The sequence below is a fragment of the Dialister invisus DSM 15470 genome, assembly GCF_000160055.1.
GTDB lineage: Bacteria > Bacillota > Negativicutes > Veillonellales > Dialisteraceae > Dialister > Dialister invisus.
Map to the genome: position 1 here is coordinate 1,707,137 of NZ_GG698602.1, position 55,831 is coordinate 1,762,967.

General features: G+C 47.3%; 60 protein-coding genes and 1 other annotated feature (2 of these 61 cut by a window edge). Of the genes, 39 read left to right on the forward strand and 21 right to left on the reverse strand.

What is annotated here, in order from left to right; translation table 11 throughout:
• From argH to GCWU000321_RS08265, 12 genes are all read left to right on the forward strand, one after another.
• Window positions 1–855 carry the 3' portion of an argininosuccinate lyase gene (gene argH, locus GCWU000321_RS08210; protein WP_007070761.1) on the forward strand. The gene continues 573 nt to the left of window position 1, outside the view, so only the last 855 of its 1,428 coding nucleotides appear in the window; the start codon falls outside the window, past its left edge; the stop codon is at window positions 853–855.
• Between the two features lie 224 nt (window positions 856–1,079).
• Window positions 1,080–1,844: a carbon-nitrogen hydrolase family protein gene (locus GCWU000321_RS08215; protein ID WP_007070763.1), complete on the forward strand. Its 765-nt coding sequence runs from the start codon at window positions 1,080–1,082 to the stop codon at window positions 1,842–1,844.
• Window positions 1,841–2,935, forward strand: coding sequence for an adenosylcobinamide amidohydrolase (locus GCWU000321_RS08220; protein ID WP_007070764.1), 1,095 nt, complete (start codon window positions 1,841–1,843; stop codon window positions 2,933–2,935). The genes GCWU000321_RS08215 and GCWU000321_RS08220 overlap by 4 nt, the downstream gene beginning before the upstream one ends.
• A gap of 152 nt (window positions 2,936–3,087) precedes the next feature.
• Window positions 3,088–3,411 (forward strand): YlxM family DNA-binding protein, encoded by a 324-nt coding sequence (gene ylxM / locus GCWU000321_RS08225; protein ID WP_007070765.1) that lies wholly within the window; start codon window positions 3,088–3,090, stop codon window positions 3,409–3,411.
• 9 nt (window positions 3,412–3,420) lie between these two features.
• A complete protein-coding gene (ffh, locus tag GCWU000321_RS08230; protein WP_007070766.1) occupies window positions 3,421–4,794 on the forward strand; it encodes a signal recognition particle protein in 1,374 nt (457 codons plus the stop codon).
• Between the two features lie 113 nt (window positions 4,795–4,907).
• Window positions 4,908–5,171: a 30S ribosomal protein S16 gene (rpsP, locus tag GCWU000321_RS08235; protein WP_007070767.1), complete on the forward strand. Its 264-nt coding sequence runs from the start codon at window positions 4,908–4,910 to the stop codon at window positions 5,169–5,171.
• Between the two features lie 12 nt (window positions 5,172–5,183).
• Window positions 5,184–5,423, forward strand: coding sequence for a KH domain-containing protein (locus GCWU000321_RS08240; RefSeq protein ID WP_007070768.1), 240 nt, complete (start codon window positions 5,184–5,186; stop codon window positions 5,421–5,423).
• Window positions 5,423–5,830 (forward strand): YlqD family protein, encoded by a 408-nt coding sequence (locus GCWU000321_RS08245; RefSeq protein ID WP_007070769.1) that lies wholly within the window; start codon window positions 5,423–5,425, stop codon window positions 5,828–5,830. Before GCWU000321_RS08240 ends, GCWU000321_RS08245 begins: the two co-directional genes overlap by 1 nt.
• A gap of 1 nt (window position 5,831) precedes the next feature.
• Window positions 5,832–6,329, forward strand: a complete 498-nt coding sequence (gene rimM / locus GCWU000321_RS08250) for a ribosome maturation factor RimM (RefSeq protein ID WP_040381580.1) — start codon at window positions 5,832–5,834, stop codon at window positions 6,327–6,329.
• Window positions 6,330–6,331: 2 nt separating this feature from the next.
• Window positions 6,332–7,078, forward strand: coding sequence for a tRNA (guanosine(37)-N1)-methyltransferase TrmD (trmD, locus tag GCWU000321_RS08255; protein WP_040382093.1), 747 nt, complete (start codon window positions 6,332–6,334; stop codon window positions 7,076–7,078).
• Entirely contained in the window at window positions 7,078–7,662 is a 585-nt protein-coding gene (locus GCWU000321_RS08260) for an RNA methyltransferase (RefSeq protein ID WP_007070772.1), read from the forward strand. Before trmD ends, GCWU000321_RS08260 begins: the two co-directional genes overlap by 1 nt.
• 2 nt (window positions 7,663–7,664) lie before the next feature.
• Window positions 7,665–8,399 (forward strand): YebC/PmpR family DNA-binding transcriptional regulator, encoded by a 735-nt coding sequence (locus GCWU000321_RS08265; RefSeq protein WP_007070773.1) that lies wholly within the window; start codon window positions 7,665–7,667, stop codon window positions 8,397–8,399.
• 138 nt (window positions 8,400–8,537) lie between these two features.
• Here GCWU000321_RS08265 and GCWU000321_RS08270 read toward each other — a convergent pair whose 3' ends face one another.
• Both GCWU000321_RS08270 and GCWU000321_RS08275 read right to left on the reverse strand, forming a co-directional pair.
• Entirely contained in the window at window positions 8,538–9,053 is a 516-nt protein-coding gene (locus GCWU000321_RS08270; protein WP_007070774.1) for a hypothetical protein, read from the reverse strand.
• Between the two features lie 160 nt (window positions 9,054–9,213).
• Complete coding sequence (locus GCWU000321_RS08275) at window positions 9,214–10,167, reverse strand: L-lactate dehydrogenase (RefSeq protein WP_007070775.1); 954 nt, start codon at window positions 10,165–10,167, stop codon at window positions 9,214–9,216.
• A gap of 391 nt (window positions 10,168–10,558) precedes the next feature.
• Between GCWU000321_RS08275 and GCWU000321_RS08280 the strand changes: the two genes are divergently transcribed.
• The 6 genes from GCWU000321_RS08280 (at window position 10,559) to gndA (ending at window position 19,407) form a co-directional block, all read left to right on the forward strand.
• Complete coding sequence (locus tag GCWU000321_RS08280) at window positions 10,559–12,427, forward strand: adenosylcobalamin-dependent ribonucleoside-diphosphate reductase (protein WP_007070777.1); 1,869 nt, start codon at window positions 10,559–10,561, stop codon at window positions 12,425–12,427.
• A gap of 227 nt (window positions 12,428–12,654) precedes the next feature.
• Entirely contained in the window at window positions 12,655–13,716 is a 1,062-nt protein-coding gene (locus GCWU000321_RS08285; RefSeq protein ID WP_007070778.1) for an NAD(P)-dependent alcohol dehydrogenase, read from the forward strand.
• A gap of 369 nt (window positions 13,717–14,085) precedes the next feature.
• Entirely contained in the window at window positions 14,086–15,789 is a 1,704-nt protein-coding gene (locus tag GCWU000321_RS08290) for an ABC transporter permease (protein WP_040382094.1), read from the forward strand.
• On the forward strand, window positions 15,789–16,877 hold the full coding sequence (locus GCWU000321_RS08295; RefSeq protein WP_007070780.1) for an ABC transporter ATP-binding protein: 1,089 nt from the start codon (window positions 15,789–15,791) through the stop codon (window positions 16,875–16,877). The genes GCWU000321_RS08290 and GCWU000321_RS08295 overlap by 1 nt, the downstream gene beginning before the upstream one ends.
• A gap of 68 nt (window positions 16,878–16,945) precedes the next feature.
• Window positions 16,946–17,992 carry an ABC transporter substrate-binding protein gene (locus GCWU000321_RS08300; protein ID WP_007070781.1) on the forward strand — a complete coding sequence of 349 codons (1,047 nt, stop codon included), beginning with the start codon at window positions 16,946–16,948 and terminating at the stop codon, window positions 17,990–17,992.
• Window positions 17,968–19,407, forward strand: a complete 1,440-nt coding sequence (gene gndA / locus GCWU000321_RS08305) for an NADP-dependent phosphogluconate dehydrogenase (protein ID WP_244835106.1) — start codon at window positions 17,968–17,970, stop codon at window positions 19,405–19,407. Before GCWU000321_RS08300 ends, gndA begins: the two co-directional genes overlap by 25 nt.
• A gap of 118 nt (window positions 19,408–19,525) precedes the next feature.
• Here gndA and GCWU000321_RS08310 read toward each other — a convergent pair whose 3' ends face one another.
• The 6 genes from GCWU000321_RS08310 to GCWU000321_RS09270 all read right to left on the reverse strand — a co-directional run bounded on the left by GCWU000321_RS08310 (window position 19,526) and on the right by GCWU000321_RS09270 (window position 26,526).
• The gene (locus tag GCWU000321_RS08310) at window positions 19,526–20,488 is read right to left on the reverse strand and encodes a zinc-binding alcohol dehydrogenase family protein (protein ID WP_007070783.1); all 963 of its coding nucleotides are present in this window, start codon (window positions 20,486–20,488) and stop codon (window positions 19,526–19,528) included.
• A 61-nt stretch (window positions 20,489–20,549) separates the two neighbouring features.
• Window positions 20,550–22,061, reverse strand: coding sequence for an ABC transporter permease/substrate-binding protein (locus GCWU000321_RS08315; RefSeq protein ID WP_007070784.1), 1,512 nt, complete (start codon window positions 22,059–22,061; stop codon window positions 20,550–20,552).
• Complete coding sequence (locus GCWU000321_RS08320; RefSeq protein ID WP_007070785.1) at window positions 22,048–22,782, reverse strand: ABC transporter ATP-binding protein; 735 nt, start codon at window positions 22,780–22,782, stop codon at window positions 22,048–22,050. Before GCWU000321_RS08320 ends, GCWU000321_RS08315 begins: the two co-directional genes overlap by 14 nt.
• A gap of 52 nt (window positions 22,783–22,834) precedes the next feature.
• The gene (locus tag GCWU000321_RS08325; protein ID WP_007070786.1) at window positions 22,835–23,317 is read right to left on the reverse strand and encodes a MarR family winged helix-turn-helix transcriptional regulator; all 483 of its coding nucleotides are present in this window, start codon (window positions 23,315–23,317) and stop codon (window positions 22,835–22,837) included.
• A gap of 284 nt (window positions 23,318–23,601) precedes the next feature.
• Window positions 23,602–25,209 carry a peptide chain release factor 3 gene (locus GCWU000321_RS08335; RefSeq protein ID WP_007070788.1) on the reverse strand — a complete coding sequence of 536 codons (1,608 nt, stop codon included), beginning with the start codon at window positions 25,207–25,209 and terminating at the stop codon, window positions 23,602–23,604.
• A 111-nt stretch (window positions 25,210–25,320) separates the two neighbouring features.
• On the reverse strand, window positions 25,321–26,526 hold the full coding sequence (locus GCWU000321_RS09270) for a hypothetical protein (RefSeq protein ID WP_156777763.1): 1,206 nt from the start codon (window positions 26,524–26,526) through the stop codon (window positions 25,321–25,323).
• 158 nt (window positions 26,527–26,684) lie between these two features.
• Between GCWU000321_RS09270 and GCWU000321_RS08345 the strand changes: the two genes are divergently transcribed.
• The 5 genes from GCWU000321_RS08345 to GCWU000321_RS08365 all read left to right on the forward strand — a co-directional run bounded on the left by GCWU000321_RS08345 (window position 26,685) and on the right by GCWU000321_RS08365 (window position 31,941).
• Window positions 26,685–27,617, forward strand: coding sequence for a hypothetical protein (locus GCWU000321_RS08345; protein ID WP_071585499.1), 933 nt, complete (start codon window positions 26,685–26,687; stop codon window positions 27,615–27,617).
• Window positions 27,614–28,135 (forward strand): dCTP deaminase, encoded by a 522-nt coding sequence (dcd, locus tag GCWU000321_RS08350; RefSeq protein WP_007070791.1) that lies wholly within the window; start codon window positions 27,614–27,616, stop codon window positions 28,133–28,135. The genes GCWU000321_RS08345 and dcd overlap by 4 nt, the downstream gene beginning before the upstream one ends.
• A gap of 196 nt (window positions 28,136–28,331) precedes the next feature.
• Complete coding sequence (locus GCWU000321_RS08355) at window positions 28,332–29,309, forward strand: TAXI family TRAP transporter solute-binding subunit (protein WP_040381583.1); 978 nt, start codon at window positions 28,332–28,334, stop codon at window positions 29,307–29,309.
• Window positions 29,310–29,335: 26 nt separating this feature from the next.
• The gene (locus tag GCWU000321_RS08360) at window positions 29,336–29,977 is read left to right on the forward strand and encodes a DUF1850 domain-containing protein (RefSeq protein WP_007070793.1); all 642 of its coding nucleotides are present in this window, start codon (window positions 29,336–29,338) and stop codon (window positions 29,975–29,977) included.
• A complete protein-coding gene (locus GCWU000321_RS08365; RefSeq protein WP_211204391.1) occupies window positions 29,938–31,941 on the forward strand; it encodes a TRAP transporter permease in 2,004 nt (667 codons plus the stop codon). The genes GCWU000321_RS08360 and GCWU000321_RS08365 overlap by 40 nt, the downstream gene beginning before the upstream one ends.
• Before the next feature lie 63 nt (window positions 31,942–32,004).
• Here the strand turns inward: GCWU000321_RS08365 and GCWU000321_RS08370 are convergent, their stop codons facing one another.
• On the reverse strand, window positions 32,005–33,039 hold the full coding sequence (locus tag GCWU000321_RS08370) for a diacylglycerol/lipid kinase family protein (RefSeq protein WP_022026711.1): 1,035 nt from the start codon (window positions 33,037–33,039) through the stop codon (window positions 32,005–32,007).
• A 269-nt stretch (window positions 33,040–33,308) separates the two neighbouring features.
• On the opposite strand from GCWU000321_RS08370, the gene tig reads away from it, so the two are divergent.
• From tig to GCWU000321_RS08400, 6 genes are all read left to right on the forward strand, one after another.
• The gene (gene tig, locus GCWU000321_RS08375; protein WP_007070796.1) at window positions 33,309–34,784 is read left to right on the forward strand and encodes a trigger factor; all 1,476 of its coding nucleotides are present in this window, start codon (window positions 33,309–33,311) and stop codon (window positions 34,782–34,784) included.
• 173 nt (window positions 34,785–34,957) lie between these two features.
• Window positions 34,958–35,581, forward strand: a complete 624-nt coding sequence (gene clpP / locus GCWU000321_RS08380) for an ATP-dependent Clp endopeptidase proteolytic subunit ClpP (protein WP_007070797.1) — start codon at window positions 34,958–34,960, stop codon at window positions 35,579–35,581.
• 9 nt (window positions 35,582–35,590) lie between these two features.
• The gene (clpX, locus tag GCWU000321_RS08385) at window positions 35,591–36,829 is read left to right on the forward strand and encodes an ATP-dependent Clp protease ATP-binding subunit ClpX (RefSeq protein WP_007070798.1); all 1,239 of its coding nucleotides are present in this window, start codon (window positions 35,591–35,593) and stop codon (window positions 36,827–36,829) included.
• Window positions 36,830–37,090: 261 nt separating this feature from the next.
• Window positions 37,091–39,430, forward strand: a complete 2,340-nt coding sequence (gene lon, locus GCWU000321_RS08390) for an endopeptidase La (protein WP_007070799.1) — start codon at window positions 37,091–37,093, stop codon at window positions 39,428–39,430.
• A gap of 10 nt (window positions 39,431–39,440) precedes the next feature.
• Complete coding sequence (gene yihA / locus GCWU000321_RS08395; protein WP_007070800.1) at window positions 39,441–40,076, forward strand: ribosome biogenesis GTP-binding protein YihA/YsxC; 636 nt, start codon at window positions 39,441–39,443, stop codon at window positions 40,074–40,076.
• 3 nt (window positions 40,077–40,079) lie between these two features.
• Window positions 40,080–40,571 carry a hypothetical protein gene (locus GCWU000321_RS08400; RefSeq protein WP_007070801.1) on the forward strand — a complete coding sequence of 164 codons (492 nt, stop codon included), beginning with the start codon at window positions 40,080–40,082 and terminating at the stop codon, window positions 40,569–40,571.
• Window positions 40,572–41,217: 646 nt separating this feature from the next.
• Here GCWU000321_RS08400 and GCWU000321_RS08405 read toward each other — a convergent pair.
• The 8 genes from GCWU000321_RS08405 to GCWU000321_RS08445 form a co-directional block, all read right to left on the reverse strand.
• Window positions 41,218–42,405 carry a RuBisCO large subunit C-terminal-like domain-containing protein gene (locus tag GCWU000321_RS08405; RefSeq protein WP_007070802.1) on the reverse strand — a complete coding sequence of 396 codons (1,188 nt, stop codon included), beginning with the start codon at window positions 42,403–42,405 and terminating at the stop codon, window positions 41,218–41,220.
• Window positions 42,406–42,423: 18 nt separating this feature from the next.
• A complete protein-coding gene (locus GCWU000321_RS08410; protein ID WP_007070803.1) occupies window positions 42,424–43,395 on the reverse strand; it encodes a glycosyltransferase family 2 protein in 972 nt (323 codons plus the stop codon).
• 290 nt (window positions 43,396–43,685) lie between these two features.
• Complete coding sequence (locus GCWU000321_RS08415) at window positions 43,686–43,952, reverse strand: hypothetical protein (RefSeq protein ID WP_007070805.1); 267 nt, start codon at window positions 43,950–43,952, stop codon at window positions 43,686–43,688.
• Window positions 43,953–44,211: 259 nt separating this feature from the next.
• Window positions 44,212–44,721, reverse strand: coding sequence for a hypothetical protein (locus tag GCWU000321_RS08420; protein WP_007070806.1), 510 nt, complete (start codon window positions 44,719–44,721; stop codon window positions 44,212–44,214).
• A 13-nt stretch (window positions 44,722–44,734) separates the two neighbouring features.
• The gene (locus GCWU000321_RS08425) at window positions 44,735–45,130 is read right to left on the reverse strand and encodes a hypothetical protein (RefSeq protein ID WP_007070807.1); all 396 of its coding nucleotides are present in this window, start codon (window positions 45,128–45,130) and stop codon (window positions 44,735–44,737) included.
• Window positions 45,131–45,280: 150 nt separating this feature from the next.
• Window positions 45,281–45,517: a hypothetical protein gene (locus GCWU000321_RS08435; RefSeq protein WP_022026699.1), complete on the reverse strand. Its 237-nt coding sequence runs from the start codon at window positions 45,515–45,517 to the stop codon at window positions 45,281–45,283.
• On the reverse strand, window positions 45,510–46,154 hold the full coding sequence (locus GCWU000321_RS09275) for a DUF1700 domain-containing protein (RefSeq protein ID WP_007070809.1): 645 nt from the start codon (window positions 46,152–46,154) through the stop codon (window positions 45,510–45,512). The genes GCWU000321_RS08435 and GCWU000321_RS09275 overlap by 8 nt, the downstream gene beginning before the upstream one ends.
• Window positions 46,147–46,473, reverse strand: a complete 327-nt coding sequence (locus tag GCWU000321_RS08445; RefSeq protein ID WP_007070810.1) for a PadR family transcriptional regulator — start codon at window positions 46,471–46,473, stop codon at window positions 46,147–46,149. Before GCWU000321_RS08445 ends, GCWU000321_RS09275 begins: the two co-directional genes overlap by 8 nt.
• A 420-nt stretch (window positions 46,474–46,893) precedes the next feature.
• Window positions 46,894–47,089, forward strand: a binding site (T-box leader).
• Window positions 47,090–47,303: 214 nt separating this feature from the next.
• Here GCWU000321_RS08445 and GCWU000321_RS08455 point away from each other — a divergent pair.
• From GCWU000321_RS08455 to rplL, 10 genes are all read left to right on the forward strand, one after another.
• Entirely contained in the window at window positions 47,304–48,464 is a 1,161-nt protein-coding gene (locus tag GCWU000321_RS08455; RefSeq protein WP_007070811.1) for an ABC transporter substrate-binding protein, read from the forward strand.
• 132 nt (window positions 48,465–48,596) lie between these two features.
• Window positions 48,597–49,256, forward strand: coding sequence for an RsiV family protein (locus GCWU000321_RS08460; RefSeq protein WP_007070812.1), 660 nt, complete (start codon window positions 48,597–48,599; stop codon window positions 49,254–49,256).
• A 122-nt stretch (window positions 49,257–49,378) separates the two neighbouring features.
• Window positions 49,379–50,086 carry an SIMPL domain-containing protein gene (locus tag GCWU000321_RS08465; protein WP_007070813.1) on the forward strand — a complete coding sequence of 236 codons (708 nt, stop codon included), beginning with the start codon at window positions 49,379–49,381 and terminating at the stop codon, window positions 50,084–50,086.
• Between the two features lie 258 nt (window positions 50,087–50,344).
• Entirely contained in the window at window positions 50,345–50,494 is a 150-nt protein-coding gene (gene rpmG, locus GCWU000321_RS08470; RefSeq protein WP_007070814.1) for a 50S ribosomal protein L33, read from the forward strand.
• A 26-nt stretch (window positions 50,495–50,520) separates the two neighbouring features.
• Complete coding sequence (gene secE / locus GCWU000321_RS08475; protein WP_007070815.1) at window positions 50,521–50,760, forward strand: preprotein translocase subunit SecE; 240 nt, start codon at window positions 50,521–50,523, stop codon at window positions 50,758–50,760.
• A gap of 13 nt (window positions 50,761–50,773) precedes the next feature.
• Entirely contained in the window at window positions 50,774–51,394 is a 621-nt protein-coding gene (gene nusG / locus GCWU000321_RS08480; RefSeq protein WP_007070816.1) for a transcription termination/antitermination protein NusG, read from the forward strand.
• 100 nt (window positions 51,395–51,494) lie between these two features.
• Complete coding sequence (rplK, locus tag GCWU000321_RS08485; RefSeq protein ID WP_007070817.1) at window positions 51,495–51,920, forward strand: 50S ribosomal protein L11; 426 nt, start codon at window positions 51,495–51,497, stop codon at window positions 51,918–51,920.
• Window positions 51,921–51,969: 49 nt separating this feature from the next.
• Window positions 51,970–52,677, forward strand: coding sequence for a 50S ribosomal protein L1 (gene rplA / locus GCWU000321_RS08490; RefSeq protein ID WP_022026694.1), 708 nt, complete (start codon window positions 51,970–51,972; stop codon window positions 52,675–52,677).
• A gap of 191 nt (window positions 52,678–52,868) precedes the next feature.
• Window positions 52,869–53,417 (forward strand): 50S ribosomal protein L10, encoded by a 549-nt coding sequence (rplJ, locus tag GCWU000321_RS08495; RefSeq protein ID WP_007070820.1) that lies wholly within the window; start codon window positions 52,869–52,871, stop codon window positions 53,415–53,417.
• Window positions 53,418–53,452: 35 nt separating this feature from the next.
• The gene (rplL, locus tag GCWU000321_RS08500) at window positions 53,453–53,824 is read left to right on the forward strand and encodes a 50S ribosomal protein L7/L12 (RefSeq protein WP_007070821.1); all 372 of its coding nucleotides are present in this window, start codon (window positions 53,453–53,455) and stop codon (window positions 53,822–53,824) included.
• Window positions 53,825–53,875: 51 nt separating this feature from the next.
• Here rplL and GCWU000321_RS08505 read toward each other — a convergent pair whose 3' ends face one another.
• From GCWU000321_RS08505 to GCWU000321_RS09285, 4 genes are all read right to left on the reverse strand, one after another.
• Window positions 53,876–54,721 carry a tyrosine-type recombinase/integrase gene (locus GCWU000321_RS08505; RefSeq protein ID WP_277352343.1) on the reverse strand — a complete coding sequence of 282 codons (846 nt, stop codon included), beginning with the start codon at window positions 54,719–54,721 and terminating at the stop codon, window positions 53,876–53,878.
• A complete protein-coding gene (locus tag GCWU000321_RS09900) occupies window positions 54,690–54,986 on the reverse strand; it encodes an Arm DNA-binding domain-containing protein (protein ID WP_007070823.1) in 297 nt (98 codons plus the stop codon). The genes GCWU000321_RS08505 and GCWU000321_RS09900 overlap by 32 nt, the downstream gene beginning before the upstream one ends.
• A gap of 193 nt (window positions 54,987–55,179) precedes the next feature.
• Complete coding sequence (locus GCWU000321_RS08510) at window positions 55,180–55,401, reverse strand: helix-turn-helix domain-containing protein (protein ID WP_007070824.1); 222 nt, start codon at window positions 55,399–55,401, stop codon at window positions 55,180–55,182.
• A gap of 43 nt (window positions 55,402–55,444) precedes the next feature.
• On the reverse strand, window positions 55,445–55,831 hold the end of the coding sequence (locus GCWU000321_RS09285; protein WP_007070825.1) for a helix-turn-helix transcriptional regulator. Its footprint extends 402 nt past the window's final position; 387 of the gene's 789 nt are visible here — the last part of the coding sequence; the start codon falls outside the window, past its right edge; it ends in the stop codon at window positions 55,445–55,447.

Sequence of the window (55,831 nt, forward strand, 5' to 3'; positions counted from 1 at the left end):
GATGCCTCTCCTTTGGGCGCCTGCGCTCTGGCGGGGACGACTTATCCCACCATGCCGAAGGAAACGGCGGAGAAACTTCACTTTTCAAAATGTTATGGAAACAGTTTGGACGCAGTTTCCGATCGCGACTACCTTCTCCAGTTTCTTTCCTTCGCATCCATCTGCATGATGCACCTGTCCCGCCTGTCGGAAGAATTGATTCTGTGGAGCACCGGCGAATTCGGATTTATTGAGCTTGATGACGGATACAGCACAGGCAGTTCCATCATGCCGCAAAAAAAGAATCCCGATATCTGTGAACTTGTCCGCGGGAAAACAGGACGGGTGTATGGCCATCTGGTAGCACTCCTGACGGTGATGAAGGGACTTCCTCTTGCCTATGACAAGGATATGCAGGAAGATAAGGAGGGCGTATTTGACACCATAGACACACTGAGGTTCGCTTTGGATATTTACGCCGGTATGCTGAGTACCATGACTGTCAACGGTGCGCGTACAAGGGCTGTTTTGGAAAATGATTTCTCCAATGCCACCGATATGGCGGACTATCTGGCAAAGAAAGGACTTCCTTTCCGCCGTGCCCATGCGGTGGTGGGAAACGCGGTGGCTTACTGCATTGAAAACAGAAAAGTGCTGCTTGCCCTCACCATGGAAGAATTTAAAAAGATGAGTCCTCTTTTTGAAACTGATATTTACGAAGTCCTTCAAATTGAAAACTGCGTGAAGAACAGGGACAGTTACGGCGGTACCGGACCGGAGCAGGTGAAGCGCCAGCAGCGGGAAGCGAAAAAGATAGTCAGCAGGCAGAAAAAACTGGCAGCAGAATGGAAAGAAGCGAACGCGTTTATAGAATAAGAATGGGAAGGAAAATATCTTTATAAATGATTTTGCATCAGGCCCTCATGCGGATGAGGGCTTTTAGCATGGCGGAATGAAGAGGGCGGACCAAATTGAATATGAATCGGAAAATATAATAAAATTTTGCCTGAATATATATTTTTGATATAAAATTGTATTGAAATAAATTTGGATAAAATTAATACAAGTATAAAATTAATACAAGTATAAAAAGGAGAAAAATGAAGATCGCACTTCTTCATCTGGATGTGGCGGAAGGACCGGAAACAAGAAACAGAAAAAGTATCATTTCTGCGGCGGGAGAGGCAGTTTCCCGCGGAGCAGACTGGATCGTTACGCCTGAAACGGCGCTTCAGGGATATTTCTTCCATGACAACAATGGGAAGCTTCCTTCCTTTTCGGAAAAGCAGCTGTCCCGGTACCTGCTTTTTGCCGGAAGGAATAAAGCGGATATGTTTCTTTCCGCAGCAGAATATGATGAAAGGGATGGAAAGGGCTACAATTCCTGTTTTGTCATAAACAGGGAAGGAGAGTTTCTGGGGAAGCACAGGAAGATGTTCTCCCACCGGAAGGGATTTGAACGGTGGCTGTCCCTGGGAAGAGAAATCCATGTGTTTAACATAGGCACGCTCCGGGTGGGTCTGCTTGTCTGCGCAGATTCCTATTACGAACAGCCCTGTTTGGAAATAAAAAAGAAGAAAGCGGATATGGTACTTGTTACAGCGGCCTGGCCGCCGGGAAAATGCTGCTCCGATCCTGTGTCTGTCTGGGAAACCTGTTCAAAATTATGCGGTGTTCCGGTCATTGTCTGCAACCAGACGGGATATCATGAAAGAATGGATATGAGAGAAGCGGAAAGCGCGGTCATCGTGGAAGGACAGCGGCTTTTTACCTATAAAGGCGCTCCTGCGGTTTTATTTTGTGAGTGGGATGAAGAGAAAATGCGGATCCGCTCGAAAATGTTTGAGGTGGTGCACATAGAATGAAAGAAATAGAATTGTATCGGTTAAATGCAGACGAAAAAATTGTACATGTCCCTGAAACGCACAGCATCGTAGTCCGTTTTAATGCTCCTAAAAAGGTCTTGAGCACTTCTCTCTTGAACGGCGGATACAGAGAAGATATCAAGGGGCTTTTCAACTATACCTGCTGCGGGCTCGGTTCCTGCATGAGCCTTGAAAAATATGAGGAGCATCTGGGGAAATGTGCAGCAGTTGTGGGGCTCGATCCTGCGCATTCCACGGGAATCGGTACGGCGGCACTGATGGAAAATGCGGCCATCGTGGAAGAAACCTATGAAGAACTTAAGGTGGCAGCCTGCGTGACGGCAGGCGTGGAAGGAAATGCAGGGTGTGCAGGAGATCCGGCGGGATATTACGGGGCGGGGGCGAGTCCGGAAATATACAGGCCGGGAACCATTAATATCCTGCTTTTTATCAATGCCGATATGCCGCTGGGAATATTAACCCGCGCTCTGGTCACCTGTACGGAAGGAAAGACGGCGGCGCTTCGGGAACTGATGGTGGGAAGCCGGTATTCGGAAAATCCTGCCACAGGAACGGGGACAGACTCGACAGTCATCGTTTGTGATCCGAAATCACCGCTTTATTTCCGCAGCGCAGGGAAACATAACAAACTGGGGGAACTGATCGGGAAGACGGTCAAAGAGGCAGTGAAAAAGGCATTAGGGAATCAAAATCATCTCTATCCCTCTACGCAGCACAGTGTGACAGAACGATTGAGGCGGTACGGGGTGACAGAGGAAGTCCTGTATTCGTATTTCAGGGAATATAAAAAAGATGGCATTGAAGAAGAATGGCGCCATCTCTGGCGAAAAATAGACCGGGACAGCGAAATGGTATTCATATCATCTTTCCTGGCGGAGCTTCTCGACGAATATCGGTGGGGGCTGGCAGGAAATGAAGAGGCATGCCGCATGGCAAAAAAGCTCCTGCAAATGACAGCAGAAGCATATGGAATGCGGTCAGTGCCGATGGAAATAAAATCAGCTGAAGATATAAAAGATGCTTTTTGCCGATTGGCAGTACAGGCAGCTGTAAAGAAGAACGGCATTTGAGCATAACGGTCAAACAGATAAATCTATCAGGTACAGGCAGTTTATCGGTTTGCCGCTAAAGATCAGAAGCTGATAATATATTCTTTATGTAAAGTGTTTTTTCTTGACAGACTGTTTTGTTTCTTATATAATCATTCCGGTATGGTGATGATATGTTTTTAGAAAATATCGTACAGAAAGGCGAGCTGCTTGATTGCTACGGCGCTTTATTGACCGTGAGGCAGCGGGAATGCCTTGAGCTTTATTATAATGAAAATCTCACATTGGCGGAGATTGCGGAGTATTTCCATATTTCCCGCCAGGCAGTGCATGATGCCATGCGCCATGGGGAGGAGCAGCTGGAGAATTATGAAGCGGCGCTCCATGTGGCGGCTGCACGGCTGAAGCGTAAGAAAGCGGCAGAAGAGATTTCTCTGCTCTTGTCCGATACGGCAAGAGAAGAAGCGGCGCCGCTTTTAAAAGTATTGACAGATTGAGGTGGACGGATGCCTTTTGAAAATTTAGGGGATAAGCTGCAGTCTGCTTTCAAGGATCTACGGGGAAAGGGAAGACTTTCTGAGAGCGATATCGACAGCGCGCTCCGTGAAGTGCGCCGTGCTCTTCTGGAAGCAGACGTTAATTTCAAAGTTGCGAAAGATTTTATTGCCCAGGTTCGTGAAAAGGCGGTGGGTGAAGAGGTCTTCGGAAGCTTGAAGCCTGACCAGACGGTAATCAAAATCGTCCGTGATGAGCTCACGGAGCTCTTAGGCGGTACGCAAAGCAAGATTACGATGTCGTCCTCCGGATTGACAGTGATTATGCTGGTGGGGCTGCAGGGCGCCGGTAAAACGACGACAGCAGGCAAGCTGGCCCTTATGCTGAAGAAGCGCGGCAAGAAACCTCTTTTGGCGGCGTGCGACGTGTACCGCCCCGCGGCAATCAAGCAGCTGGAGGTTCTCGGACAGCAGGTGGATGTTCCCGTATACCGCATGCCTGATAATGTGGATCCTGTCCATATCGCACGGTACGCAGTGGATGCGGCAAAGTCTTACGGTCGGGACGTGGTTATCCTTGATACGGCGGGCCGGCTGACAATTGACGAAAAACTTATGGCAGAACTTCGGAATATAAAATCCGAAGTCCATCCTCATGAAATCCTTCTTGTTCTGGATTCTATGACAGGACAGGATGCGGTAACAACGGCTGGGACATTTGATGAAAATCTCGGTATAGACGGCACGATTCTGACGAAGATGGACGGTGATGCCCGCGGCGGCGCGGCTCTTTCCATCAAGGCGGTCACCGGCAAACCGATAAAAATGATCGGTGTCAGTGAAAAGCTGGACGGCGGTTTGGAGGATTTCCATCCCGACCGTATGGCAGGACGCATTCTCGACCTGGGCGATCTGGAATCTCTCTTTGAACAGGCCCAGAGAAATATGGATCAGGATACGCTCAAAGAGGGCGCGAAGAAAATTCAAAAAGGCGAATTTTCGCTGGACGATTTCCTGAAACAGCTGAAACAGATCCAGAAATTGGGCTCCATGTCCGGCATTTTAAGCATGATTCCGGGAATGGGGAAATATAAAGAGCAGTTGAAAGATGTTGATCTCAACGGCAAGGAGATCAGACATATCGAAGCAATTATTTTGTCTATGACACCGGCGGAACGGGCGAATATCGACTTGCTCAACGGCGGCCGCAGGAAGCGCATCGCGGACGGCGCCGGCGTGAAAATCCAGGATGTGAACCGCATGATGAAGCAGTTTAAGGAAATGCAGAAGCAGATGAAAAAGCTGAAAGGCAGAAAGATGCGTCCTCCGACAGGCGGTCTCGGCGGGTTTGGCGGTTTCGGCGGATTTCCGGGCATGTTCAGATGAAAGCGGCGTAAGCCTGAAATTTTTTGCAGGAATACCGGCCTGACCGCGTTGCCGGAAAGGCCGATTATTTCATAAATCAAGTAAAGAACTTATGATTTCAAGGAGGTGAAATTATGTTAAAGATTCGTTTGACCCGCATGGGCGCAAAGAAAAATCCTTTCTACCGTGTAGTTGTTATTGATTCCAAGGAAGCCCGCAACGGTACTCCGGTCGCGACTGTAGGCTGGTATGATCCGGCTAAGGCTGACGCCCCTGTCAAGCTTGATGAAGAAGCAATTCTTTCCTGGCTTGGCAAAGGCGCACAGCCGACTGATACAGTCCGCAGCCTTCTCCGTAAAAATGGCATCATGGCAAAGTTTGCTGAAGCGAAGAAATAAGGGAGGCGCGCTATGAATGAATTGGTGGAAAATATCACCAGGGCTCTTGTGAAGAACCCCGACGCCGTCTCTGTGAACGTTGTCCATAAGGGCAGCCTGGAGATTTATCAGATCCAGGTTGCCCCTGAAGATATGGGCAAGGTGATTGGCAGAAAAGGCCGCATTGCTAATGCAATCCGAACAGTGGTAAAAGCAGGGGCTTTAAAGGAAAATAAAAAAGTCGCTGTTGACATTCTGGAAGAGGTACACTAATGGATGAAATTCAGGTTTTGATTCCTGTCGCTGTAAAATCTAAGCTGACAGAGGCATTAAAGACAACTTTGCTGAACCAGATCAATCAAAATATCAAGAGTGTTGAAAATGACATGACACAGCTTGAATTTGAAGCGAACGCGAAGCTGGCGGAACAGGCAAAAATCAATATGCAGGCAGTGGCTCCTCTCCGCGCCCAGTATGACGCGCAGAAAGCACAGATGATCCAGGTAAAGGATAAACTCACTGCAGATAAAGAACATCTGGAAAAACTGACTATTGGCGCAGAATTGCCACGCCAGCCGCTTAACCGCCTTGTGACTCTTCATATCGGTGACGACATGAATGCTGTCGCCGGGGGAGAAATTCTGGTGGAAGACGGAAAGATCATCGCTTTCCGTGAATGATATGAATTCCGGCAAATGGATTACTGTCGGCCGAATTGTTGCCCCGCATGGCGTGCGGGGTGATTTGCGTGTCCTTCCAGAAACGGAACGGCCGGCCATGTTCAAAAAGCTGAAAAAACTTTTCCTTGGCGGCAGAACCTATGATGTACGCTCTTCCCGTCCTCATAAGAATGTATACATCATTCATTTGGCAGGGGTGGAAGACCGGAATGGAGCGGAGCCGCTTGTCGGAACGCCTGTGGAAATACCTGTGGCGGAATTACCGAAATTGCCGGAGGGGGAATATTATTACTTCCAGCTTATCGGCCTGACAGTGGTTTCCGATACGGGGGATACTGTGGGGACGCTCACGGAAATTATTGAAACCGGCGCGAATAACGTGTATGCGGTAAAAACGGCGGAAGGAAAGGAAATATACCTTCCTGCCATACCGTCCTGCGTCCTTTCCGTTCAACCGGAGGAAAAGACGATGACGGTGCATTTACCGGAATGGGAATAAACATGAAAATAGATATTTTATCTTTATTTCCCGAGTTTATAGAAGCATTCTTCCGACAGAGCATGATTAAACGCGCTCTGGACGCGGGGCTCATAGAGATGGCGGTGACAGATCCGCGGGAGTTTTCCCACAGCAGGCATCATCAGGTGGATGATACCATCTATGGCGGCGGTGCGGGAATGCTCATGCAGTGCGGGCCGCTTTTTGAAGCCTGTGAATCGGTACTTCCTCAAAAGGGGCCGCGGGATCGGGTGGTTTTCCTGTCTCCTGCCGGGATCCCTTTTACCCAGGATAAAGCCAAGGAACTTTACCGCGATTATAACCATCTGGTGCTGATCTGCGGACACTATGAGGGAGTAGACCACCGCGTGGAAGAACACCTGGCAGATGAGCTGATTTCCATCGGGGACTATGTCCTCACGGGAGGAGAGCTTGGCGCTATGGTTATTTCCGATGCGGTTGCCCGTATGGTGCCTGGTGTCCTTGGAGATGCGGGCAGCGCAGCAGGCGATTCTTTCTATGAACCGATTCTGGAATATCCTCAGTACACGAAACCTGTGGATTATCGTGGCTGGAAAGTGCCTGAGATACTTGTGAGCGGCCATCATGCAAATATTGCCCGCTGGCGGCGGAAAGAGGCGCTTCGGCGGACCCTGAAATGCCGTCCCGATCTTCTGGCAAAATTACAAATGACGGCGGAAGATAAAAAACTCATGGCGGAAATAGCCGGGGAAGAGGAGGAATCATAGTGGCGCCTGTGTATATAGGACTTGTCCATTATCCGATCTATAACAAACATATGGAAGTGGTCACGACCGCCCTTACGAACTATGACCTTCATGATATCGCGCGGACGGCGAAAACATATGGCGTACGCACTTATTTCATTATCCATCCCATCGAGAGCCAGCGCGAAATGGCGCTCCGTATCATGACCCACTGGAAAACGGGCGGCGGGGTCCATTATAACCCGAACCGGAAAGAAGCTTTTGAAGAAACAGCTCTTGTACCGTCTCTGGAGGATGCCACCCGGCAGATAGAAAAAGACTGCGGAGAAAAGCCGATTATTGTGACTACGGATGCCCGTGTCTACCCAAATACGGTTTCTTACACGGACATGCGGAAGAAAATCCATGAAGAAGAAAAACCTGTTTTCATTCTTTTCGGGACAGGCTTCGGCATGACCAGGGAAATGATGAAACAGTTTGATTATATTGTAGAACCTATATATGGTGCCGGCAGCTACAACCACCTCTGTGTGAGAAGCGCCGCTGCTATTATCCTTGACCGCCTTTTGGGCGAGCCCTGGTGGAATACAAAGGAGGGGGAATAATTATGTCCGGACATTCCAAGTGGGAAAATATCAAGCGCAAGAAAGGCAAGACGGATGCCATCCGCGCGAAAATTACCACAAAAATTTCCAAGGAAATCACGATTGCTGCCCGTATGGGCGGCGGAGATCCTGTAGGAAATATGCGTTTAAAATTGGCTTTGACAAAAGCAAAGCAGAACAATGTGCCGAAAGATAATATCCAGCGCGCTATTGCCAAAGGTGTAGGCGCCGCTTCCGGTGCGGGCTTTGATGAAATTACTTACGAGGGGTACGGACCCGGCGGCGCGGCGGTTATCGTTGAGTGCAATACGGATAACAGAAACCGTGCGGCGGCGGACGTACGCCATGCCTTTACCCATCACGGCGGCAGCATCGGTACGCCGGGCTGTGTGGCGTGGATGTTCAAGAAAAAAGGCATAATTGTCGTGAGCAAAGAAGCCGCTGATGAAGATACCCTCATGATGATCGCTCTTGACGCAGGTGCCGAAGACGTCTCGACAGACGGAGACAGTTTTGAAATTACGACGGCTCCTGAAGATTTCCTGACCGTTTCCGAAGCATTGGAAAAAGAAGGGATTGCCGTAGAAGCATCGGAAGTGACCATGGTTCCGGATAATACTGTTTCCCTTGAAGGTGATGCGGCGGACGTCATGAATAAGCTTACCAGTGAACTGGAAGAATTGGATGACGTACAGGACGTGTACACCAACGCAGAACTTCCGGAAGATATGGAATAATAGAAAGCACAGGTTCAAGCCTGTGTTTTTTTGCGCAGAAAAGCGGAGTTGACCTGGTGTCAGCAGATTTTGCTGCTGACGGCACTAAAAAAAGAACCCTTACGAATATTTTCATTCATAAGGATTCTTTTCATTTGCTTAGAAATGGTAATTCAAGCCGACACCGAAGCCGTCTTCGCTGGAGGTCTTATCTCTGTCATAGTAGGTGTAGTTCACGTCAAGGTCGAAAGAGGTGGGAACGAGGCCAAGCCGGAGACCCACTTTATATTCTCTTTCCTCAGAAGATAATTTCAGTCCGCCATACGCATCAAGAGGACCTATGACATTTGTTCTTCCTTCCAGAAGTCCGTAAACTTTTGCATCTCTGTCATAATAATTTCTGTTGCCTAAACCAAGGTACACATGGCCCAGTTTATACTTGGCGTAAATATCCGTTTCATTTCCGCCATGATTCCAGTGTCTGTATTCCGCACCGACAATAACTTTACTGACAGGCGAAATTTCGATATGGGCGCTGTGGATACCGTCTTTTGCTCCGTTGTAGCCATAGCCGACTTCCGTTTCCAGAACCGGTACGCCGGGAATCAGCGCCTGGGCAGAATATGCTCCGCTGAATACGGTAAGCACCGCTGCCGTGAATAACAATTTCTTCATAACAGTCTCTCCTTTCTGCAGATAATCTTTTCTCTATTATAAATCAAGAATAGAAAAAATTCCATCTATTATCTTATAGAATTTGGGCATGGGTTGGACAATCCAATTGCTCCTCTGATAAAAGGAACGGCTGTTTATGGAATGCAGGTGTCGTTCTGTATTATAAGGCAATCGCTCTTGCGAAATGTTCTTTCAGGACCTTGACGGATGCCTGGAGTTCTTTTTGCTCGTCATCTGTCAGATGCAGCTCAATGATGTCTTCCACGCCGTCTTTTCCGATTTTGACGGGAACGGAAGCAAAACTGTCTTTTATGCCATACGGACCGTCAAGGTAAACGGAGCAGGGGAGGATCTTGTGTTCATTATGGTAAATCGCGCGGACCAGCTCTGCTGTCGCCGAGGTGACGCCGAATTCAGTGCAGCCTTTTGTCGTATTTTCAATATATCCTTCCTTGTGGACTTTGTCGAGAATGACTTCTTTGGCGTCCATATGATAAAGCCCCGGTTTTTCTGCGAGGAGTTCATCGATCGGTTTGCCGGCGACTGTTACATGGCTCCAGGGAATCATGGAGCTGTCCCCGTGTTCACCTAAGAGATAAGCGGTGAGGGAGCGGCGGTTTACTTTCAGCTGGGTAGACAGCTGCATCTGCAGCCGGGCAGAGTCGAGAGCCGTTCCCGAGCCGATGATTTTTTCCTTTGGCCAGTCCAGTTTGTACTGGAGGTATTCGGCGATAATATCACAGGGATTGGAAATGGAAATAATAATTCCGTCAAATCCCGATTCTTTAATGAGCGGAATAAATTCTTTGCTTGTGGCGACGGCGCTGTCCATCATGTCAAGGCGTGTCTGTCCCGGAAGACGGGGTGTGCCTGACGCATTGATGAGTATATCGGCATCCTTCATGTCGGCTATGGTGCCTGCGTATGCTTCAAAATGATGGGGCTGGTAACTTACTGCGTCCAGCAGGTCAAGTGATTCGCCATGGGCCTTGTCATTATTAATATCATAGAAAATCACTTCGTCAGCCAGTCCCTGCACTGCGAACTGGAGTGCCAAGTGGGAACCTACGTTTCCCGCACCGATGATGCCGATTTTTCTTGTTTTAATTGCCATTTCTTCTATCCTCCTGTTTCTCCTTCATGAATGATCATTCTTTTGGATCATAATTTAAACCAATTATACTCTCTCAAACCGGATGAGGCTACCTTCTTTTAGCAGCGGAGGAATATGTCCGGTGAAAAGAAGATGATTGCGGGAAATTGCAGGGCATGGCATAAAATATTCCCAGGCAGTCAAACGGATTACAAGGATATCGTTTTAAAATTTTTGACGATCAAAATTCTTTAGGTCATCAGCACGTTCTGAATGATCTAATTACTCTATAATAAATTGATTACCATATGTTGTGTTTTAGAAATATATTGACACAAGATATTGAATAGAATAATATAGATATATAAAATAACCGAAATAGAATCGGTGAAATAAAGAGAGGGTATTGATTATGGAACATTGGTATGACAATGAAATCAGCCGGGGTATTTTAGAGGCGAAATATTATCATGAAGGCGAGACGACGCCGCAGCAGTTCATCGACAGAGTAAGCTCCGTATTTAAGGGGGATTTTCGTGAACGTATGAAAAAATACATCACAGACGGAGATTTTTCTCCTGCCGGAAGGACGCTTTATGCAGCAGGTTCGAGGGGCAAATTTAAAGTATCCATGTCAAACTGCTATATCCTGCCGTCACCGGAAGATAATCTGGAATCCATTTTTCATTCCAATTATGAAATTGCCCGTATTTTTTCCTATGGCGGCGGTATCGGTATCAATATTTCCAATCTCCGTCCTGCAGGAAGCCGTGTACATAATGTGGCACGTACTTCCACCGGTGCCGTTTCTTTCATGAAAATTTTTAATACTACCGGCGAAGTGATCAGCCAGAACGGCCGCCGCGGCGCGCAGATGGTGGGACTTAACTGCAGCCATCCTGATATTTATGAATTTCTCCATATCAAGCAAAATGAAGAAAAGCTGTCCAGCATGAATATCAGCATTCTTTTTACTGACGAATTTATGGAAGCTGTGCGGGACGATAAAGAGTACACCCTCCGTTTCCATGTGGAATCGACCGGTGAAAATATCGAAAGGACGATCCGTGCCCGTGATTTCTTCCGTGAGTTTTGCGAAACCCAGTGGGATTGGGGCGATCCGGGGGCGCTTTTTTCGGATCGGCTGAATGATTACCATCTGCTTGCAGGATATGATGAGTATCAAATTGAAATCACGAATCCCTGCGGCGAGTTCGGCGGCAACGCGTACAATGCGTGCAACTTGGGCAGCATCAATCTGTACAACATGATTGATGATAAATTCGGCAATGCACCGTCTTTGAATGAGGAAAAATTCAAGCAGGCGGTTTATGACGGCATTATTGCTCTTGACGAGATCGTCTCTTACGGTTATGAAACGCAGCCTTTGGATGAAAACAGGACCTGTATTGATGACTGGCGCTCTTTGGGGCTGGGACTCTTCGGCGTGGCCGATGCGCTTGTGGCGATGAAGCTGGCTTACGGAAGCCGGGAAGCAAGCGCATTTATGGAAAATGTGATGAAGATCATGCTCCTTTCTGCACTCCGCTCTTCCTGTGACAGGGCAAAGATGAAAGGTACTTTCGGACGTTACCGCCGGGAGGCGACGGAGAAATCGCCGATTATACAAATGGTAAAAGAGCTGGACGGCGGTCTTTATGAAGATATCCGAACTTATGGTCTGCGGAACGGCACGCTCCTTGCCATCGCGCCGACAGGAACCATTTCCCTTCTGATGGGAAGTTTTTCCGGCGGCTGTGAACCGCTTTACAAAATTTCTTATGAACGTTCCACACACAAGATGGAAGAAGTGAACGGCAGTTTCCGCGTGTATGCCCACAGTGTAAAAGATTTGCTCCGGTACCGTCATCTGCCATTGACTTTGACGGATGATGAAATACGGGAAAAGTTCCCCTGGGTCATTGAAAGCCATGATGTTTCCTTTATGGATCGTGTAGCTATGCAGGCGGTCATGCAGAAGTATGTGGATAATTCCATTTCCAGCACGGTGAATTTGAAAAATGACGCCACGCCCGAAGATATCTACGATATTTACCTGGCGGCATGGGAAAGCGGATGCAAAGGCATTACTGTTTTCAGAGACGGATGCCGCCGGGGAAATATTCTCGGCATTGCCGCAAAGAAAGAAGAGAAAGCCGATGGACCAAAGCCGGCAGAAGGGCAGCCGGTTTGTCCCGAATGCGGCGGAAAGAATATCCGTGTGGAAGGCCATTGTGCTGCCTGCAGTGACTGTGGCTGGTCCGCCTGCAGTGTCGTATAAATGAAATAGAACAGGAAGATTCCGTATGAACCGGCGGGCGTTTTTGCATGGGAAAATGAAAGGAACTTTAGCGTTTCTTGTGAAATCAGACGCAGAATTATATAATTAAAGAAGACAAACCGGGAATCAATAGTGAATGAAAATGAAAAGACTGGAGATATAAGCTTTAGTAAGGAGAGGATTCCCGGCGGAGAGATTATCCGTAAACGGAAAAGGAGGACTCACTGATGAAAGGTTATGCAATGCTCAAAATCGGCTCTGTAGGCTGGGTTGAAAAAGAAAAACCCGCCTGCGGCGCCATGGACGCTATCTGTAAGCCGCTGGCTATCGCCATCTGCACTTCTGACGTACATACCGTATGGGAGGGTGCTGTCGGTGAACGGCATGACATGATTCTCGGGCATGAATGCTGCGCGGAAGTGGTGGAAGTCGGCGCGGATGTAAAAGATTTCAAGCCGGGCGACCGTGTTCTTGTTCCCGCAATCACCCCCGACTGGAATTCACTGGAAGCCCAGGCCGGATACGCGATGCATTCCGGCGGCATGCTGGCAGGCTGGAAATTTTCTAATTTTAAAGACGGTGTGTTTGCGGAATATTTCCATGTGAATGATGCTGACGGAAATTTGGCGCACTTGCCGAAAGAAATTAATGTGGTAGATGCGTGCATGCTCTCCGATATGGTTCCTACCGGATTCCACGGTGTGGAACTGGCCGATGTGCAGTTTGGCGATGTGGTGCTTGTCATCGGCATCGGCCCTGTGGGGCTCATGGCGGTAGCCGGAACAAATATGCGCGGCGCTGCCCGGATTATTGCCGTAGGCAGCCGCCCCGTATGCGTAGAAGCGGCAAAGAAATACGGAGCATCAGATATCATAAATTATAAAAACGGTCCCATTGAAGACCAGGTCATGCGGCTCACCGACGGTAAAGGTGTGGATCGTGTCATTATTGCGGGCGGTACGGTGGATACATTTGCGTCCGCAGTGAAAGCATTGAAGCCGGGCGGAAAAATCGGTTCTGTGAACTATCTGGGAAGTGGAGACAGTATCCGTATCCCCCGTGTGGAATGGGGGGTAGGCATGGGGCATAAAGCCATCGTTGGCGGACTTATGCCCGGCGGCAGACTCCGTATGGAAAAGCTGGGCGCCCTTGTGGCGGCAGGAAAACTGGACGTAAGCCTTCTTTCCACCCATGTATACGAAGGCTGGGATAAGCTTCCCGGAGCGCTTCAGCTTATGAAAGATAAACCGGCGGACGTGATTAAGCCGGTAGTGGTTTTGGAAAGATAAGACAGAAATAAAAGGGACTGTTCCTCACAGGCAGTCCTTTTTGCTTGGAAAATTTTATATACAAATTAGAGTATATACTCATTGAGACAGAAATATATTTCTTAAAATGATTAGAAACAGATGGATGAATTTATGAATCACCGATAAAAACAGAACCGATAAAAGTGTCAATTTTATTTTCATGGTTCTTGTATCTTGTAAATGCATGAATAAACGTCTTGTGCTTCTGAAATCGGGATAGATGGTGATATATAGTATACTAATTCACAGGGAACATATATAATTAGGACATAAAAACGAGTACCGGGAATGGACAAAGGAGGTCAGAGCCTTTTGTCGTTCCCGGTATGGCATGGAAAGGGTCAGGAAGTGAATAAACTTAAATCTTATGCAGTTAATCAGCTGAAGGTTACGCGGAATACATTCCGTGATCCGATCATTGCGGCAGTCACGGTTTCTATGATTGCCGTGCTTCTTATTTTTGTGGTGTGGCCCCTGCTGGAAGTCGTGAAGCAGAGTCTTGTGGATACGGCAGGCAATTACAGTTTCCAGGCGTATAAGAATATCTTTACGATGAAGGAAACATACAAGGCCTTTTGCAACACCATTATGCTGGCCGTCATTGTCGGTATTCTGGCGACGGTGATCGGGTTTCTTTTTGCCTACTGCACGTCCCACCTGCAGATCCGCGGGAAAAGAATATTTAATCTGATGGCGATGATGCCCATGGTGTCACCGCCGTTTTCTGTGGCATTGTCCATTATCATGCTTTTTGGTAGCCGCGGTCTGATCACTTACAATCTTCTCGGCTGGACGAATACGAATATTTACGGGCTGAAAGGCCTGATTTTTGTACAGACGATTTCTTATTTTCCTATCGCTTTTCTTCTTTTGGCCGGCATGCTGCGGTCTATTGACTCTTCTATTGAGGACGCGGCCCGTGATCTGGGTTCTTCTAAATGGCGTACATTCAGTACGATTACGGTTCCTCTTGTCCGTCCGGGGATTGCCAATGCGTTCCTTTTGGTGTTTATTAAATCGGTGGCGGATTTTGCGAACCCTATGGCTATCGGCGGGAATTTCTCCACACTGGCGACGCAGGTGTACCTGCAGGCTATCGGGAGTTATGATGTGCAGGGCGGCGCGGCGGTGGCCGTTGTCCTACTGGATATCGCCATGATTCTTTTCATTCTTTCCAAATACTGGGTGGAGAAAAAGACCTATGTGACCGTGCTGGGAAAAGCCTCCCGCGAGAGGGCGATGATTAAGGATCCCGCCGTAGTGATTCCGGTGGCAGGCTTCTGCTTCCTTATGACTGCCGTGGTGCTGGCGATTTATGTCCTGATTCCGATTGCTTCTCTGATAAAAATGTGGGGCGTCGATTATTCATTTACTCTTGCCCATTACAAATACGCTTTCGAAGTGGGACGGAACGCGATCCGGGATACTACGCTTCTGGCTGTTGTTTCCACGCCGATTGCCGGTATTCTTGGCATGATTGTCGCGTACCTTGTGGTGCGGAAGAAGTTCATCGGCAGAGGCTTCATTAATTTTGCGTCGCTCCTCAGTATTTCCGTGCCGGGTACGGTTATCGGCATCGGATACATATTGACATTCAATGATTATCCTCTCCAGCTGACAGGCACGGCAATCATTCTTATTGCAGCGTTTGTCATCCGTGCGCTGCCTATCGGTATCCGTGCCGGGGTTTCCAGCCTGCAGCAGATTGACCCCGGTATTGAAGAAGCGGCGGCTGACCTGGGATCCAACGCAGGCCGCGTATTTACCACGGTGACGCTTCCTTTGATTAAAAGCGCTTTCTTTGGCGGTCTTGTGTATTCATTTATCAGAAGCATGACGAGCATCAGCGCGGTCATCTTCCTGGTGTCGGCCAAGTACAGTCTGCTTACTGTTCTTATTCTGGACCAGGTGGAAGATAACCAGTTCGGTGTGGCGTCCGCCTTTTCAACGATATTGATCTTGATTGTATATGCGGCCATTGTGGGAATCCAGCTTCTTCTCGGACGCTTCGGCTCCCATAATAAAGAAACGGCAAGTGAAGGAGAAATGTGATGGCAAAACAGGCAAGCATAGAATTGAAAAACTTAACAAAAGAATATGTGACGCATGAAGGAACCGGTACGTTCCTCGCGGTAGACCATATTAATGTAAGTATAGGAAGCGGTGAATTTGTAACGCTCTTGGGGCCGTCAGGCTGCGGAAAAACGACGACACTCCGCATGATTGCCGGATTCGAATCTGTTTCCGGCGGAGATATCCTTCTGGACGGGATCCGGATCAATGAAATGACACCGGATAAGCGGGATTCTTCTATGGTATTCCAGAGTTATGCCTTATTTCCCCATTATGATGTGTATGATAATGTAGCATATGGTCTTGTAAACAAAAAAATGGATAAGAAGACCATCAGGGAAAAAGTCATGCAGATGGTGGAACTTGTGGGACTGAAAGGGCTGGAACACCGTATGCCGAATCAGCTTTCCGGAGGCCAGCAGCAGCGCGTGGCTCTTGCCAGGGCGCTTGTCATGGAACCGGCTGTCCTGCTCTTTGATGAGCCTTTATCTAACTTGGATGCGAAACTCCGGGTGTACATGCGCAAAGAGATAAGAAAAATTCAGCAGCGGATCGGCATTACCAGCGTGTATGTCACCCACGACCAGGCGGAAGCCATGAGCCTTTCCGATAAAATTATCATCATGAATAAGGGACATATCGAACAGGTGGGAACGCCCCATGAAGTATACCAGCATCCTGCTTCCCGTTTTGTTGCCGATTTCATTGGCAGCGCCAACTTTGTGGAAGCAAAAGTGAGTGAAGGGGACAGTGAAGGGGAAATGATTCCCGTCAGTATGTTAAATGAAGATTTTAATGTCCATTATGCCGGACTTCCGGTGAAAGCGGGGGATACGGTACAGATCGTTCTCCGCCCTGAAGCGATCAGGCTGGCGGACAGCGGTGACGTGGAAGCGGAGGTGATTTCTTCGACTTATATGGGGGCTGTGCAGGAATATGTCGTCCGTGCCGGTGATAAGGAACTTGAAACGGAAGAGTATAATCCGGAAGGGAAGCGTATTTACCGGCCGGGAGATAAAGTATGGCTCCGCATTCAGCGAGGCGCGCTCCACGCTGTGAAGAACTGAACGAAACTTGGATACCCGGCACGGGTATTTGAGTATAGAGGAAAGATTCATTTTAAGGAGGCATTTTGATGAAAAGTATTTGGAAGAAGGCGGCACTTGCCGTTCTTGCAGGCGCTATGGCATTCAGCTTTACAGGCTGCGGAGGGGAGAAGAAAGCGGAAGCTCCGGCGGCGAAGAAGGAATCAAAAGAAATCACCGTATACATGGGAGTCGTAGAACAGTCTGCGAAAGTGGTTGCCAGCGAATTTGAAAAAGATACGGGCATTAAAGTGAACTTTGTCCGTATGAGCGGCGGGGAGACCTTGAGCCGTATCCGCGCGGAAAAGAATAATCCCCAGGCCAGTGTATGGTATGGCGGCAGCGCCGATTCTTTCATTATGGCGAAAAAGGAAGGACTTCTGGAAGCATACAAGTCGCCCAATGCAGAAAAAATCAAACCGGAGTTTAAAGATGCAGATGGATACTGGACAGGCATTTATCAGGGCTATCTCGGCTTTATACTCGACGGCCGTTATTTTGACGAACATAAGCTGCAGCCGCCGACATCATGGGATGATTTGCTGAAGCCGGAATTTACCGGCCAGATTGTCATGGGGAATCCGGGCTCCGCTTCTACCGGTTATGTAGTGGTTTCCGCTATCGTCCAGAGCATGGGTGAGGAAAAAGGCATGGAGTACCTTGCCAAATTGAATAAACAGGTCAAGCAGTATACCAAGGCAGGCGCGGCTCCGGCACGCAGCGCGGCTCTTGGCGAAGCAGCCATCGGCATCACTTATCTCCATAACGGGATCCGTCTGATCAAGGAAGGCAATACGAACGTCCGCCTGTCGCTGCCGGAAGAAGGTACTGCTTATGAATTGGGCGCCGTAGCGATTATTAAGAATGCACCGGATATGGAAGCAGCAAAGAAATTTGTCGACTGGGCTCTTACCAAGAAAGCGCAGGAAATCGGACAGCATAATAATTCCTACCAGTTTCTCACCAATCCGGAAGCAAACCCGCCGGAAGAAGCTATGAAATTTAAGGATGCGAAACTCATTGATTACAACTTCCAGTGGTCCGGCGATAACCGTGCCCGTCTCCTGGAAGCATGGAACAAGGCAGTGAAAGAATAATGGGAGCAAAAGGAAAAATAGGACTGATCGGCCTTGCCGTGATGGGTGCCAATCTAGCGAGAAATCTGGCAGGGCATGGTATTTCCACGGTCGTTTATAACCGAAGCCATGACAAGACGGAAAATTTTCTTAAAGAATTTGGAAGTGACACGAACCTTTCCGGCGCGGCTGCTTTGGAAGAGCTGGTCAATTCTCTGGAAAAACCGCGGAAGATTATCCTTATGATCAAGGCGGGCGAAGCAGTGGATGCTATGATAGCAAAACTCATTCCCCTCCTTGAAAAAGACGATATCCTTATTGACGGTGGGAATTCCTTCTTTGAAGATACCCGGCGTCGGAGCAGGGAAATGGAAGCGCTGGGGGTTCACTTTGTGGGCATGGGCGTATCCGGTGGTGAAGAAGGGGCGCTCCACGGCCCCAGCCTTATGCCCGGCGGCACCCGCGAGGCCTACGATGCTCTTGCGCCGATATTGAAGGCGGTCTCGGCGAAGGCGGAAGGAGAAGCCTGTGTGGATTACATGGGTCCTGATGGTGCCGGACATTATGTGAAGATGGTTCATAACGGCATCGAGTACGCTGATATGCAGATGATTGCCGATACATACTTTGTGATGAAGAACGTTCTTGGCATGACGGTGGAAGAGATGGCGGATACCTGGGAAACGTGGAATAAAAGCGAATTATCTTCTTACCTGGTGGAAATCACTGCCCGTATTCTGCGGAAAGCCGATGAGATGACGGGGAAGCCTCTGGTGGATGTCATATTGGATGTGGCGAAACAGAAGGGAACCGGACGGTGGACAAGTATGAGCGCTTTGGCGCTTGGTGTTCCCGCTCCGACGATTACGGAAGCCGTTTTTGCAAGAACTATGTCTTCACAAAAAGAGGAAAGACTGGTGCTTTCCGAGCGGTACCGGGATCTTGCTTTTGAAGGAACGGAAGTGGACCGCCCCGCTGTGCTTGAAGACTTGCGGCAGGCTCTTTACGCGTCTAAGATTTGTGCTTATGCCCAGGGCTTCAATCTTCTTGAAGAAGCGGGGAAAGTATACGGCTGGGATCTGCAGATGGGGCGCATTGCAAAAATCTGGCGGAGCGGCTGTATTATCCGCGCCCGTTTCCTGGATACCGTAAGTGAAATTTTTGAAAAAGAAAACGGCATGACCAATTTGCTGGCAAGCGGATATTTTTCCCAAGTTCTTTACGGCGCCCGCGCGGGCTGGGGGCGCATTATTTCCCTGGCGGTGGAAAGAGGCGCGGCTGTTCCCGCTCTCTCCAGCGCGCTTGCTTACTTTGACTCTTACCGTACTGCACGGGGAAGCGCGAATCTTCTTCAGGCACAGCGTGACTGTTTCGGTGCCCACACGTATGAACGCATTGATAAGGAAGGAGCTTTCCATACCGACTGGATGAACTGAGTAAGGAAACTCCATGAAACAGCAGAAAACGGCATTTCTCACAAGATTATTTGCGGGGAATGCCGTTTTGGGATGGGAAAATAAAGACGGAAATTATTTATTGTTAAATTATATGGCTTCAGGGGATGACCACAACTTTTCCAAATCCGGTGCGGCTTTCTAAGTAACTATGAGCCTCCTGTATATCGTCAAGGGAAAAGACACGTTCCGGATGAATAATGATGTTGTATTGTTTAATATAGTCAAACATTTCCTGTATTTTTCCGGCATTTACATTTCCTGAATAAAAAGAAGATAGGTACGCACCGGAAGGGATATCCGTAATCGGATCGAAGTTTTCAAGATACCATTGGTTGCCTAACTGGCCGACACTGCACAAGATGCCGCCATCGGACATATAGCGGAACGAATCCTTAATTGTCCGCGGACCTATAAGCTCCAATATCCGGTCAAACGACTGCCCTTTTGCAGAAAGTCTGCCGTCATCATCGACAAGGCCGGTGTCGTAGCCGAGAGAGGTCAGCAAGGACGCTTTTTCTTTAGTCCGTGATGTGCCGGATATGTGGATATGTGGAAATTTTGCCTTTATCAGTTTTAAAAATGCGAGGCCTACGCCGGAGGTGCCGCCGCGTACCAGTATAGATGAATCTGCTTGGATACGCAGGCTTTTCAAGGCGCCAAAGGCTGTATAGCAGGATTCGGGAATGGCTGCCAGATCAGGCCAGGGCAGATTGCTGGAAACAGGGTAAATTTGTTGATTGGGGAGTAATGTGTATTCAGCATAGCTGCCGTCAAAGGCGCGTCCCATTTCGCCCATGAAAGAAATGACCTTGGTTCCTGTGGGCAAACGGAAAGGATCTGTTGATTCCGCGATGGTTCCTGTACATTCAATGCCCAGGATGCGTGGGAAAGAAACTGTCGGCGACAATCCTTTGCGTGTAAAAATTTCAGAGTGGTTAAGGCCGAATCCTTTAATTTTTATAAGCGACCAGCCTTCTTTCACAGAGGGGACGGGAACCTGCCTGATTTTCAGCTGCTGAGGACCTCCTGCTTCATAGATGACGGCTGCTTTCATATACATATTTAAATCTCCTTTCTGAGGAGTAATAGAGAATCATGGATGGGCGGACATTTCATGATTACTATATCAGGCCGTTATTTTTCAGATATTCTATGGCGACATCACGGGCTTTGCGTTTATTAACGCGGACGTCATAATTCATGGCGCTCATTTCTTCCTCCGTAATGCGGCCGGATAATTGTTCCAATATTTCTTTCAGTTCCGGATGGGCGTCCAGGGTTTCCTGTCTCATGAGAGGGGCACCCTGATAAGGCGGGAAAAGCTGTTTGTCATCTTCTAACGGGACAAGGCCGTATTGCTTTAATTCACTGTCTGTGGAGTATGCGTCCGTGATTTGGATGATGCCTTGCGAGATGGCTTGGTAGCGTAGGGCCGGTTCCATTGTGCGTACTTGAAGATGGAGCCCGTATAAAGACGCGAGCCCGCGGTTTCCGTCTTCTCTGTCATTGAATTCCAATGTGAAACCTGCAATTGCTCGGTTTTCTACTTTGTGCAGATCAGAGATGGATGTGAGGCCGTTTGCCTCTGCATAAGAACGCGGGACTGCGACAGCATAAGTGTTTTGGTATGACATAGGCTCAAGATATGCCAGGTTATCCTGTATTTTAATTTCATCACGAGCCGCTTCATATACGCTGCGTGCATCATGGCCGAGAGGCGGTGGCTCTTTTAGGAGGCTGGAAGTTATTGTTCCCGTAAATTCCGGGTATAAGTCAATACTTCCTGCTTTTAATGCTTCATAAAGGAAGGCGGTCTTTCCAAAATTCGGTTTGAGTTCAACGGCTATATTTGTTTTTCGTGTGATCAGTTCCTGATACATATGGATCAATATGTCCGGCTCCGGACCGAGCTTGCCTGCAATGATAAGTTTGTCATGCCGGTGGGAAAAAGAGACGAAAGAAAGCATGAGAACCAATATAAAGAAACATAGTACAAGAAAAGACTTTTTTAATGAGACATGCTCCAATATATGGATGCCGTAACTAAAAATAATCGCGAGCAATGCGGATGACCCCGCACCGATAAGAATGAGAGCACTGTCATTGTGGTCGATACCGAGTAATATGAAAGAACCGAGACCTCCGGCCCCAATCAGGGCTGCCAATGTGGCGGTGCCGATGATCATGACGGATGCTGTGCGGATTCCGGAAGTGATAACGGGCATAGCCAGAGCCAATTCATAATTTTTCAGCTTTTCCCATCTGTTCATACCAAGTGCTTCCGCTGCTTCATCTAATACGGGAGGAATTTCCGACAGGCCGGTGATCGTATTCTGCAAAATCGGAAACAGGGCGTAGATGATCAGCGCTGTCAGTGCAGGCAATGTGCCGATACCGAGAAATGGGATCATAAGTCCCAGAATGGCAAGAGATGGAATTGTCTGAATGATTCCTGTGATTTGCAGAACCGTCTCTGCATAGGATTTTTTTCTGGAAAGCAGGATTCCCAGCGGGATGGAAATGAATATGGCGGCCAGAAGCGCGCTTAAAGAAATCTGTACATGCTGCGTCAGTGCGAGGAGCCAATCTTGGATACGCCCGGTGAAAACGGTAAAAAGATTATTCAAAGCCATCACATCCTCTGCTAAAGAATCGGGCGACAAAATCATTTTCCGGCCGGCTTTTGATTTCACCCGGTGTTCCGGTTTGAATGATTTCACCATGGTTCATAATGCACAGGCGGTCTCCCAGATAGGCAGCCTCTTCCATATTGTGGGTAACCAAAACAATGGTCAGCCCTAATTCGTGGTGGAGTGTTTTTATAAGATCCTGCAGCTGCCGGCGGGAAATGGGGTCTAATGCGCTGAATGGTTCGTCCATAAGAAGAATTTCCGGCTTGCCGATGATAGCACGGACGATGCTGACCCTCTGCTGTTCTCCGCCGGATAATTCATGAGGGTAACGGTGTGCATATATTTTCGGATCAAGACCGACTTTGGATAACAGCTGTGTAGTTTGTTCTTTCCGGATTTGCTTTGGCCATTTTTTCATAATCGGTACAAGTTCTATATTTTCTGCGACCGTCAAATTAGGGAAAAGGGCGATCTGCTGCAAGACATATCCCGTATTGAGCCGTAATTCGCGAAGCGGATAGTCCATGACGGATTTTCCATCTAATAATACATCTCCTTCTGTCGGGTCAATGAGACGGTTAATTAGTTTCAACAGGGTTGTTTTGCCGCTGCCGCTTGGGCCGATGAGAACAAAAAATTCTTTGTCCTTGATGGAAAGGCTCTGATTTTTTATTACGGTACACTCTCCGTAATCTTTCCGGATCTGCTTTAGTTCAATCATGTATTCTCCTGTGGTGGAAAAACATCAAAAGGTCCTGATTTTATGAAAAACATTATATATCCGGACAGATTTCTTTTATAAAACGCATAAATTCCTGTGTCAGGATATCTGTAAATAAATGTGTTGTTTCGATCAGTGTTTGCTGCTGCTTTGTTGACAACTGGGAAAATGCTTTCTTTTCTGCCTCATCCATGGGGTCAATGATAGAGGCGGCAAATTGTCTACCTTTTTCTGTCAGCATGATCAGTTTTTTTCGTCTGTCTTTCGGATGGACTGTGCTTTTAATATATCCTTTCTTCGAAAAATTTTTAATTACTGCGTTGACCACCTGTTTGGTGGAATATGTATGGCGTATAATTGTTTGCTGGGAAATACCTTTCGGATGACGGTAAATCCATAGGAGGATTAACAGTGATTTTCCCTGAAGACCCCGCTTCCGGGCATAATCTTCATAAAGAGAAAATTGATGGTCCCGTAAACGGGCATACATACGGTGGTTTTCTATTGTTAAAGTAGAATAATCGGTTTGGATCATTATTGTGTACCTGAAAGCAAAACAAGATAATATAGTAAAAATATTTTACTATAAGTATAAGGATCATGAAAATATCCGTCAAGGCATATCTAATCTTCTTGACGAATGCGACAGGGGAGATAAGCTGTTTTCAATGAACGGCAGAGAGAAGGATGCATCGATTTGCTGCTGGTATTTTCTTTTCAAATTGCAGCAGGCAAATAAAAAAGCACAGTCTTTATAAAATCAGGACTGCTGCTTTTTTCAATAATAAGAAAGTATAAAAAATTTTGTTCTTTTAGTAGTTAATTCCCTTCCAGCCGGGTGACACCGAGCGGCGGGGACTGGAGGAAGACGACGTCTTTGTTTCTCTCCTCCAGCCAGCCGGCCTGCCATGCATTCGGGAGGAGGTAGACGGGACGTTCTCTTCTGTCATAAACGACCATGGCGTTGTCGAGACCGATGAGTTCTTCCGGCGGGACATCGCCCTCCGTCCAGCGGGCGCAGGTGTAACTGATCGGTTCCACATTTACCGTGACATTGTATTCCTTTTCCAGACGGTACTTCATGACTTCAAATTGCAGCTGGCCGACAGCGCCGATAATGAAGGATTCCATGATGTAAGGCTGCTTGTAAATCTGGATGGCGCCTTCCTGGGCAAGCTGGCTGACACCGTTGAGGAACTGTTTCCGCTTCATGCTGCTTTCCGGAGAAAGACGGGCAAACAGTTCCGGCGGGAATACGGGGAAGTCGATAAAGGTGACAGGGGATTTTTTTTCACATACCGTATCGCCCACGCCGAGTTCTCCCGTATCGAAGATTCCGATGATATCTCCGGGATAGGCTTTTTCTACAGTCTGCCGCTCTGTGGCGAGAAATTGCTGCGGCTGAGAAAGTCGGAGCATTTTGCCGCTCTGCCGATGGAGTACGGAAGCGCCCTTTTCAAAAATACCGGAACAGATACGCAGGAAAGCAATACGGTCATGGTGTTTGGGATCCATGTTTGCCTGGATTTTGAAAACGAAAGCGGAGAAAGCAGGATCTTCCGGCGCAATGTGTCCTTCCAGCGTTTCTCTTTCTTCCGGCGGCGGAGCAAGTTCCAGATATTTTTCAAGAAAAGTCTGTACGCCGAAGTTTGTCATGGCGGAACCGAAAAAGAGAGGGGTCAGTTCGCCTTTGGATACTTTGTCTTTATCAAAAGGGTCGCCTGCTTCTTCCAGAAGCTCCAGGTCATCTTTGAGGGAACTGAGAACCTCTTCGGAGAGATGGGAAACGATTTCAGGATCGTCTATCCTGCCTGAAATAACTTCCAGCTTTTTTACGCCGTGGGCGTTGTCTTTGACGAAAAGATGGCACAGTTTCTTTTCACGATCGTAGATACCTGTGTAGTCGCCATTAACGCCGATAGGCCAGTTCATAGGGCATGAACGGATACCGAGGACATCTTCAATATCCGCCATCAGGTCGAAAGGATTTTTGCCGAAATGGTCGATTTTATTGACAAAGGTAAAAATGGGAATACCCCGGTCGGAACAAACCTTGAAAAGTTTTTTCGTTTGGGCTTCCACGCCTTTCGCCACGTCGATGACCATGACGGCGCTGTCCACCGCCATGAGCGTACGGTAAGTATCTTCCGAAAAGTCTGCATGCCCCGGGGTATCGAGAATGTTGATGCGGCAGCCGTTGTAATCGAATTGGAGAACGGAGCTGGTGACGGAAATGCCGCGCTGTTTTTCTATTTCCATCCAGTCGGATACGGCATAGCGGGATGTTTTCCTTGCTTTGACGGAACCTGCCAGGTGGATCGCGCCGCCGTAGAGCAGGAGCTTTTCCGTGAGTGTCGTTTTGCCGGCGTCAGGATGGGAGATGATGGCGAAGGTACGCCGTCTTTTTATTTCTTCTGAATCAGTCATTTTGCACCTCAACTAACAATACTCGTTTATTATACAGGAAATCGGAGGATAAGGTAAATGTTTTCCTGAACATGGGCAGGATACATTTTGCGGAGTCTCCTTAGACCGTATTTATGGCCGCATCGGATCTTTTATGGCAAAATCGCGCATGAGGGAAATCATGGATTCGTTTGTGAAAAGGAGCGTGAGTTCTTCAGGCGAGGTGATTCTGTCATTTTTTGTTTTCAGATATGTTTCAAAACGGTTTTGCACTTTACGAATGCGGCCGGAAACTTCCGGCATGATGATTTTCTTCCCCGTAATCTGCTCCATGAGGACGCGGATCAGGACGGGGCGGAAAAAATATTCCATGAAACATGTCTCAATCCAGTAAGAATGTTTTGTTTTTGCAAAACGCGCTGTTTTTGCCATGAACCGCAGGTAAAGATCGAGTCCGTCATCCATGCCGCTCCAGAAATCGCTGAATGCCGTGTCGTAGCCGCCGTCTTCCTGCTTTTCAATAAATGCAAAGGCATCGGCTTCAATGATTCTGATTTTCTCTTTATTTGGAAATTGAGGCAGTATGTTTCTTTTAAAAAGGGAAATGACATCGCGGTTCATTTCCACGACGGTTACTGATTCCACTTCTTCTTTTTCTGATGCCATGAAGGCGTAGTATCCGAGCCCCAGGCCGTAGGTGATTACTTTTCCTTTTGCTGCTTCAATGTCTTTTTCCATAGAACGGATTTCACTGGGGACGACGCTCATCCACACGCGGTTGTTTTCCAGGATGACGGGGAAGGTCATCCGTTCTTTGAAGAACCCCGCTTCCCCGTAGAGGAAAGGGTTTTCTTTTTTGTAACGGTGGAAGGTCTGGAAAAATTCATAAGGAAGATAATCTGCTGTGGTAAGAGCGATGCAGTTTTCCTTGTCGGAAGAAATATGGATTCGTTCGTAGTACGGATTCTTTTTCACCGTACTTCTGTCTTGGCAGGTGAGCTGCCCCATGGCCGTCTCCATCATCAAATCGTATAAACGGCTGGGATCTTTTGCTTCGGTGAGATCTGAGTAAGGGAGGAGGGCCTCTTTGTTTTCATAGAGCGAGGTAACTGCTTCTTCCACGACATCGCCGAAGGCAAGGTCCGTGACACGTGCCATAAAGGTGTCGCGCGGAGATGTTTCCGGGGACATGAGCCAGTCTTCATCCACATTCTGCAGGTACAGGCGGTCTTTTATTTCCGAAAGGATGATGTCGTTTACGGTTTCTGCCAGAAGAAATTTGTGCCACAGTACAGCGGCCGCATTTTTTATAGTTTCGTTCTTGAGTATGTCCATCATATGCTCCTCTTTGTATTCTTTGCCTATTATACAGAGATTTCTGCTTTCCTTCCATGCACAGTTTTTCATGAGGATTTTCTTTGGAAAATATTCTAAAAATATATGTAAAATGCTATAATATCTGCAAAGTCTGTGAAATTCAGCAAAGGGGTGAAGGCATGGCTCGCATAAAAGGCGCCAAACGATGGAATGAAATATCATCTTCTCAGTGGCTGTCGCTTTTTGCCGACCCTGCAGTTATGTCGGATCTGATGATGATTATTATTTCTTCTCTGTACCATGCGCCTGATTACACAGACAACGCGAAGCATATCGCCGATACTCTTTCTATGGAATACCGCGCGTTGAATGCGGCTGTCGGGTGGGCAGGAAATAAAATCCGTGACCGTTACGAAAGCGGGGCTTTTTTTGAAGAACCGGCGCGGACGGCAGAAAAAAAGAAAGTGCCGCCTGCCGTGGAAGCGGAAAAGGAATTTACCCTTACCGCGGAGGAGGCGGTGTGGGGGAAAGCTCTGTCGGAAATGGCGCCGTGGCAGTATATTTTTGACGGGGGAGAAGATGAGTATGGCGCGTATCTTTGGATACTGAAACCGGAGATGGCTGCAGCTTTCCGCGAATTGGAAGAAGCGGAAGTGTCAGCGGAAAATTCTGTCCGTGAAGCCCTGGCATCGGATATTTCTTCTTTCGGTACGGAAGGGAATCTTTTCTCTTCCACCGCTGATGAAACAGTAGAGAAGATACGGAAGGTTCTTGAGGAAAGAAGCCGTTTTTTCCGCAAATCACTTTCCGAAAAAGCGGAATGCTGTGTCTGCGGGATTCACCGCCTGTCTCTTTTGAAAGCGGTGCCTTACGGAGAAGGCGGTATGAAACATAAAGGACTGGTTCTTTGTCCGATTCATGCGGCGCTTTTTGCCGCACATCTTATTTCTTTCAGCGACCGGGGAAAAGTGCTTGTGTCTCCATCGGTGACGGAAGAAGAAAAAGAACAATTTGGTCTTACGAAGGGAATGGACGCGCGGTATACTTTCAGCAGAAGGCGTATGGCGGTCCATCGCAGAATTTTTAATCAGAAGGGACGGAAAGAAAAATGATCTTATCCGGTAAAGAAATCGCCCGCCACATAGGTGAGGAAATCATGATTACGCCTTTTAATCCGAAGCGGCTGAATCCGAACAGCTACAACCTGACACTGGCTGATGAACTCATGGTGTACGACAATTATGAATTGGACATGAAAAAGAAAAATACAGGACATCTTTTAAAGATCCCGCAGGAGGGCTATGTGCTGGAGCCAAATAAGCTTTACCTGGGCCGTACCCATGAATATACGAAAACCACCTGTTTTGTTCCGATGCTGGAAGGCCGTTCTTCAGTGGGGCGTCTTGGGCTCTTTATTCACGTTACTGCAGGATTTGGGGATGTCGGATTTTCAGGCTACTGGACACTGGAAATGTTCTGTGTCCAGCCGATCCGTATTTACTCGGGTGTAGAAATCTGCCAGATTTATTTCCATACGGTGTTGGGAGAGGCGGAGAAATATATAAGCGGCAAGTACCAGAATAATCAGGGGATCCAGCCGAGTTTACTTTACAAGGATTTTGAAAAGTAGTATACTATTATTAACTTTACAGCACTTCGAGCGAAGACGCTTGCAGCAGACGTTTGGGTTTCCATGCGCTCAGCTGCTTTTTTTATTCCGGAGAGATAAAGAATAGTTTAGCAAGTCCCGGCGGAATAAAATGGCTACAGATAACGTACACGAAGCTGCCGTATCAAAGAGGAATTTTCCAAGGAGGTCTAAGGCTATGAAAAAAGTAATGAAGAAAATGCTTATCGCAGGAATGGCCTGTGTATGCGGTGCGGCGCTGCTGGCAGGATGCGGCGGTGACAGCGGTTCCAAAAGCGGCGGAGAAAAGCAGTTCCTGAATATCGCGACCGGCGGTACCGCAGGGACGTACTATCCGCTTGGCGGCGCTCTTGCTGAATTACTGAATAACAATATCAAGGGCATGAACGCTTCCGCCCAGTCCACCGGAGCGTCTGTGGCAAATGTAAATATGCTCAAAGATGGTTCTGTCGATCTGGCTTTCATTCAGAATGACATTGCTTACTACGCGGTCAACGGTTCTGAAATGTTCAAGGATAATAAAGTGGCCGGCCTCCGGGGTCTTGCGGCGCTTTATCCGGAAACGATCCAGTTCGTGACCACGGCTGATAAAGGGATCAAATCCATTGCGGATCTGAAAGGCAAGAAAGTTGCCGTTGGTGCGGCAGGCTCCGGTGCGGAAGCAAATGCCCGCCAGATTTTAGCCGCTTACGGTATTACTTATGATGATATTGATGAACGTTTCCTGTCCTTCGGCGAAGCGGCCGATGCGCTTAAAGACGGCAACGTAGATGCAGGCGTCGTTGTAGCGGGGTTCCCGACTGCCGCCATTCAGGATCTGGCGGCCAATAAATCTGCGGCTATTATCAATATCGACAGCGATAAAGCAGATGAACTGATGAAGAAATATCCCTACTATACGAAGGTAAGCATTCCGAAAGGCACTTATCCCGGGCAGGAAGAAGATATTCATTCTGTTGCCGTTAAATGTGTTGTCGTTACTACCGACAAGATGGATGACAAACTGGGCGGTGAAGTAGTCAAGGCGATTTATGAACATCTGGACCGCATGAAAGCCGCTCATGCCGTGGGCAAGTATATTACAAAAGATACCGCCCTTGACGGTATGTCCATTCCCATGAATGCGGGCGCCGAACAGTATCTGAAAGCCAAGTAGGGAAATGGCTGAAAGTTCCATAAGACATGGAAAAGAGTGGATGGCGCCGGGGCAGGAAACCGTTGTCATTCACTCCTTGTGTCTGCAGGAAAGATCATTTTATTATCATAAAGGAAAGGAGCGGCTTTTGCCGCATTGCCATGATCAGGAAAAACAAGGGCGGCCGGCTTGAAAACGTTATCGCCTCTGTGGGGATCGTCATTACTGTCTGTATTGCCGTCTTTGGCTACTATATCAGAACGCCGTACCTTTACGGACAGACTTCCGACGGATTTCTTATTCGACAGGAAGTGGAAGCGGGGACGCCGGTGACTTTGGCGTACCGCCATTCCGTACAGAAAACGATGATTTACGAATATCTTGCAGTGAATGAAACGGAAGACGGTCTTATTTTGAAATCGACAAAGTACCAATCCATGGGGGTGGGACTGCCTTTTTCGAAAGAAGACGGTGAATTCCGGCAGGAAGGGGAATGGTTCATCATGGATAAAATGAACCGCCGCTGTCCGGAATTGTCCATCCGGAACGGCGTGACCAATGATGAACACATTATCGTGGGTGATAAAGACTATGCGCTGGCGGAACTCATGCCTCTTGAAAAAGAACTTCATCTCTATGTGGCGCCGTTATGGAAGGCTTACTGGATGAAAAAAGAAATAAGGAGTTGATTATATTGGCCGATTTGGAGAAAAAGGAAAATCCTGCTGTGGAAAAAGGTATGGATGACCATCTGCAGAAGAAACTGAAAGAACTGGATAAAGAATCAAATACGATGGAATACAGCGGCACGTGGGCGAAAGTGATCGCTGTCATCTGTATCTGTTTTTCTCTTTTCCAGATTTATACCGGTTTCTTCGGCGCACTGGACGCTATGATCCAGCGGTGTATCCATCTGTCTTTCGGTATTTCTCTGGTATATCTCTTATGCCCCACTAAACGGGAGTGGATTCGCGGCGGAAGTGTGCATCCTGTCGATTTGGCACTTGCTATCATCGCGGCGATTCCACCGATTTATATTTTGGTGAATTACCAGCAGCTTATTTTGCGGGCAGGAACAGTGACACCTGTGGATACGTTCATGGGAGTGCTGGGGATGCTTATGGTTATCGAGGCGGCGCGCCGTATTGTAGGCCTGCCGATTGTTATTGTAGTACTCTGTTTCCTGGCTTACGGTTTCTTCGGCCGTTATATGCCCGGACCTCTGGCACACCGCGGGCTTACCGTGAACCAGATGGTCGGGCACCTCTTCTATACTACGGAAGGTGTTTTCGGTATTCCTATGGGCGTATCGTCCACCTTTATTTTCCTTTTTATCCTTTTTGGGGCGTATCTTGAAAAAACAGGTCTCGGAAAATTCTTTATTGATATCGCCAATGCCATTGCAGGCTGGGCATCGGGCGGTCCTGCCAAAGTGGCGGTTATTTCTTCTGCCCTGCAGGGGACGATTTCCGGCTCATCCGTAGCAAACGTTGTCGGATCCGGTTCTTTTACCATCCCTATGATGAAGAAATTGGGATATCATAAAAACTTTGCGGGAGCAGTAGAAGCGGCAGCCTCTACCGGCGGACAGCTCATGCCTCCGGTCATGGGCGCGGCGGCGTTTCTCATGGCGGAATTTGTCGGCATTCCTTACATGGAAGTCGTGAAAGCGGCTATCGTGCCTGCGGTACTTTACTTTCTCGGCGTATTTTTGGGCGTTCATTTTGAAGCGAAGAAAAATAAGCTGAAAGGGACACCGAGAAATGAACTTCCGCCATGGGTTAAGATCATGAAAGAAGAGGGGCATCTGGCAATTCCGCTGATTGCGATTATCGGGCTGCTTGCTTCCGGGTACACCCCGATGAAGGCGGCACTGGCAGGGATCATTATTTCCATTGCCACCGCCATGCTCCGCGCGAATACACGGATGGATTTCAATGATATTATTGACGGTCTGGTTAAAGGCGCCCGCGGCGCTTTGGGGGTGCTCATCGCCTGTGCGTCCGCCGGTATGATCATCGGTATCGTGACGAAAACGGGAGTGGGGCTGAAGCTGGCGTCTGCTCTTGTCGATGTGGCGGCAGGAAACTTTATGCTTCTTCTGTTCTGCACTATGATTACATCCCTCATTCTCGGCATGGGCGTGCCTACGACGGCAAACTATGTCATTACATCCACTATTGCGGCACCGGCCCTTATCCAGCTTGGCGTGCCGATTTTGGCGGCGCATATGTTCGTTTTCTATTTCGGCATCATTGCCGATATTACTCCGCCTGTGGCGCTGGCGGCTTATGCAGGAAGCGCTATTTCCGGCGGTGATCCGCTGAAGACAGGGGTAAACGCTTCGAAGCTGGGCATTGCGGCTTTCATTATTCCTTACGTCTTCGTTTTGTCACCGCAGATTTTAGGGATTGAGGCTTCCGCCGGCAGCATTATTTTGACCACCTGTACGGCACTTATCGGTATGGCGGGAGTTTCGGCGGCGATGATCGGATACCTTGCGGCAAAGACGAATATGTTTGAGAGGCTCCTGCTCCTTGCCGGCGGCCTTATGCTCATTGATCCCCGTCTCATGACAGATGCGGCAGGCATCGGCATTCTTGCCTTTGTCCTCTTTATGCAGTTTCTGAGAAGAAAGAAAGCGGATGGATAATTTCCTACGGTTCAATCACTCCACGCAAAAACCCGCAGTATGTATTGCGGGTTTTTGTGTACCTTATTTAAGAGGAAGAGATTCTTCTCCCATAAGAATCCTTTCCATATCCTCATCTGCCGACTCCGCCCACGGCAGCCGAAGCTTCGGCTGAATTCCCTCAAGAAGGTGGGGAAAGAGCGAATTGTCTTCCTTGATTTTTTCAGGAACGAAAACGGAAAGGCGGTCAGGCAGGATTTCCAGATCAATAGGGAAGGACGGCCCCTTTTCACCGTCTACATTTGTTATGAGTTCTTCTTCATTGCTGATGGAAATATGGGCTTTTTTTACACCGACCACAGTCAATATTTCCGGCCCCAGCTGGAGGCCTGTGAGAAGTTTCGGAGCTTCACGGATGGTGCGGAGCCATTGGAAATTATGGAAAAGAGCCAGTTTGATGACGCCTTTGTTCCTTTCTTCCGGCGGGACGAGATTGCGGAAGCTGCCTGCCGAATCGGTGAGCATGGCTGCCACCAAAGGGGAGGAAATATGGATATCCGTCCCGTTTTCTTCCCGGATGTGGAAATGGTAAGAATGCTGTTTGGGAAGAGCCTGAAACCCTTTCATAAAGTACGCAAGAGAGCCAAAAAGCGTTTTTTCCTTAATTGTCACTTCGCTGACCGCTTCCGGAATAAGTCCTGCGGCAACGATATTGATGAAGTAGCGGTCATTGATTTTCCCTACATCGATAGTGGTGCGTTTTGCCTGCTCCAGCATCCGTATAGCGCCCTGGGGTGAACGGGGGATATGAAGCGCCCGTGCCAGATCATTCACCGTTCCGAAAGGAATAAAACCGAAGCATGAATCGCTGCGGACAGGAACCATGCCGTTAATGACTTCATTAATCGTACCGTCGCCGCCCATGCAGATGATGTCTTTATTCTTTTCCGCGGCGCGGCGGGCGAAATCTTTCGCATCTCCCGCTTTTTGTGTCAGCTTGATGGAAACATCGTCATACCGTTTGGAAAGAACAGAAGATAAAAGCGGAATGTACTTCGGCGCCCGTTCCCGTCCCGAGGTGGGATTTACAATGACCAGACAGCGTTTTACGTTTTCCAAAACCAGGTCCTCCTCCTGCAATTTTATTTCTTTACTATTATAGCAGATATAGCAGAAATGTATTTATGGAAAGAGGTGTAAAGGGGTCTTCTTAAAGAAATATTTTCTAAGAGTGGTCACAAATGTTTGATTATTCCAGAGATCCGTGCTGAGATAAATGCATAGGGTTCTTGAGGTATGTTGTAAGTTGTAGTATAATATAACCTGCAATTTGTGTACGGTAAATAAAAGGACGGACCCTTTTACCGGTATAAGGAGGAATATTTTTTATGAACGTAAAAGCAGAAGCACTGGATCAGCACAAGGTACAGCTTACCATTGATGTACCGGCTGAAGTTGTGGTCAAGGGGTTTAAGCAGGCAGTAGCCCGTATCGCCAACCAGGTGAAGATTCCCGGGTTCCGTAAAGGCAAGGCGCCCCGCCGCATTATCGAGATGCATTTCGGCAAAGAAGCTGTTGCCGGAGAAGCGCAGGATATTGTTATCAACCAGGCTTTGAATGACGCGATTATGCAGGAAAAGCTCATTGCTGTCACCACTCCCGAAGTAAAACAGGAACGTTTTTCTGAAACGGAAGGTGCTGCGTTCACCGCTACTTTTGTTAAACAGCCGAAAGTAAAGCTTGGCGAATATAAAGGACTTTCCGCCAAACATGTGAAACCGGAGATTTCCGATGACCAGGTTATGGCACAGATCCGGCAGGCTGCAGAGCAGAATGCGAGAATGGAAAAGGCGGAAGAAGGTACTGTCCTTAAAAAAGGCGACATCGCCGTTATCGATTTCAAAGGTACCGTTGACGGGAAAGCTTTTGAAGGCGGTGAAGGGAAAACTTATCCGCTGGAAATCGGCTCAAAGAGCTTTATCCCGGGGTTTGAAGACCAGCTTGAAGGCCACAAGGCGGGCGATGACGTAACAGTTTCCGTATCTTTCCCGAAAGACTATTTTGTGGATACTCTTGCCGGCAAAGAGGCGGAATTTGCTGTACATATCAATGATGTGAAGCATAAAGTAATTCCCGTTATTGATGATGCTTTTGCCAAATCCGTAAGCCGTCATGAAACACTGGATGAACTGAAGGAAAGCCTGAAACAGCAGATGCAGCTTCGGGCATTCCAGCAGGCGGAAGAAGCTTACCACCAGTCCCTGATTAATCAGGCGGTGGCAAATTCCAAAGTGGATATTCCGCAGGAAATGGTCGATCAGCGCATTGATGAAATCGAACAGGAAGTTAAACTGAATATGGAAGCCCAGGGCATGGACTTTGATAAGTATCTTTCCAACATGGGCAAGTCGGAGGAAGAATTCCGTCAGAGCTACAATAAGACTGCTGAGCAGCAGGTACGCGAAGGCTTGGTGCTTGCGGAAATCGCTAATGTTGAAAAACTGGAAGCGACCAATCAGGATCTGAATATGGAAGTTTACAGCATGGCGCGCCAGTTTAATGCGGAACCGAAAGATGTCATCAAAATCATCAGAGATGAAAACCGCGCGGGGATGCTTTACAATTCCGTACTCCGCAAGAAAGCGGCTGCTTTCATTTACGGCGCGGCGGTAAAGGAAGAAAGTAAAAAAGAAGAAACAGCCAAGAAGACAGAAGCTCCGGCAAAAGAAAAGAAAGAATCTCCGCTGGCTGCAAAGACAGTCAAAGAACTGAAAGCTTACGCTGAAGAAAAGGGTATTGCCCTTGACTCCCGCGCAAAGAAAGCGGACATCATCGCTACGATCGAAGCGGCTGAAAGAAAGTAATCCGTTCAACTTCATACAATGAATTTTATTTCATAACCTAAAGAGGCGCAGGCATGTTCCGCGTCTCTTTGTTGATGTATGAAAAAGAAATATAGAATTTTATCGTTATAAATTGTAAGATTGTGGTACAATTAGAAAGTACAAATAGTATTTATGAGAAAGGATGTTTATCTATGCCTTATGTGCCGATTGTTGTGGAACAGACCTCTCATGGGGAACGTTCCTATGATATTTATTCCCGTCTTTTAAAAGACCGTATCGTATTTCTTGACGGCCCCATTGATGATCATACCGCCAACGTGATTATTGCCCAATTTCTCTTTCTGGAAGCGGAAGACCCCGACAAAGATATCCATTTTTACATCAACAGCCCCGGCGGCGTTGTGACGGCAGGCATGGCGATTTATGATACGATGCAGTATATCCGCCCTGATGTGTCTACCATCTGTATTGGTTCCTGCGCCTCCATGGCGGCCGTACTTCTGACAGCCGGCGAAAAAGGGAAACGCTACGCCCTGCCTCATGCCAGCGTTATGATCCATCAGCCCCTCGGCGGTGCGCAGGGACAGGCGACAGATATTGCAATCCATGCCAAAGAAATTATCCGTCTCCGCAGCGAGCTCAATGGAATCATCGCGGCCCACAGCGGACAGACGCTGAAAACTGTCATGAAAGACACCGAAAGGGATAATTTTATGACTGCTGACGCCGCTTTGAAATATGGGCTCATTGATAAGATCCTTACCAGAAATGAACTGGCCGAGTTAAATGGGAAATCTGAATTAAGCAAGAAATAAGGAGGCTCTGTGGCTAATAAAAATGAACAACCGCCGGTATGCAATTTCTGCGGACGGTCGGGAGACGAAGTCGAAAGACTGATTGCGGGACCGGGCGTCTTTATCTGCAATGAATGCATTGAAGTCTGCCGGAACATATTGGAAGAAGAAATGAAAACTTCGAAGAAGAAGAAGGGGCTTCCCGATTTTGAACTTCCGACACCTGAAAAAATCAAAGAATACATGGATCAGTACGTTATCGAGCAGGATGATGCAAAAGTTGCCCTTGCCGTAGCCGTGTACAACCATTATAAACGTATCCGCTATGAAAAAGACGATGACGGTGTGGAACTGCAAAAGTCAAATATCATCATGCTGGGACCCACAGGGAGCGGAAAAACTCTTCTTGCCCAGACGTTGGCGAGGTTTTTGAATGTTCCTTTTGCTATTTCCGATGCGACTACCTTAACAGAAGCGGGCTATGTGGGGGAAGACGTGGAAAATATCCTGCTCCGTCTTATCCAGGCAGCGGATTACGACCTTGAAAGAGCGCAGCGGGGCATTGTCTACATTGATGAAATTGATAAAATCGCAAAAAAATCGGAGAATCCGTCTATTACAAGGGATGTTTCAGGGGAAGGCGTACAGCAGGCCCTGCTGAAAATCCTTGAAGGGACCGTAGCCAGTGTTCCGCCGCAGGGCGGACGCAAGCATCCTAACCAGGAGATGATCCAGCTGGATACGTCAAATATCCTCTTCATCTGCGGCGGAGCTTTTGCCGGCATAGATAAAGTCATCGCCCGCAGAACGACCAGGAGCACGATGGGATTTGGCGCGGATATCAAGAAAGCCGATGAGAAAGACATTGCGGAAGTTCTTCAAAACGTAGAACCTGAAGACCTCCTGAAATTCGGACTTATTCCGGAATTTATCGGCAGACTTCCTGTCATCGTAGCTCTCCACCCGCTGAAAGAAGAAGCGCTTATCAGAATCCTGTCGGAACCGAAAAACGCTCTTATCCGACAGTATCAGAAACTTCTCGGCATGGACAATGTGGAGCTTGTTTTTGAGGGGAAAGCGGTTCGTGCCATTGCGAAGAAAGCCATTGAAAGGAATACGGGTGCCCGCGGACTCCGTGCGATTATTGAAAAGATCATGACAAAAGTGATGTATGAGATTCCCGGAATGAAAGATGTGGTGCGCTGTACCGTTACGGAAGATACTGTTCTCAAAGGCGAACCGCCCCTGCTGGAAAGAAAAAAGAAATGAAATTATAATAAATTATAATAATATAAATGCGTTTTGCCGTAAGACAGGACGTATTTTTGTTTGAATAGACAGAAGAGTTATCTTCCCTTGCATAGAAGACCGTGTTTACTGCGGTGTTTTTTATTGATTCGGGAGAGGCTTTCATCGAGAAAATGCGAAATGTTTCTTGAAAAATCTGCTTTTTTATCGGCTGTGTGGTAAAATATAAAGAAGTGTTGATTCTTTACAAAGACACTGAATTATAAGATAAGAGGAATTTTTATGAACGAGAATACAGATATAGGAGATGCAGCCGTTTTGACACTGCCTGTCGTAGCTCTTCGCGATATCATTGTTTTTCCCCATATGACAGTGAACCTGGATATCGGGAGAAAAGAATCTATTGAAGCCGTCCGCGCCGCAGGCCGCAGTGACCGGTATCTTGCTATGATCATGCAGCGTGATGGAAAAGTGGAAGTACCGCAGGAAGAAGATCTCTACTCCTTTGGCACCGTTGTAAAAGTAAAACAAATGCTCCAGCTGCCCGGCGGCCTCATCCGCATACAGGCGGAAGGGATTTCCCGCATTCGTGTTCACAGCGTCCTGCGAAAAGAAAACTGCTTGGTGTCTCAGGTGGAGGATGTGCCGGAAATCGAGCCGTCGGACGCGCTTCGTGGGGAAGCATACAGAAGGGCCCTTTTGAAATCCTTCTTTGAATGGATTCACAATGCCCAGCAGAATCTTTCGGATGAGCAGATGGAGCAGCTGAAAGCTTCCGACACGCCGGGATACACCGCTGATTTCATTTCTACACAAATGCCTATCAGCCCTGCAAGACGGCAGGCTGTTCTGGAAGAAAACGACGTTATGGAAAGACTTGTTCTTATTCGCCGGTTTCTTGATGAAGAAATACAAATCGGCCGTCTGGAGGCGGAAATAAACGGGGAAGTGCGGAGCCGTATGGAAAAGGAGCAGCGCGATTACTACCTCCGGCAGAAAATAAAGAGCATCCACGACCGCCTCGGCGACGAGATTTCTCAGGATGCGGAAGCGGAAGAATACAGGCAGAAACTCGAAAAAAGCGGAATTCCTGATGAATATAAAAAGAAACTGGAAAAAGAAATCGCCCATTTAGCCACTATGCCGCCCATGATGGCGGAAACCACTGTGGCAAGAAACTATCTGGAATGGATATTTTCCCTGCCGTGGAAAGAGGAAAGCAAAGACCTTCTCGATTTGAAAAAAGCGGCGAAACTTTTGGATGAAGACCACTACGGCCTTGCAAAAATTAAGGAACGTATCCTTGAGTATCTTGCCGTCCGTATCCTTGCTCCGGAAGCAAAGGCGCCTATCATTTGCTTTGTGGGACCGCCCGGTGTCGGTAAGACCAGCTTTGCCCGCTCTATTGCCCGTGCGCTGGATAAAAAATTCGCCCGTATTTCTCTGGGCGGTATCCATGATGAAGCTGAAATCCGCGGGCACCGCCGCACCTACATCGGTTCCATGCCGGGGCGCTTCATCGAAGCCATTGCCCATGCAAAAACAAAAAACCCCCTTCTTCTTCTGGATGAAATCGATAAAGTGGGCTCCGATTTTCGCGGCGATCCCGCTTCGGCGCTCTTGGAAGCGCTCGATCCGGAACAAAACAAAGCTTTCCACGATAATTACATTGATATCCCCTTCGATTTGTCAAAAGTGTTTTTCGTGGCCACGGCGAACACCGTTTCCACCATTCCGGCGGCACTCCTTGATCGTATGGAACTCATCGAGCTCTCGGGATATACGGAAGAAGAAAAAGTACAGATTGCAAAAAAATACCTCATACCGCGGCAGCGTGAAAGAAACGGGCTGAAAACCGCAGATCTTCATTTTACGGATGCCCTCCTGCGGAAAATCATCAGAAGTTATACCCGGGAAGCAGGCGTCCGTGAACTGGAACGGACCATCGGCGCCCTCTGCCGCAAGGTGGGGAAGAAAATCGTTCTTGCCGATAAAACAATTCCCCCGCTTTTTGCCAAGACACTGGAGGAATATTTGGGACCTGTAAAATTCCTGCCCCTTGCCGAAGAACATGAGTCGCAGGTAGGACGTGTCAACGGTCTTGCATGGACAGCGGCAGGCGGTGAAGTTCTCGACACCGAAGCAATCACCATCAAAGGAAAGGGGAATCTGATCCTTACGGGCCAACTGGGCGATGTCATGAAAGAATCGGCAGAAACCGCATATACTTATATCCGCAGCCGTGCTAAAGAATTAGGGCTTGTGGAAAATTTCTATGAAACGCTGGATACCCATATCCATCTTCCCGAAGGCGCTGTGCCGAAAGACGGACCTTCCGCGGGGATTACCATGGCCACTGCGATGGCATCCGCCTACACCGGACGGAAAGTCAGAGGCGATACCGCCATGACAGGCGAAATTACCCTCACAGGCGAAGTCCTTCCCATCGGCGGAGTGAAAGAGAAAGTTCTTGCCGCCAGCCAATTCGGGATCAGGCAGATCCTGCTTCCTGAAAAGAATAAAAGAGATATGGAAGAAATACCGCAGTCCGTAAGAAAAAAATTGGAATTTATCTACGTGAAAAATGTGGATGATGTCTTGGCGCATGCCTTGATGAAATAGAGGAACGGACATGGCTGAAATCAAAGACAAGAAAAAGTTTCACATCTTCTCTGCCGCCTATATAGGGTCAACGGTGAAGACAGGGGAATATGGCAGAAAAAAAGAAATCGCTTTTATCGGGCGGTCAAATGTGGGAAAATCTTCTCTCATCAACTCTTTAAGTGGTATGAGAAAGCTTGCCTACGTCAGCCGTGAACCGGGAAAAACGAGAACCATCAACTACTACGCTGTACAATCCAGAAGAGATACAGGCAGTGGAGAAGAACGGCAGGAGTGGTACCTTGTCGACCTGCCCGGTTATGGTTTTGCGAAAACAAGCCAGGCGAATCGTGATTCCTGGAGCGGTTTTATTGACGAATACATCAGGAATTCGGAGAATCTCGTCATGGTAGGGCTTCTTGTGGATTTGAGGCATCCCGGTCTTCCCATCGATCTGAAAGCTTACGAATGGCTGAAAAAAATTGCGCCGGGCCTCCAAATCATCGGGACAAAAGCCGATAAAACAGGGAAAAATGAAATGAACAAAAATCTCCGCATATTGGAGAAAACCTTTCCTGCGGACACAGCTCCCCTTGCCTACTCATCACTGTCCGGCACGGGGCGGGATAAGCTCCTGGCACTCATTGAAGAAAAAATCTGCAGGTGACCTATGAAAAAAATTATTTTTGCGGCACTCTGTTTCCTTTCTTTCAGCCTGACAGCTGCCGCCTACAATACCTATGCGCCGAACTCCTGGGATACTGTAAAAAAAGAAGCCTGGGACTATCAGGCCGTTTACGACCTTTGTGAAAAAGGCCGCGCACCGGACTATGACAGAAACTTTTTCGACAGGGGAAGCCTTACAAGGTATGAACTTGCCTCCGTTCTGAAAAATATTCTCGAAGCGGAGAAAAAGGGCAGTACCCTTACAGACGAAGAGAGGAAGAAACTTGCCCATCTGAAAAAAGAATACATCCGTGAACTGGATGCGCTCGGGTACAGTGATGAAAAAGAAAAGAAAGAGCCCATTATTGAAATCAGCGGTGATGCCAGAGTTCGCTGGACAAAAGGCGAAGAAAACGATGCCCGTATCCGTACCGGCGCAAAATGGAATATAGGGAACTCTACCTATATTCAGGGACAGGGAAGTATTAACTCATAAGAGATAAAAAGACAGTGGTGGAATGCCACTGTTTTTTCGTGTCTTTGGCTGCCAGTCATTAGTATAAACTGTGAGCAGGAAAAAGCTATAAGCCGGGGATTGGATGGGAGAAACCGGAAGATATAAGCCTGTCTGCTAAGCGTCATCTTGAGCCGTACGAAAGATCTGCGGTCGTGGTAAGGGAATCGGTGAGTGTGTAAGAAAAAGTCTGTAAATATGAATCGGTAAGACTCCATCAGAGTCATAGATTCTTCACTCTGTGCCACTGTCCCATTTTCCGTTTTTCTCACAAAGCATTCTTGCCCCGTTTAGAATGACAGCGGACGGTAAGGTGTCATCCTGAACGAATGTGAAGGATCTGCTGCCGTGATGAGAAAGACGGAAATCAGGTTCTCTCTTATCATTTGATTCACTATGATATGCGAGTATCCTCCGCCACTGACGTGGTTTCATCCTTTACAAGCAAGGAAACGTCTTGTCTGCCATATTTAAAAGTATTTAACACGAATCGGTGTTTAGAAAAAGAGGTTCTAAGAGGAAGAATAGGGAAATAAAAAAGCCCTGTTGTTTGACAGGGGGCTTTCGATGTATCACCGTACATTTTGTGGCGGAATCTTTATACCTATTTGCCAATAGCCGCTTTCCGCTATTTATTCACCGCTTCGTTCAGCTTTTCGAAGTAGAAGTGCATATTGGCTGTGAGGTCGTCGCTTTCTGTGAGAAGGGCGCCGCCTACGAGGAAGATGGCATCCGGACCGTAGACTTGTACCATTTTTTTAAAAAGCTGCCATTTCATGCCGCCGCTGGGAACAGGGAAGATAGAGCGGAGCCCGCCCATTTCTGTTTCCGTACCGTCGCAGATTTTCCGGCATACTTCTTCGGTGAAAGGAAAGCGTCCGCCGAAGCTGGTGAATATGGCGGCATCGGCGCCTGCCAGGCGGCTGAACTGGCCGTAGCAGCAGAAGGGGGAAATGCCGGAATCCGCACTGAGGACAAGAGGGCCGGAGAAACAGGGGTGGAGGAAGATGGGCAGATGGAAGTCGGGAGCGGAGGAGAGTTCTCTGATGATGGAGAGCCCCAAAAGCCCCGGAGCTGCCATGATGCCGCCGGCGCCTAATTCCTGCGCGGTCATGGCACGTTCAAGAAATTCCATGCTGTCTGCGGTACAGTTCGCAATGTAAAGGGAGCGGCCTCCTGTTTTTGCATTGGCGTTATTCACGCTGTCTACGCAGGCTTTTACTCTGTCTTTGAAAGGAGCGTAGGATTGATTGAAGAGGCTGTGGTCGTCTTTAATGAGCGGACAGCCGCCAAGGGCAAGTTTATAGGCGGTTTCTCCGAAGTCTTTTGCACTTCTTCCGAGAGGTTTCAGTGCCGACATGAGAATGGGGCCTTTTTCAATACCGCAAAGCTCACGGATACCCTGCCGCCCGAATTTCGGACCGGGATAGTGGCGGTACATGCTGTCGGGAAGCTCAAAGGACATAAGGCGGATGCCCGGCTGGAGGCTTGTATTTCCGAAGAGCATGTTCATGAGTTCTGTCATTTCTCCTTCGACGGTGTCGGGACTGTAGGAGATGATGGCGTAGTAGGAGCCGGGGTCCGCTTTTTTCAGGTCTTCAATCTGGCCGATGACGGAGTCTTCAATCCAGGTGTTTACAAAGAGTTCGTCAGGGCATTCTACGGTTTGTTCCACAGCGATGCCGCGGGCGATTTTTTTCGCTTCGGCATAGTCGTCTGCCGCGATTCGATAGGTGGCGGTAAAGCGGGAGGAATGTCTCAATGCGTCATTTAATTCGTTAAAGAGTTCACTTTCAAAAAAAGGGTTTGATGCCATTCAATATACCTGCTTTCCTTAGTTCTTTTTGATTTCGCGGGATACTTCCGGGCGGCTTTTCTCAATTTTCTCTGTGCTTCCTGTGTCACCGGAAAGCCAGTAGAGGGGCCTGTTTTTTGATTCTTCATAAATGCGTCCTATATATTCGCCGATGATGCCGAGGCCTACAAGGTTGACGGCGCCAAAGAAAGAAACGAGGATGGTGAGGGTTGTCCAACCGGGAACGACGGCGCCTGTGAGGTAGGCGTAAAGAACATGAAGTATCAGGATGATGCCTGCGATACCTGCAAAGATGCCTGCGTAAAAAGCGGCACGAAGGGGGGTGGTAGAGTTGGTGAGGATACCATCTACGGCAAAGTGGAGCATTTTCCTCATGTTAAATTTGGATACGCCTGCATGCCTTGCCGGCGCCTCAAATTTGACGCTGGCGGTTTTAAATCCAAGCCCGCCCACGATGCCGCGGATGAAGCGGCTGTGTTCACGGAACTTAAGGAAAACGTCCAGTGCTTTTCTGTCCATGAGACGGAAGTCGGAACCTCCTGGAAGGACAGGGGTCTTTGAAATGGAATTGATCATGGTGTAGTATCCCGCAGAGGTGATTTTCTTTATGGGTCCTGCGTCTTCAGTGGCGGTACGCACGGTCTGGACGATGTCATATCCTTCTTTCCATTTTCCGATGAGTGTGGGGATAAGGGCGGGAGGATGCTGCATATCGCCATCCATGGTGATGACAGCGTCGCCGCGGGCGAAGTCCATGCCGCAGGTAATGGCGATTTGGTGCCCAAAGTTGCGTGCAAAGGTAAGCGCTCGTACATGAGGGTCTTTTTCCGCAAGACCGCAGATAAGTTCATTGGTGCGGTCGTGAGAGCCGTCGTCCACATAAATCAGTTCATAGGCCATACCCGTTTCTTCCATGACACGGGTGACGGCATCGTGAAAAAAAATGACATTGTCTTCCTCGTTGTACACCGGGGTGACGATAGAAATCATAGGATAACTCCTTTTACATACAATACAGATGGTACTATTATAGCACAGCATGCTTTTTGAAGAGGCGGAAGTCTCCGCAGCACTTTTTGACTTGGCATGTATGTTCCGGGCGCGGCAGATGAATAAAGGAGTGGCGTCCCCTTGTGGCTATAGAATAGAATGCAGATTTCTGCCGATATATTTTCCTTGAAAAAATGTAAATGACAATTTTTGCTTAAGGGAAACAAAAAAGAACATGCCGATCGGGGCATGTCCAGGTATTTCATGAAATATTTTTATTGCGGGAGCAATCAGTTTCTTGCGTGGCCGGAATTAACGATAGCGATTCTATAGTCGCGGCCGCTTTGGGTATTTACGTCAGAAGCGCTTACATTATAGGTTTTTTCTTTGATTTGCGGGGCTTCCTCCGGCTTTGCCGCTGTTTCGTCATAGACGGGATGTCCGTATTTGTCCTGGTTGGCGAGGGCGATGCGGTAGTCGCGATGGTCAGCGTGGGCGATGCCTGCAATGGTGAGTGCCGCTGCGGACAGAAAAGCGATTTTTACCAATGTTTTCATAAATAGCCTCCTTATTTTATAACCGGGAATTTCATCCCATAATTTGTAACTTAATTATATAATAGTTCTCCCGTTTGTGTCACGTGCGAATAAATGTGTATATTAAAACCCCCCTTCCGGGGAAGAAGGGGGGAGGGTATGGGAGTACCCTTTTTAGAGAGAGGTGAATCATAAAATAAAATCAATAATGGAGTAAAGTATGAAAAATAATGGAGTAAAGAATGAACATAAAATCAATACGTGTAGAAGAACGGATCAGCTATGGCTTTTCCCATCCCTGCACTTCATGATCTTTGTGATGCCAGCCATGTTTGGGAGTATATTTCTCATGTCTGGATACATCGCTGTCATGTTTCTTGAGCAGATAGGGACAGCTATCATCTGTACGGCTCTCATGTTTCGACACCTTTTTGCCATGTCCGGCCGGCGGGAAGCGGTTATTATCGGGGTCTTTCATCGGCTTCCATCCGTCCTTTCCATGCCTTTCCCGAGATTCGGGGCTGTCATTGCAGAGCCGCCATTCTTCTTCTGCATCACCTCCTTTCATGGGTTGATGATCAGACTTCTTTATACAGGGAGACTCTTGCTTTTGGGAAAAAATCTTCCTTTCCGGGACAGCAGGTGTTCCTGATTGGAACAGAGAGAGTCGGTAATCCCGCATTTGCGGTGGTTCTTCCGCCGCAGCTGTGTTGCCGGAGAGGGAAAAGGCTCCGGTGGAAATTGTAAGCCCGATCACGAAAAGAATTGCATGGTTTTTGATAGTCCTCATTTAAGGCTTTTCCTCATTTCTGTACGGCCGGAGGGATGTTGCCTTCCACCGGTGGTACTTTTGACTGAGTATCCGGCATGTCCTTTTTGTTATTTTCCGGAGTTTTCTTCGTAGAGTCTTTTTTTGGCATCTGTTTTTCTTTTGATTTTTCTTTCGACGTATTATCCGGGGCTGGATTTTTCTTTTCATCCGCTTTATCTTGCTTATCAGGCGTTTCTTCTTTGATAATCCGGATATCTTGGACATCTTTTCCCGGCTGATTCATTTGTTTGTCTGTATCCTGCCGGATGCCGTTTTTCTGCTGGGGCAGGTCAAGGAAAAAAGCCTGTGAAGGATGTATCATCAGGAATGTGGCACTGATTGAGAGACAGGAAGCCACGATAAGTGCTGCTTTTGTATGTTTTTTCATAATTTAGAATTCTCCTTTGCAACAATATTTATGAATGGAATAGCTATATATAAAATCAGCCCGGGCCAGACATTTCCGGAAATGCCCGATATCCGGGCAGATGAGCCGATTTTATCCTTCCATGGGAAGGTACTTTTTGCTGCTCTGTTTTTAGGGGCGCCTGTCTGGAGGCGATATTCTTTCATGATGTTCTGTCTTTCCGGGCGGCAGGGAACGATTTCCTCCGGGAGGAGGAGTCTTTCCCTTATTTTCCAAATGCTCGGAAATCTGCCCGCGGTTATCCCATGTCCACTGGCGGTAAGCCGCAATATCATTGATAATGAAAGATACAATGGTCACCATGAGTGAAAGGACTGCCAGGACTATGGATACGACTATCTTATTCATTGTATTTACCATCCTTTTCTGAATCGTCTGCCTGCGGCATAGAACCGGACGGAGAATCTTGCTTTCTGTTCAGCTTCTTGCTTTTATGAAACTTTCTGCCCAATGTCCCCATGAAGAAGATGGAAAGACTGGCAAAACATCCGGTTGCCCCCAGACCGACCATGGTCAGCGGGTGGAGTCCCGGTAAGGGATCCGCATCCATAATGGGAGTAAAATGCATAGATAATAGATAAATGGTGAGCAGCGTGGCCGCGAAAAGGAATATGGACAGAACTGCGCAAAGGGTAAAAAACGCTTTGGCAAGGACAGATGCTGTTGCACTGGCAGCGTCCGGAATGTGAGGGCTGACTTCATTCCATGTCTGCTGCATCTTTTGCTGTGCTTTGTCGGCCAGGTATTCTGCATTGTCAGAAATTTTTTCCATTTTCGTTTTTTCGCTGACGATGCCTTCGGATTGGTAAGATGCATAAATATCTTCCGGGTGCCCCAGTTCTGCTGCAATCTGCGCATCAGACAGACCCCGTTCTCTGGCTTCTGTGAAATGGGCTTTGTAATCGGATAGAATTTCTTCCACATCCTCTGGTTTTACCTTACGGAAGTAGTACCGCAGAAGATCTAAAAACTCTCTCTCATTCATTAGGTTCTCCTCCTTCGGTGAGAAGCATATTGACTGCTTTTGTAAAATCAGACCACTCTCTTACCGATTCGATATATTCAGTACGGCCGGCCTCGGTAATTTTATAATACTTTCTCGGCGGTCCGTTATGAGATTCGGCCAGGTAGGTATCTACAAGGCCGTCTTTTTTAAAACGGTTCAGCAAAGGGTAGATAGTTCCTTCTGACATTTCTATATATTTGGAAATCTCGCTGACGAGTTCATATCCATAGAAATCCCTCCTACGCAGCATGGACAAAACAACGATTTCCATGACGCCCTTTTTCAGCTGAATGTTCATAGTCCTTCCTTTCAGATGGAAATATATTAGTAACACATTTCCGGAAGAATTAACTTCGGGTTATGAATACTATAACACACGATACTCTGTAATGCAAGGTACTGAATGATATTGAATATGAAACGTGCGGTAAAATCAGAGGAAATTAAGATTTTGACGTTCTGTGATATTGAATGATTCCGGATTTCCATAGCTCCGATATTGATAAAGTGGAGAATGGAAAGTACACGGCTTTGAATGTAAAATAGTGTGAACGATGCGCCGCATCTGCGAAAGTGTGAAGGACTTGCCAGTCATGACTTTTGGCCGCAGTGCAGGAAGGCGGTTGTGAAATGGGGGCTGTGAAAATATTTTTGTTTGAAATAAAATCGATGGTTGACAGAAGTGTTTGAAGTCTGTATGATAGCTTTAATTTAAAAATGAAAAGCGATGAACGGAAAAAAGTCATGTTTCTGAGATAACAGAGAGTCGGTGGCAGGTGGAAACCGGTATGAAGGATATGTCGAACTCTTCCGCAAGCTCCTCGTTGAATCAAGTAGATGGAGGCGTCATCCACGTTACGGACAGGAGCCATAAGTATAATGCAGGGTGGTACCGCGATGAATTCGCCCCTGTCCGATTTATTCGGGCAGGGTTTTATATTACCCGGAGGCAGAGTGATAAATGCAAGGTGGTACAGCGCTATGCGCCCTTGTCTGAGTATTTCAGGCGGGGCGCTTTTATTTTACTTATGGTCATGAGTGATAAATCAGGGTGGTACCGCGCGGGAGCGCCTCTGCATGGATATTTTCCATGGAAGCGTTTTTTTATTTTCAAATCAGGAGGTCAAAATGAATTTCAGTAAAGCAATGAAAGCAGCAGTAATCATTTTTACAGGCGCAATAGCAGCGGCAGGTCTTACTGCCTGCGGCGGGATAAAGACAGCGGCTGATTCTCCGTCAAAGGGCGGCGTGAAGATCGGATTCATCGCGGCGCTTACCGGCGGGGCAGCGGCATACGGCAAGTCCCAAGAGGAAGGAATCCGTATGGCTGTAGAAGAAATCAATCAGAAAGGGGCGATACCGATTGAGCTCTTTGTGGAGGACTCCAAAGGGTCTCCGTCCGATGCCATGAATGTGACAAAGCGGTTAATCCAAAAGAAGGCGGCGGTGATTATCGGGCCGATGACATCAAATGAGGCAAAGGCGGCAGGACCGATTATGCAAAATGCTAAAATTCCCTCGTTGGAAATATCGGTTACTGCGGAAGGAATTACGGAAATTGGCGATTATATTTTCAGAAATTCCGTACCCGAGTCGATGAATATTCCCCAGACGGCAAAAAAGACGCACCGTCTTTTAGGGTACGAGACGGCGGCGATTCTCTATGCCCATGATAATGAACAGCATGTAACGGCGCAGAAATATTTCCGAAAGACGCTGGAAGAGGAAGGAGTCAAGATTGTGGATGTGGAAACCTTCGGCAGCAAGGACAGCGAGTATTCTGCCCAGCTGACGAATATAGAGAACGCAAAACCGGACGTGGTTATTGTGTGCAGTTATTATCAAGAAGGGGTGCGGATTTTAAAAAAGATGCGTGAGATGGGAATGAACCAGCCTGTCCTTGGGGATAATGGCTTTGTTTCTCCCGAATTGGGGAAGATGGCGGGCGCCGCCGCGGATAATGTGTATGTGTCATCTATGTGGTCAGCGGCAAGAGATACGGCGGCAACGAAGACGTTTGTGGAGAATTATACGAAGAAGTACGGGCATGCACCTGACCAGTTTGCCGCCGCCGCTTATGACGGCGTGTACATGGCGATGGATGCGGTACAGCGGGCCGGTTCCGTGACAGATACAAGGAAGATTCGTGATGCCATGGCGGAGATGAAGGGGTTTAACGGTGTCTGCGGTACATTCAGCTTTGACGACAAACGTGATCCTGTAGTGGATCTGGTTCTGCTGAAAATGGAAGACGGTGTGTTCTTGGCGGTCGGGAAACAATCATCATGAAAATAGTTTCCTGCGGGTAATCCGATGCAGATTCGAACTGAAGATACAGGGGATCTGCAGGGGTGGTTTTTGGTTTGTTTTTCTCTATGGTATACTGAAAAACGAGAATTTCTACTATAGTTAGGAGGTATTATGGGAATTTTAAGAATAGTTTGTCTTCTTGTTTTTTCTCTGCTTCTGTCACTTGGGAATGCATCGGCGGCGGGGTGGACGGCAGGGCCCGGTCTTACTCCTTCGGATGATTTTCCTTTATTTAAAACGGTGGAAAAACGGCTCGGGCTGAGTACGGCGAAAATTCCGCACAGCGGGAAAGAGCTCCCAATAGAATTGCGCGTATTCTTTAATGAAGAAATGGACAGGGTGGCAGAGCGGTACCTGCAGGCTTTGAATAAGGAAAGCAGCCATCGCCTGTCCGGCTGGATGGACTGGCAGGCCGGCACGGTAAAACCTTATGTGAGTGTGGTGCTTTTGGAAACGATGACCTATGAAGGAGGGGCGCATCCTCTGAATTATGTAAAAGGAATTACTCTAAACGCCACGGGAAAGGTGGTGACGCTTGCCGATCTGAAGACGGCCATGCCTTCTCTTTCCGTAGAAGCGCTTCGGGATGCGGCAGCCAGGGAATGCACAGCCCGGCACATTTCTACAGAAGAGGCGGAGAAAATCACAGAATTCCCGAAAGAATTCTATATAGGGAATAACGGCCATTTGTATTTCATTTTCCAACAGTATGATATCGCACCCTATTCGGAGGGGTGGATCATGGCGGATATGGGGTTATTTCCTTTCTGACGCTGTAGGGGGGTAAAGGAATCGCCTGCAGAGGATTCGTTTCTTTTTTACGTCGGTGCTATAATCAGAGTGATTCCCGTAGATGTACGTGGAATTAATAAACTTTTATTTGAGGAGGAAGTATGAAAAAAACAGCAATGCTTTTGACAGCGTGTCTTTTGGCCGCTTCTTGTATGATAATCCATGCGGAAGAACCGTTTCATCGTTCCATCACCGTGACGGGGATGGGCACAGTGACGGCAAAAAATGACATGGCTACGGTGAATTTATCTGTACAAACGATGGCCCGCGATGCCAAAGCAGCTGCCCGTGACAACGCGGATATCATGACGGCGGTGCGAAGCGCAGTTCTTGGAGCTGGCGCGACGGCGGATCATATCGAAACGATGGGGTATAATCTGTATCCGAACAACCAGTATGATGACAAAGGCCGTATGAAATCTACCGTATATGAAGCGGATAACCGTATGAAGATTGTCCTCCATAATTTGGATCAGACGGGCAAGGTAATGGACGCGGCGATTAACGCGGGTGCGAACCATATCGACAGTGTGATATTTTCTGTGAGGAATGAACAGGAATACAGGGATGAAGCTCTCCGCCGCGCGGTGGCCGATGCGAAACGGAAAGCGGACGTTATTGCAAAGACTCTTGGCCGGCCGGTAGTGAACATCATTTCTGTCGGCGAAAACCATACGGAGATCATGCCGCGGTATGCCATGAGTATGAAAGCAGCCGGTGACAGCATGGCGGAAAATGCGGCAACTCCCATGGAAGCGGGAACAGCAGATTTTGAAAGTCATGTGACAGTGGTTTTTGAGATTGTGTGATTTTTACTTCTAATATAATTCCTATATAATAATGTGAAAAATAGACTGTAAGAACCCCGGGGGAAGGCTCTCGGGTTTCTTACTGGATTTTACAGATTTTCCCTTGCACCAAAGCTACATTTTTGATATAATCAATGTGTCGGGAAGTACCCGGCTTTTTTAAGTGCTTTTTATTGACTGCCATATCTGCTTATGCTATACTGTGTAAGCATGTTGCAATGGCGAAAGCCGAGAAGAGATTTGAGTGAGGTGTAAAGAATGCGTGAAGGAATTACTCTTGCATGCCCGGAATGCAAGCGCCGCAATTATCGTACAAACAAGAACAAAAAGAATAATGCAGAACGTATCGAAATGATGAAATACTGCAAATGGTGCCATAAACATACCCTGCATAAAGAAACGAAATAATTTAGTTTTAGAATGAGGGTGTGAGGATGGCGAAGCGTAAACAACCGACCAAAAGAGAGGTTGCAGAAGAAAACAAGAGTGCCTGGACCCGTTTTTTCCGTGAAACAAAAATGGAAATGAGAAAAGTCATCTGGCCGACAAAACATGAGATGGTGCGTTACACCATTGCAGTTCTCGTATCGGTCGTTCTTGTGTCTCTTCTGATTATCGTAGTGGACTTCATATTCATGCAGCTCTCCAAAGTTTTGATTCATACTGTAGGATGAAAGGAGAGAACATATGCCGGATAGGGAAGCTAAGAAAAAAACAGAGATAAAAAAATCCGCGGTCAGTGCACCGGTTGAAATCGGCAAACCGAAGGAAGGTTCTGAAAAGGACATCCGCTGGTATGTCATTCATACGTATTCCGGCTATGAAAATAAGGTTAAGGATACGCTTACCCGGAAAGTGCACTCTATGGGAATGGATGATACAATTATCCAGATTCTCCTTCCCATGCATGACGAGGAAGAAGTAAAAGACGGCGAAAAAAAGGTTGTATCGAGGAAAGTGTTCCCCGGATACCTTTTGATCCAGATGGAAGTCAATGACAGAAGCTGGTACGTCGTAAGAAATACGCCCGGCGTTACAGGCTTTGTCGGTACGACGACGAAACCGATCCCTCTTTCTGATGAAGAGGCCAAACGTATTATTGAGGGCAAGGATAAAAAACAAACTGCCAAGACAGATGCTAAAGTGGGCGATACCATTAAGATCACCCGCGGACCGTTCGCCGACCGCAGCGCTGTGGTGCTGGACGTGTCTGATGACAGAAGCAAGATTAAAGCTGATATCAGTAATTTCGGCACAACGACAACTATAGAGTTAGAGGTAGGTTATTTCGACCTCCTCCATAAATAACTCTGTGAGACTGTCTTGTACTTGGCTTGTCTCACAAGTGGGAGGGCCCGTTACAGCCCGAAAACCACATTCCACATAACGGAAAAGGAGGTGTAACAACATGGCAAAGAAAATTACTAAAATGGTAAAACTGCAGGTTCCCGCAGGTAAAGCCACACCGGCTCCGCCGGTAGGTCCGGCCCTCGGCCAGGCAGGCGTGAACATTATGTCTTTCGTAAAGGATTTTAATGACCGTACTGCCAAGCAGGCCGGCCTTATCATCCCTGTAGAAATTACCGTTTATGAAGACAGAAGCTTTACATTTATTTGTAAAACTCCGCCGGCAGCCGTTCTTTTAAAGAAGGCGGCAGGCCTTGAAAAAGCTTCCGGTGAGCCGAACAAAAATAAAGTCGGTAAAGTCACCAGGGCACAGGTTAAGGAAATCGCTGAAACAAAGATGCCCGACCTGAATGCCAACACAGTGGAAGCAGCAATGCGCCTTGTAGAAGGCACAGCCCGTTCTATGGGCATCGAAGTAACAGACTGATGACTGTCAGTGGCAGGATATTTATCCGATGACCACGAAGGAGGAAACAATGGCAAAATTGACAAAGAAACAAAAAGCAACCGCAGCCATCGTTGACAGTCATAAGTTCTATGATGTTGACGAAGCTGTTAAGCTCTTAAAAGAAGCGGCAACTGCAAAATTTGACGAAACTGTCGAACTTGCGTTCAATCTGAACATCAACCCGAAGTATGCTGACCAGCAGCTCCGCGGCGCAACGGTTCTTCCCCATGGTACAGGTAAATCCAAGAAAGTTCTCGTATTTGCCAAAGACCAGAAGGAAGAGGATGCCAAAGCGGCCGGCGCCGACTATGTAGGCGGAAAAGAACTGGCGGACAAAATTGCCCAGGGCTGGATGGATTTTGATGTAGTTGTAGCAACACCGGACATGATGGCAGTTATCGGCCGTCTTGGCCGCGTACTGGGACCGAAAGGACTCATGCCTAACCCGAAGGACGGCACTGTAACAACAGATGTCACCAAAGCTGTCAACGAAATCAAAGGCGGCAAGGTGCAGTACCGTACCGATAAAGCGGGCAATGTACAGGTTATTATCGGCAAAGCGTCTTTTGATGCTGATAAGATCAAAGAAAACCTTGTAACTATTTACAACACCATTCTGAAAGCACGCCCGACGACTGTCAAGGGACAGTATATGAAGAGTCTGACTCTTTCATCTACAATGGGACCCGGCATTCATATTGACATGTCCACAGTGGCGGCACCGAAAGCTGAATAATTTTATTATTTACACTTAGCTTAAGACCGGCGGTATCCATAATGGGCGAAAGCCCGCCTCCCGAGGCTGAGTACTGTAATGACAGTACACGACCTCGCGACGTAAAGCGGGGTCGTTTTAGCTAATGTGATAAATATAATAAGGGCGCGGCACCGCGTTCTGAACAATTCTATAAGCAGAGGAGGTGTACTATGAGCGAAGGAAAATATGAAGTAACGGTTCGGCCGGAAAAGGCTGCTGTTGTTGAAGAAATGAAAGAACAGCTGTCTTCCCAGGGCGTGGTACTCGTTGCTTACAACAAACTCGATGTGAAGACGGCTATGCAGCTCCGCCGCACATTCCTGAAGCATGGCGTGCAGTACAAAGTTATTAAGAATACTTTGACCCGTATCGCTGCCAATGATATCGGGATCCATGATCTTGATGATCTGCTCCAGGGACCGAACGGCCTGGCTACCTGCAAGGAAGATCCCGTAGCACCGGCAGCGGCGCTGAAAGAATTCCTGAAAGAAACAAAGAGTGAAGCCGTTGCAATTAAAGCCGGCGTTCTTGACGGAAAAGTCATCGATCCGAAAGCTGTAAAAGCCCTGGCGGATCTGCCGTCCAAGGAACAGCTCCTTGGTATGGTCGCATCTGCATTGCTGGCACCGATTACCGGTCTGGCGTGTGCATTGAACGGCAATATCCAGAACCTTGCATATGCTCTCGAAGCAGTGCGTAAACAGAAAGAAAGCGCATAAGCGCCTAAAAATTTATTCCATTGGAGGAACTAAAAATGACACATGAAGAAATCCTTAACGCAATCAGCGAAATGTCTGTTCTCGAATTGAGCGAACTCGTAAAAGCAATTGAAGAAAAATTCGGCGTATCCGCGGCAGCACCGGTAGCAGTAGCAGCAGCGGCCCCGGCAGCAGGCGCAGCAGCAGCTGAAGAAAAGAGCGAATTTGACGTAATCCTGAAAGAAGCAGGCGCTCAGAAGATTCAGGTTATTAAAGCTGTTCGTGAAATCACAGCTCTGGGCCTGAAAGAAGCCAAAGCTCTCGTCGACGGCGCTCCGAAAGAAGTAAAGACCGGCGTAGCTAAGGCTGAAGCTGAAGAAATTAAGAAGAAGCTTGAAGAAGCAGGCGCAACGGTAGAATTGAAATAATCTAAAAGACCGTGGGACATACTATAAATACAGATGTTCCGCGGTCTTTTTTTATGCTATTGATACTGTTTTGATACTATTGTGTCCTATATCATTTAATTTAGCAGTTAATTCCTCTTGCTTAGACGGGTATAAATGGGAGTAGGTTTGAAGAGTCGTTTTAATATCTTCATGTCCTAAACGCTCTTTTATAAGTAAGGGAGAAAAACCCATTTCAATTAATAGGCTTGCGTGGCTATGGCGCAGATCATGAATTCGTATCTGTTCTACACCCGAAAGCTTGCATCCTAATTTCATATGGCGGAAAAGCCAAAATTTAGTACAAGGAAATATGCGTTCATTCTGCTTAATATATGGCGAGCGGTTAATATAATCGGTGAGCATATCCACAATGAATTGTGGAAGCAGGATGACTCTATTTCCTTTTTCTGTTTTTGGTGATGTTATGATGTCTTTTTTATGCAGGCGTGAATATGTTTTATTAATACGTATACTTTTTTCTCTTTCATAAAAATCTGCCAGAGTGAGTGCTAATAATTCTCCGGATCGCATTCCTGTATAAAATAGCAGGTTAAAGATGAGATATTCCGTACTATCCGCCGGAAAAGATGAAATAAATCGGGTAAACTGTTCAATCGTCCAAAACTTCATCGTATGCGCCCGTGTTTTCCCTATACTGCCCGCCAGCTTAGCCGGATTAGATGGGAGCCTGTAATAGGTGACTGCATAATTAAAAATAGCGGAAAGCTGCACATGAAGCACCTTAACATATGTGGGGGAATATTTTCTTTGTAGCCCTTTTGTGATATAAGTTGCCTGTAATATTTGATTTTGCCATGCCCTTATATCTGCAGGGGTAATTTTGTTAATGGGCATATTTCCAAAATAAGGGAGTATATGCTATTTTAAATAGCGGCTCTCTTGTGGTGATTGTTGTTTCCTTGACTCTCGCCTTGCCGTCCTTTTGGTATAGATCATAAAGAGAGGAGAAAAGCATATCGGGTGAGCCTTGCTGTTTAACAAGAAATTCCCGTTCATATTCTAAGGCGTCTTTTTGGCGTTTAAATCCACGCCTGAGGTGTCTTTTCCGTGTACCTGTCCAGTCGGTAAAGTAAAACGACGCATACCAGGTATTTTTTGTTTTCTCTTTATAAGCCGGCATAATGTAAAATCACCTTACTAAAAAATATCTTTCAAACCATAATGCGTTTAAATCGTTTTTCAGGCCGTTTTGTTTTTGCTTTTGATAAATTACTTATGGAGAATATACAGAGAGGGTCTGTGGGAATTCTGGGAAGTCCACAAGGGGGTTACTGCCATTGCCAAAAGTGGCAACGGCAGCAATATAAATGGTGTTAATCCTGTTTATCCTCTGTATTTTCAATACCTATTAATTCATCGACTGATATATTCAAAACATTTGCCATTTTATCAAGAATAGTAAGGGGCGGCTTAGTTCCTTTATTCTCATAACTCATATATGTGGTGTACTTAATACCGATTGAATCCGCAAATTCTTTAGCAGATTTAAAGCCTGCTAATAATCGGTACTTTTTTAGGTTATCAGAAAATGTCATCTTTATACCTCCTTAGATTATTCATTTTGATAATATCATTAAATCATTTTTTAGGCTGTTTTGTTTTTGCTGCAAATTTTTCAATGCGCTTTATTTCTTTTTTTAACCATTCGTAGTATTGAGCTATAAACTGCCCTCTGTTCGAAAAATTTATATTTACTGAACTAATTATAGTAGACAATTTTTTTATTAGTGGATTGTCTAAATAACTTGGATAATCAGCATTATATAAATCTTCATCAAAACATGTTTCATGTAAAAATATTGTATTTATTACTATATCTTGTTTTAGTTTTGTTGATAGTTGATCACTTAAGGATTCGCATAATATTTGGTTATATGGTTCTCTAACTTCATCATCGGATGAAGCATCAAAAAAAATACTTTTAAAGGGAATTCTTGGATTTACCTTGATGGATATATACCCATC

Coding starts and splice junctions, on each gene's coding strand:
- dcd (WP_007070791.1), top strand. CDS start 27,614: ATGATCTTATCCGGTAAAGAAATCGCCCGCCACATAGGTGAGGAAATC.
- GCWU000321_RS08335 (WP_007070788.1), bottom strand. CDS start 25,209: ATGACTGATTCAGAAGAAATAAAAAGACGGCGTACCTTCGCCATCATC.
- GCWU000321_RS08215 (WP_007070763.1), top strand. CDS start 1,080: ATGAAGATCGCACTTCTTCATCTGGATGTGGCGGAAGGACCGGAAACA.
- yihA (WP_007070800.1), top strand. CDS start 39,441: ATGGCTGAAATCAAAGACAAGAAAAAGTTTCACATCTTCTCTGCCGCC.
- GCWU000321_RS08435 (WP_022026699.1), bottom strand. CDS start 45,517: ATGAATAAGATAGTCGTATCCATAGTCCTGGCAGTCCTTTCACTCATG.
- nusG (WP_007070816.1), top strand. CDS start 50,774: ATGCCGGATAGGGAAGCTAAGAAAAAAACAGAGATAAAAAAATCCGCG.
- GCWU000321_RS08315 (WP_007070784.1), bottom strand. CDS start 22,061: ATGGCTTTGAATAATCTTTTTACCGTTTTCACCGGGCGTATCCAAGAT.
- GCWU000321_RS08510 (WP_007070824.1), bottom strand. CDS start 55,401: ATGACATTTTCTGATAACCTAAAAAAGTACCGATTATTAGCAGGCTTT.
- GCWU000321_RS08460 (WP_007070812.1), top strand. CDS start 48,597: ATGGGAATTTTAAGAATAGTTTGTCTTCTTGTTTTTTCTCTGCTTCTG.
- gndA (WP_244835106.1), top strand. CDS start 17,968: ATGGAACAAGGCAGTGAAAGAATAATGGGAGCAAAAGGAAAAATAGGA.
- rplA (WP_022026694.1), top strand. CDS start 51,970: ATGGCAAAATTGACAAAGAAACAAAAAGCAACCGCAGCCATCGTTGAC.
- GCWU000321_RS08320 (WP_007070785.1), bottom strand. CDS start 22,782: ATGATTGAACTAAAGCAGATCCGGAAAGATTACGGAGAGTGTACCGTA.
- GCWU000321_RS08300 (WP_007070781.1), top strand. CDS start 16,946: ATGAAAAGTATTTGGAAGAAGGCGGCACTTGCCGTTCTTGCAGGCGCT.
- GCWU000321_RS08220 (WP_007070764.1), top strand. CDS start 1,841: ATGAAAGAAATAGAATTGTATCGGTTAAATGCAGACGAAAAAATTGTA.
- tig (WP_007070796.1), top strand. CDS start 33,309: ATGAACGTAAAAGCAGAAGCACTGGATCAGCACAAGGTACAGCTTACC.
- rplJ (WP_007070820.1), top strand. CDS start 52,869: ATGAGCGAAGGAAAATATGAAGTAACGGTTCGGCCGGAAAAGGCTGCT.
- GCWU000321_RS09900 (WP_007070823.1), bottom strand. CDS start 54,986: ATGCCGGCTTATAAAGAGAAAACAAAAAATACCTGGTATGCGTCGTTT.
- GCWU000321_RS08265 (WP_007070773.1), top strand. CDS start 7,665: ATGTCCGGACATTCCAAGTGGGAAAATATCAAGCGCAAGAAAGGCAAG.
- GCWU000321_RS08285 (WP_007070778.1), top strand. CDS start 12,655: ATGAAAGGTTATGCAATGCTCAAAATCGGCTCTGTAGGCTGGGTTGAA.
- GCWU000321_RS08325 (WP_007070786.1), bottom strand. CDS start 23,317: ATGATCCAAACCGATTATTCTACTTTAACAATAGAAAACCACCGTATG.
- GCWU000321_RS09270 (WP_156777763.1), bottom strand. CDS start 26,526: ATGATGGACATACTCAAGAACGAAACTATAAAAAATGCGGCCGCTGTA.
- GCWU000321_RS08365 (WP_211204391.1), top strand. CDS start 29,938: ATGGAAGGCTTACTGGATGAAAAAAGAAATAAGGAGTTGATTATATTG.
- ffh (WP_007070766.1), top strand. CDS start 3,421: ATGCCTTTTGAAAATTTAGGGGATAAGCTGCAGTCTGCTTTCAAGGAT.
- GCWU000321_RS08405 (WP_007070802.1), bottom strand. CDS start 42,405: ATGGCATCAAACCCTTTTTTTGAAAGTGAACTCTTTAACGAATTAAAT.
- GCWU000321_RS09275 (WP_007070809.1), bottom strand. CDS start 46,154: ATGAATGAGAGAGAGTTTTTAGATCTTCTGCGGTACTACTTCCGTAAG.
- GCWU000321_RS08270 (WP_007070774.1), bottom strand. CDS start 9,053: ATGAAGAAATTGTTATTCACGGCAGCGGTGCTTACCGTATTCAGCGGA.
- GCWU000321_RS08245 (WP_007070769.1), top strand. CDS start 5,423: ATGGATGAAATTCAGGTTTTGATTCCTGTCGCTGTAAAATCTAAGCTG.
- rplL (WP_007070821.1), top strand. CDS start 53,453: ATGACACATGAAGAAATCCTTAACGCAATCAGCGAAATGTCTGTTCTC.
- GCWU000321_RS08310 (WP_007070783.1), bottom strand. CDS start 20,488: ATGTATATGAAAGCAGCCGTCATCTATGAAGCAGGAGGTCCTCAGCAG.
- GCWU000321_RS08355 (WP_040381583.1), top strand. CDS start 28,332: ATGAAAAAAGTAATGAAGAAAATGCTTATCGCAGGAATGGCCTGTGTA.
- ylxM (WP_007070765.1), top strand. CDS start 3,088: ATGTTTTTAGAAAATATCGTACAGAAAGGCGAGCTGCTTGATTGCTAC.
- GCWU000321_RS08295 (WP_007070780.1), top strand. CDS start 15,789: ATGGCAAAACAGGCAAGCATAGAATTGAAAAACTTAACAAAAGAATAT.
- rplK (WP_007070817.1), top strand. CDS start 51,495: ATGGCAAAGAAAATTACTAAAATGGTAAAACTGCAGGTTCCCGCAGGT.
- GCWU000321_RS08400 (WP_007070801.1), top strand. CDS start 40,080: ATGAAAAAAATTATTTTTGCGGCACTCTGTTTCCTTTCTTTCAGCCTG.
- GCWU000321_RS08455 (WP_007070811.1), top strand. CDS start 47,304: ATGAATTTCAGTAAAGCAATGAAAGCAGCAGTAATCATTTTTACAGGC.
- GCWU000321_RS08465 (WP_007070813.1), top strand. CDS start 49,379: ATGAAAAAAACAGCAATGCTTTTGACAGCGTGTCTTTTGGCCGCTTCT.
- GCWU000321_RS08420 (WP_007070806.1), bottom strand. CDS start 44,721: ATGAGGACTATCAAAAACCATGCAATTCTTTTCGTGATCGGGCTTACA.
- rimM (WP_040381580.1), top strand. CDS start 5,832: ATGAATTCCGGCAAATGGATTACTGTCGGCCGAATTGTTGCCCCGCAT.
- rpmG (WP_007070814.1), top strand. CDS start 50,345: ATGCGTGAAGGAATTACTCTTGCATGCCCGGAATGCAAGCGCCGCAAT.
- GCWU000321_RS08240 (WP_007070768.1), top strand. CDS start 5,184: ATGAATGAATTGGTGGAAAATATCACCAGGGCTCTTGTGAAGAACCCC.
- GCWU000321_RS08275 (WP_007070775.1), bottom strand. CDS start 10,167: ATGGCAATTAAAACAAGAAAAATCGGCATCATCGGTGCGGGAAACGTA.
- GCWU000321_RS08415 (WP_007070805.1), bottom strand. CDS start 43,952: ATGAAAACATTGGTAAAAATCGCTTTTCTGTCCGCAGCGGCACTCACC.
- lon (WP_007070799.1), top strand. CDS start 37,091: ATGAACGAGAATACAGATATAGGAGATGCAGCCGTTTTGACACTGCCT.
- GCWU000321_RS08445 (WP_007070810.1), bottom strand. CDS start 46,473: ATGAACATTCAGCTGAAAAAGGGCGTCATGGAAATCGTTGTTTTGTCC.
- GCWU000321_RS08425 (WP_007070807.1), bottom strand. CDS start 45,130: ATGAAAAAACATACAAAAGCAGCACTTATCGTGGCTTCCTGTCTCTCA.
- secE (WP_007070815.1), top strand. CDS start 50,521: ATGGCGAAGCGTAAACAACCGACCAAAAGAGAGGTTGCAGAAGAAAAC.
- clpP (WP_007070797.1), top strand. CDS start 34,958: ATGCCTTATGTGCCGATTGTTGTGGAACAGACCTCTCATGGGGAACGT.
- GCWU000321_RS08360 (WP_007070793.1), top strand. CDS start 29,336: ATGGAAAAGAGTGGATGGCGCCGGGGCAGGAAACCGTTGTCATTCACT.
- GCWU000321_RS08410 (WP_007070803.1), bottom strand. CDS start 43,395: ATGATTTCTATCGTCACCCCGGTGTACAACGAGGAAGACAATGTCATT.
- trmD (WP_040382093.1), top strand. CDS start 6,332: ATGAAAATAGATATTTTATCTTTATTTCCCGAGTTTATAGAAGCATTC.
- GCWU000321_RS08345 (WP_071585499.1), top strand. CDS start 26,685: ATGGCTCGCATAAAAGGCGCCAAACGATGGAATGAAATATCATCTTCT.
- rpsP (WP_007070767.1), top strand. CDS start 4,908: ATGTTAAAGATTCGTTTGACCCGCATGGGCGCAAAGAAAAATCCTTTC.
- GCWU000321_RS08280 (WP_007070777.1), top strand. CDS start 10,559: ATGGAACATTGGTATGACAATGAAATCAGCCGGGGTATTTTAGAGGCG.